The organism is Vibrio sp. Of7-15, from assembly GCF_022347565.1.
Lineage (GTDB): Bacteria > Pseudomonadota > Gammaproteobacteria > Enterobacterales > Vibrionaceae > NORP241.
The window spans coordinates 519,043-576,713 of the sequence record NZ_JAKRGH010000001.1 but is presented as its reverse complement, the minus strand read 5'-3'; the positions used below and the strand labels follow the sequence as shown (position 1 = coordinate 576,713).

Below are 57,671 nucleotides of genomic sequence, written 5' to 3'. Positions count from 1 at the left end.
AGCTCGTTGTCTTACCTTACTGGCTTTGTGGTCAGCTTATTGGTTCTTTTTTACAGTGCTCACTCTTTTGCTTCACAAGCAATCGCAACGGTGTCAAAAAATAATGTTGCGGTAAACGAAGTGTTCCAATTAATGATCTCTATCGATAAAAGAGTTGATGCCAATAATCTTGACCTTTCTGTCTTAGAGTCTGACTTTAATATGGGGCGACCAAGTGTTAGCTCGTATCAATCGAGTATTAATGGTAAAACTCAGATCCAAACTCAATGGACACTACCACTAGCGGCAACAAAAGAAGGCACCATCATCATCCCTTCATTTCGCATTGAAGGCTCCGACACACAGCCGATTGCTTTAACCGTTTCTCAAAACACCGTAAAACAAGATAGCTCTGATTTTATTGAGCTTACAGGTGACCTATCTAAAGCGCGTTTATACGAAGGGGAAAGTGCCACATTTGATCTAAAACTGCTCATCAAAGCCGATCCACGACGGTTACAATCACCTTCCCTACTTCCTCCGCAAGGCTCTGGGTTAAATATTGTTGCTAAAGGCGAAGCCAACCAATACCAAACCGTTGTACAAGGTATTCAAGCAACCGTACTCGAACAAACCTTCGTTGTAACACCCAATACAACAGGCGATTTACTCTTAGAGGGGGCACGTTTTGAGGCAACGCTGATCCAGTCTCAAGGTCGTTATAATGCCAATGTCATGATCCCACTCAAACAGAGCAGTGGCGTGGAAAAAATAACCGTATTACCGAAACCGGCAAGCTACCAAGGAACATGGCTACCTACCCCAGACTTATCACTAGGGCAAGTATGGCATCAAGACAATGGCCAATTAGCCAGCACAAACGTTGTGGCAGGAGAGCCAATTACCCGTACTTTAGTACTTAAAGTAAAAGGGATTCCCCAAGAAAGACTGCCTAACTTAGTCATTAATTATCCAGATTCAGTACGTGTTTATGATGAAAAACCCACTTACGGCGAAGACAAACAAGGCAACACGGTAATGACCATACAACAAGTCATTATTCCACGTAGCACCGGCTCAATTACCCTACCAGAAGTCAAAATTAACTGGTGGAACAGCCAGCTAGAAAAACAAGAAGTGGCAACCGCATCCGCACTCACATTAACAGTTTCTCCAGCAGAGCAAGCAAACCCAATATTAGCGCAGGCTTCTGAGCCAGCAGCCGCTAATGCTCCAGCTCAAGTAGAAGTTAGAGTGGAGAAAGACGCTGGCTACTGGCCTTATGTTGCTCTGTTTTTTGCCCTTTGCTGGTTAGCTACTCTTGCTGTTTTGTGGCGAGTCAGTAAAAAACAAAATCAGCCGGACACAACTTCAACGCCTTCACATGTGGTAAGCAATCACAAATCGGCACTAATAAGCAGCCTTGAGAAGCAACACGCTATTGAAGCTCAACACCATTTTAATGTGTGGCTTCAACAATTTAATGGCCAGATAGATAGTGAACTTAAAAAAGAGCTACAGGAACAAATGACGCTATTTATGGCAACGCAATATGCCTCTCAGCCGCAGGAATGGCAGCCAGAAACATTAATTAAACTGATCAATCACGCAGAGAAACACAATACCAAAACGACAGTTTCGGGCTCTGCCCTTGAAAAGGTGACGCCGTAACTAAGTAACATGAAATTGCTTATATCGCTGTCGATGCCGGCAGTGGTATAAGCACTTAATAGTAAACAAGCCCTTCACCCCAACCATTTCAAAAAGCACTATACACGCACAAATACCCCCTATCACTTCTGTGTGCTCTACCATGAACAGATGCAGTAACTGTTTTAATGTACAAAGCATTCTAATTTTTTATATTTAGGACACAAATATGCAACAAGGTGCTATCTTATTAAAACAGGGCACATTAAAATTTACGTTATTAATATAAATATAAACGCCTATACATTGGCGTCATTAGTGCCTATTTTGTTGTTGGGAAGCGTGATTTTGAATACTGATCAGCTATTACTTGCACATCGTTCATTTAACGCACTGCTCAAAGAGCTTGCTTTGGGAATGAACCTCCATGCTCTAAATAAAGCAATCATTCATCTTGCAGAAGAATTGTTCGATGATCGACTTGCTTCAATTTTAAAGCTTGATGAGGTCAATAAAACCTTACATTGTGTTTCTGCTCCTAACCTGCCGAGCTTTTATAACAAAGCCATTGAAGGAGTCGAAATAGGAGAAAATGTGGGATCCTGTGGTGCTGCTGCCTATCTAAAAACGGCGGTTATCGTTGAAGACATTAATACACACCCTAATTGGAGCCCCTATACAGAATTAACCCAACAAGCTAATCTGCATGCATGTTGGTCCATGCCAATTCTCTCTTCTGCTGAAAAAGTACTAGGGACTTTTGCTATATACAGCTCCAAACCTTCTGTTCCTGGAGAGTTTGAGCTAGAAGTGCTAGAAATGGCCGCTTCAATTTATGCCGTTGCCCTTGAAAAATTTGATTACGAACAGCAGCTGTACCAAACCGCTAATTATGATTCTCTAACCAATACTTTGAATCGCAATGCATTCATTAATAAAACCAATCAACTCATAGCCACTAAAAAGCATTCTGATCAGATCCTTGCCTTGTTCTTTATTGATATCGATAAATTTAAGCTCTGTAATGACAATTATGGCCATGCTTTTGGCGATCTCGTTTTATCACATACCAGTAATTGCTTACGCGCGTTATCAAGAGAAAGTGACTTACTTGGGCGATTTGGCGGAGATGAATTCATTTTAGTTTGCAGTGTGCACAACCATAATGAAGCGCTAAAAGTATATAAACGCTTAGAGAATTACCTAACGGAATCTTTATATGTTGAAAATAAAAAAATCACAGCAAGCATCGGGGTCGCTTCTTGTGCGTTTTCTGAAATCATTACTATCGAAAGCTTGATCGAAAAAGCGGATAAAAAAATGTACCAACATAAAGGTCGCCAACAAGAAACCTTCTAGTCGCAACTCTCTTAATAACCGCGTATGGCCTAATCAGAAAAATATTGAATGAGTAAACTACATGAAGGGCGTTGAAATAGGCTAGCTCAAAAAGAGTATCTAGCGTAGAAGGAAAATCATCACTTCTACGCATTTACACTTCTCTTTATTTACTTCGGAGTCAAATTATTTAGCTTCCGCCATTTTTGGTTGATTCAATTTCTGATGAACCCAAACACCTGAAGCTTTCATCAAGTAACCAAAGATCCCGCCTAAGATAAGTGATGGAACCACTAATTGCCAATCACCACCAGCGGCAAAAGTCGCACATGAACCAATGAAGGTTCCCGGTATATAACTCAGCCATGATTGCTTAGCTTGAATACACATAAAGAAAGCCACCACCGCCGTGATCACATACCCCATAATATCAAGACCAACAACACTCGACCCATGAATGATCACCATTGCCCAAAATACGCCAGACATGTTTGTCAATAAACTGGTGAAGAGACCTTTGATACCATCAGTCGGGGAAGCGAAATAACTTGTACAACCTAAAAATCCAGCCCAACTGAGTAAGCCCAATGAAACAGCAATCCACCCCCAGAGGCCCGACAAAATTCCCGTTGTTAATGAAATGGCTACTAATACGCTCATGCAATCCTCACTAGCCTAAGCAAACTTTAGTCAAGCAAGAATCATAATGAAGTATCCATATTTATTTAGTGACAAAAATCACACTAAATAGAAATTAGAATGTAATGGAATTAATGAAAATAGATCCAGATCACCATAAAAAGCGCTATTTCAACAGATGTCCTCAATAGAAAGAAAAGATTCATAACCTAGCTGTTCAGTAACCAGACGCTCTTTTTTCACTTTTGGTAATCTCTTTAATCGATATTCAATTCGTAATGCGCTAGATTTATCCCCAACCTCTTGATTCCACTCTAATATCAAAGGCCCTTTTCCTCTCAACGCCTTTGCTCCTTTGCCTGTTTGGTGTTGTAAAAAGCGTCGTTCAACATTATTGGTAACACCACAATACAAAGAGCCTGTCTTTGTGCGTATAAGATACACAAACCAGACAGGCTCAGGCTTAACCTTGCTCTCTTTAGTCATTAAGAGGTTAATTCTTCAAGTAACGCTTTTAAACTTTTTACTTCTTCTTTTAAGTCAGAGACTTCCTGCTCTAACTTTTCTAAACGAGCATTATCCGCATGTGTTACAGACTCACTAGACAGTGCCACTGCTGGTGAAGAGACATCAACTTCCCCACTGAATAAGTGAGCAAAACGGGATTCTCTTTTTCCCGGTTCTCTTGGTAATCGTACGACTAAACCACCGTCTTCACGCTCTGCCATACCTTGCAATACTGATTCCACTTCAGAGACATCAGTGAAAGAACATAAACGATTGGTTCGAGTTCGAATTTCCCCTGGAGTCTGAGGGCCACGTAAAAGCAGCACACATGTTACTGCGACTTCTTGTTTGGTTAGTTTTAAATTACCAAACTCAGTATTGCAAAAGCGATGCTGGAACTTCGAAACACGGCTACCAAATGCACTTTCGTCAGTCACTAAACGAGAAGTGATTAATGCCTGAGTCGCATCAAGCACTTCCGCATCTGAAAGAGACATAACAGGATCACGGTTACTCTTTTGGTTACATGCCGTCGTTAATGCATTAAGAGTAAGGGGATATTGGTCAGGCGTTGTACTCTCTTTTTCAAGTAAACAACCAATAATACGAGCTTCTAATTGCGACAGTTTCATGTCCATATGTATGGGCCTATTGTTATTATCTACAATTTCAGAGTATCAACCTTGCTATAGCAGCACAAGCTATTGCGGCTCAATCGCTCGTATCTTCATCAGATGTATTTAAAAACATCTAACCACATGAAAAACATCCACAATTTATCTCTTTGGATCACCAAAAAATTAAAACAAAACTTGACTCAGAGACGATAAAAATATCAAATCTCTTTCTAGGCTGTGTCCATCAATTATTTTGAATTATCACTAGCCAAAATAAACCGAAGAAAACCTTACTCGCCTGGAGCTATATTCATGGGACTTTTTAGTCAAAAACAACAAAAACCAGCCTCTACGTCGCTATCTGTTATCGCAAAAGGCTGTCGTATTAACGGTGAAATCAGTGTCGAGCAAGATATTCAAATTGATGGTTTTGTTGAAGGCACTATTGCAACTGAGAAAAATGTATTCATAACCCCTACAGGCCGAGTTCAAGGTGAGATCCATGCTAGCCATGTCATCATTAACGGCCTAGTTGAAGGTTCTTGTCACTGCCATGAAGTAAATATCCAATCTCAAGGTCAAATGAAAGGCACTATCCATAGTCAGCAACTAACTATTGAGAAAGGTGGCGTTTTAATTGGTGAAAACCGTGAAATTGCTCCGTCTGATGCCGTGACCACTCTGGATACAAGCAAAAACAAAAACAACAAAGAAAACAATCCAAAAGAAAAGGCGGACAAAACCGCTTAAGCCTAATCGGATACAGGGCTAATATTTCGTTAGCCCTACTCCCTAAAAGTTAACCTTAACTCGAAAGAATCTAACCCAACAGAGTTTAATCTCCCCTCGCTTTCGCCAATAGAGCACTGATTAGCCCTTCCCCTGTCATTCTTGCTATTTCTTGATTCAATCGGTCAATCATTTCATCTTCCATAGTTCGATTACAGGCAATGGATTCTAAGGTGGTCAAAAAGGTCAGCTTATTTTCTATGTTCTGCTCATATTTAAACGCAAAATACTCAGCAACATCCACCGTGGTTACCCATAAATCAATCCGATTAGACAATAACCGCAGTAAGTTATGTTCATCTTTATCAATAGGGTAAATATTATACTCATCACTTAGCCCTTCAAAGTACGCCACTAAGTTACTGCCCCACTCCATACCTATGGTGTATTTCTTAGCATCATCAAGGGTGCGAATGTATATTCCTCTATTTGGCAAAGTAAAAATAGCGGAATAACTGATGTACAAAGGGCTGATCCATTTAAAATCCACCTCTCGACTCTGAGTACGCTTTAATGGAATAACACAATGATTGGGAGTAATTTTCGTTGTCGCTATGGCATTAGAAATCGGCATATGACGAACAGAGTAGGAAATTTCAGAGCGTGTAAAAAGGACATCTATAATCTCATAAATCGCGCCTTTGTCTTTCGACATCACATAAGGTGGCATCTCAGACGTAATTAACACCACCTCAGCCTTACTATAACCAGTAAGCATGAACACCATAAACACACTGAGTATTGCTTTCATTTTCATAGGGTCTTACCTTATGATCTTCACTACCATAACTGACTATCGACAGGTACTGTTTTTCCTTTCGGTTCAGCTGCGATTTCTTCTTTTGGTGAACCATCCCTTTTAAGCCAATAATTTCTGTCTTGCCTTGGATTAAGAATAGGAGCACAAGTCACATTACTGCTTCGTGCCTCTTGCTGTAATTTGGACAAATGGCCATCAAAAAACGCCGCTAAATTATCTAAGGCTTGTTGCGCTGTCAGCTTGCCTTCTAAATAGCCCGCCAGTTCAAGATACCACCCAGCCGATAAAGCCGGGTAATCAGGCACGTTATCCCCAGTCGGAGACCACTTCGCCATTGCTTTGCTTTTGTAAAAATCCAGAATGCCACTTTTAGCCATTAAGCTGTTTTCCAATAACTCAGAGAACACATCTGAACGACGAATAGGTGTGTTCGTCACCATGGTTTTTTTCAAAGAAACGGTTTTCGACACAATAAACTGAGCATATAACCAAGCGGCATGACGTAAGTGAGTGGGTGTACTGTACAAAAACGTCCATGCACCTACATCTTGATAACCCACCTTCATGCCTTTTCGCCAATATTTACCCGTTGGGGTCGGTGCCACTCGCCAACGTAATTTGCCATCCAAAGACACAATTGGGGTGTTTACGGTGGCATACGTTGATGCAAAGGCCGAATACCAAAAAATCTGCTGTGCAATGCTTCCATCCGCCGATACCGTACCGGATTGAGAAAAAGTTAAATTAGGAGCTCCTGTCGGGGCGAAATTAAATAACCATTGCTTAAATTTCGTTAACGCATAAACCGCTGCTGGTCCGTTAATGGCTCCCCCTCGCCCAACACTGGCCCCCACAGGATGACAACCTTTAACACGAATGCCCCACTCATCCACGGGTTTACCATTCGGAATGCCAATGTCTCCCATTCCGGCCATAGAGAACCAAGCATCAGAGAATCGCCAACCTAAAGAAGGATCATTTCTTCCATAATCCATGTGGCCATAAATACGTTTACCATTAATTTCTTTCACATGAACAGTGAAAAACTCAGCAATATCTTCATAAGCAGCCCAATTAACCGGAATCCCTAATTCATACCCGTATAGTTGCTTAAACTTAGATTTTAATGCAGGCATGGTGAACCAGTCATAGCGATACCAATACAAATTAACAAAATGCTGATCGGGTAGCTGGTATAGCACCCCGTTAGATGTCGCGAACTGCAAACCTAAAAAATCATCAATATCTAATGTTGGTAAAGTCAAATCCTTACCTGTACCAGACATCATTTCACTAATCGGTATCACTTTGCCAGAACGAGCTAATAGACCAATCAGATCCGTATCAACAATGTGCGCATCGTAAATACTGTCGCCAGAATCGAGCTGATAAGAAAACTTTTTAACAATATCATCTTCAGATGAAACCTCATGAACCACTCTAATACCAGTAATATCATGGAATGCTTTGGCTAAAATATTGGCTTCATAAAGGTGGGTGTTGATGATTTCAGAAGTTACTCGAATGGTTAAGCCCTGAAACGGTTCCGCTTTGTCAGCAAACCATTCCATTTCTTTATATTGCTCACTATAAGACAAAGTCGATTGATTGAATTCAGTTTTAAGCCAATAATCAATTTTATCTTTTGCAGAAACTAAAGATGAAAAGACAAGACTACAGCCAATTCCGATCAGACATTGAATAATGCGCTTCATTTGACCTCACTACAAACCTGCCAGCTAATGAATAGCATAGTTTGAAGACGTCAAGAGTGCCATAAGATGAAAGGAGGACTAGATGGCGCCAAAACAAAGCGATTCAGCGCACTAAGAGAGGCAAGGATTAATGATCTTTAAAAAGACGTTCCAGCTTTTTATGATCGGATGATTTCGCAAGCATAATTTTAGAACGATTCAGTTCTAGTTCTACACACTCTCTAGCGCGACGCTCTTTGGTATACCCTTTAGAAAGACGTGTAAATGAATTCAGTTCTTGCTCTTTTGACATGATGACTACTTCGATCAGTTAACAACAATATTCATGCTCACGTAATAGGCTATAAGCACAAATAAAAAACGAATTATATAAAAGAACCAAATTAATACCAGTCTAGAGCCGTAAATTAACGTAAATCGTTCATGTTTGTATGCCAATACTCATCAGGGATGGCTAAAGTTTCTTCACTCATTAATGAATTTCCAATCACAAATTTTACTCTTTCTTTCATATTTGCCTGCTCAAATAAGGCTTTAACCGTAGGGTGATTATTAAAAAATGCCATAAAACTGCCATCGGCATAAGCCACTTTTAAGCCCTTAGTAATTGCAGCAGCAATATCTGGGTGATTAGGGCTCACAAAGAAAAACATGGCAAAAGGATAAACAAGCAGTACATGAGACTCTACTGATAAGTTTGGATTTTCCCCTTTATATTGGTTAACTTCCGTCCAAGCCTCATTCACCCCCCTTGGAAAATAATCCGCTCGACCACCGGAGCTCATGATACGAAAGATATGCTTGTATTTAGTCGCAACAGTCGGCAGGCCAGCTTCTTCAAGAATTGCAATATCAGACCAACCAATCCCTTGTATGGCCAGCATAACCTGTAAGTCATCGAGGCTTTTAACCCGATCAAATCGATGCTGACTGTGTTTATTAATGATAAAAACTCGGTGACCAAGCAACCCTCTATATAAAGGAATGCGCACCGGAATCAGCTCTTTTTCAAAAATAGCCGACGTTCCCATCCAGTAAACATTAATTTGATCATTCACTTTCAACATATAAGAAAGGCGTACTTGGTTAGCCTCAATAGGTATCTTCGTTAGTTGATAGCTTTCCCCTGACTTTTCTAATGCCAGTTCAAGCAAATTGTTTTGATAGTCAAAACCTTCTGCTCTGTAATTTAGCATTGGAATTTTCACATCAAGCGTAGCCGCAATACCATATTGCGCCACAACCAAGAACAGCAGCACACTTTTCATTAATTGAGAGAACATGTTTCAACCGCACATTACAACACCCTAACTACAGCATAGATCTGTTTATGCCATAACCGGGATGTTTTCCCTTTTAGTAAATAAGTGGCAGCGTCAAAATCGACTCACATTCATTTGGCAGTCAGCCCCAAAAGGTTCAACCACTAAGAGCTCACTTGAACCATTGCTAGTTTTTGCTCCCATCTTCGATACATAAAGAGTGATAATAAAATAAATCCGCAGCCAAGCATTTTTTGTGGCTCTAGCTGCTCTCCAAAAATCACCATAGCCAGCAGTAATGTCCATACTGGCTCTAAAATCATGATCACAGAGGCATTGGCCGTACTCACTTTTTTTTGCCCTTGAGTTTGAAGTACATAACGTAAGCTGGTGGCAAATAAGACTGAAATACCAAACCACAATAATGTATGACTATCGACAAAGCTTGTACTCCATTGCTCAGTAAAAAACGACACCACAATCCCCACTAATCCTATCGAAAAAAGCTGAATACACACCAACGGCAATGACTTCAAATACTGGGTAAGCTGCTTGTTCAAATTAAAATGAAATGACAATAACAACGCAGAAATAAGAAAAAGAAGTTGGCTAGTGGCAAGTTGCCAAGACGCAGTCAACGACAGTAGCCCCATACCAACAATCGCAATGGGCAACGCCATCCAAAAAGACCGTTTTGGTTTTTGTTTATACAAGGGCCACGCAAGCAAAGGGGCAAATAACATAGCAAGGCTCATAATAAATGCCCCTTCGGCCAAGTTTTCACTAATAGAAATAGAATAAATCCAAATCAATAGCGCAACACCAAGTACGCTCCCCACCAATAAAGCTTTCAAGAGCGTCACTGGTTGAGTACGTCGTAGATCTTTATAACACAAAGGCAATAAAACAATCCCTGCGAGTAAAAATCGTAATCCAATAAATCCATAGGCAGGCATTGTTTGAATGACCTGTTTAGAAGCGACCCAGCCTAATGCAGCAAAAAGGGTAGCCCCAAGGATCAGTTGTTCCCCCGAACGAGTTTTCATCATAATTAACCTTTAACATTATTACGTTGTGCTCTCGTTATTAAAATAAATGATATGAGCATCAACCCACTTTTCAGCACGACCGAATGGTAAAGAAGACTGAGAGATAGTAAAGATGTTCTCTCCCTTTTTATTGATATCTCACTGTACAATTGAAATACTATTGCCATATAACAACAATAAACTCGGTAACTCTCTTATGATCAACAAAATCAACTTATCTGACGTTCGCTCTTTTGTTTTGATTGCCCAACTTGGTAACTTCACCAAAGCAGCTGAAGCCCTTGCTGTATCACGCTCTCATGTTTCACGGCAAATCAGTGCCCTAGAAACCCAAATGGGTGTGACTTTATTTGTAAGAACGACTCGCACACTACGGCTCACAGAAGCTGGTACCCACTTTTTCACTCAATGTGAAACTGCCTTAAATAAAATTGATCAAGCGCTTATAGCCACCGTCGATGACGCCAAAGCCGTACGAGGCAGTATTCGTGTCAACTGTGTAGGCGGATATATTGGTGAAGAGATCATCGCAAAATACATTAGCCAATTTATGCAGCAATACCCAGATATCGACATCAGTTTAGATTTCAGTAGCCATCGAATCGATCTTATTGAAGACGAGTTCGATATTTCATTTCGAATGGGAAAACTCGAAGATGCAGGCTTTATTGCAAAAAAACTCATGGACATAAAAATGACCACTCTTGCCAGCCCCGACTACATCAAAAAATATGGGGAACTGAACCACCCTAAAGAGCTTACTCAACATCGCTGTTTAACAGGCTCTGTAAAAAAATGGAGCTACCAACACATTAATGACATAAATAAAAACATTGATGTCCAAGTCGAAGGTCGTTTCACCTGTAAAAATGGTAAAGCTTTGGTACAAAATGCCCTAAATGGCAACGGGATTATCCGAGTTCCATTAATGTATTGCAATGATGACGTCAACAATGGAAGATTAATTCAAATCTTACCAGACTGGGAAATTCCTGATGTGGCTTTATCTTCAATTTATCACAGAGATAAATATCAACCTACTCGATTAAGAACGTTTATTGAGTTCGTGAAATCAAAGTTTGAACAAGATTTCTAAATACTGACAGATACATATTTTAGTATTATTACTCCATTCACATTCGATTAAATAATGTTCACTTTCATTTAAACAATGAAATCATTCATCATAAAAATAAAATAAGTGTTATTTTTTGTGGAACTAGTCACCTATTTTAATAATAGTTTTGTATCTGTTTAGACAGGTTATTATCCTTTTGTAATATCTTAACACTTTTCCCATGAAACTGGTGCTTTTATAAGCACCAGCACTTAAGGTGTTTTTTAACTATAAGTTGCAAATGCGATGCAACATAAAACAACAATACTTTATAAAAGGTTGTCATATGAATATGGATTTTGGTTATTTAATTCAAGCAAACTCAAGCTATGATTTATACCTAAATGCATTACGCTTAATTAATAAAAAATATCAGCCAACCTATTGCTTTATTGCCCAAGTTAACCAAACTGAATTCAGCGCTGAAACCTTATGCTGCCTGCATCACAATACCGTTATCACCAATTTTACTTATGGTTTAGAGAATACTCCATGTGCAGTGACGTTAGGGCAAGTGGATTATTGCTGCTATGAACAAAACATTCAGCAACGATTTCCTGATGATCTTGCTCTACAAGAACTGAATGCCAATGGTTACTTTGGTCTGTCACTTCACTCCAGAACAGGAGAGTTAGTTGGAATTTTAGTGTGTTTATTTGATAAGCCTATCACTGACAATAAGCCTGATGCAACTTGGCTGACCCATATTGGGCACTTCATCGGCCAAGAAATCCAACAGCAGCTATCTAATAAACAAAAAGATGACCTCTTAGCGCAATTTGAAAAAGGCGAACAAATAGCGGGGGTTGGCTCATGGCGTTGGAATAGAAAAACAGATATATATTCAATGAGTAAAGAAATGTATCGTATTTTTGACCTCAACCCAAATGAAAAAAATATCACTTTAGAAAAAGACATAAAAGGGGCAATCCACCCGGATGATATTAACTTATTTGACAACGAAATTGAAAAGTTAATTTCTGGTCAGACTTGCCATCTAGATATAAACTTTAGAGTAATAAATAAAAATAATAACGTTAAAGTAATTAGAAAAATTGCTGAAGTAAAACACTCAAAACTTGGTGATATTTTATTTATTGAAGGAACCGTTCAAAATATTACTGAGCAATATGAGCTCATGAAAAAAAATGAACTTTCTCGTTATATTCTTTCCCAAACTTCTGAAGCTGTATTAATTACAGATAAGTTCAATAAAATTGTCCAAGTTAATAATGCAGTTGAAAAAATAAGTGGTTATAAAGAGCATGAATTATTAGGGCAAGATCCCTCTATTCTTTCTTCAGGCTTCCAAAGTAACGACCATTACAAAAACATGTGGGCAACTTTACATAAAACAGGAAGCTGGTCGGGTGAAATTTGGAACAGACATAAAAAAGGACATGTATACCCGGAAGATTTATCTATCAACTCAGTAAAAAACCAACAAGGTCAAATTACCAATTATATAGCCATCTTCAGAGATATTACCCAAAGAAAATATAACGAACAAAAGCTACAGTTTCTTGCCGATTATGAAGAACTTACAGGGTTAGAAAATAGACGTAACTTCATCGAAAACCTTGCTAATGATGTGAAATCAAGCCAAGAAAGAAATAGCTCACTTTCTTTAATTTTTCTCGACCTTGATAATTTTAAGTACATTAATACTACCTACGGGCACGGCATGGGCGATAAGCTATTGGTTTCTGTCGCTGAAAGGCTCAAAAACCTGATAGGTGAAAATGGCCGTGCATGTCGATATGGCGGAGATGAATTTGCTATCTCCCTCCCCCATTTTCAACACCAGCAAACAGAAGAGTTTGCCAAACAACTAAAAAATGGCTTACAAGCCACTTTTTCTTTTGATGACATTAAGATTGATATTACGGTAAGCCTTGGGGTCGCTATCCTCTCTAATACTCATGAGTCAAATTCTCATTTTTTGCTAAAACAAGCCAATGTTGCTATGTCTTATGCAAAGAAAAACGGCAAAAACACGATTGTTTACCACAATAAAGCATTAGAAAAAGATTACAAAAGAAAGCTGTTGATAAAAGAAAAATTAAAGCAGGCCATTAAAAATGAAAAGCTCACTGCTTTTTACCAACCGGTTTATGACATCACAACAAATAGCGTGATCAAATACGAGGCATTAGCACGCTGGCAAGATGAGGAAGAAGGCATGATCTCCCCTGGAGAGTTCATTCCTATCGCTGAAGAACTTGGGCTCATTCATTTAATTGGTAACCAAATACTTCACAGAGCGTGCCAAGATCTAAAAAATCTTCATGATTTAGGTTTTACCCATATCTCATTTTCTGTTAACCGTTCCATCAAAGAACTTATGCGCAGTGAATTAGAACAAGAAAGTATTCTAAACACCATCACTCAGTATGGGCTCTCTACTGATGCCATTATTATTGAGATCACTGAGTCGATTGCGATGTCTTCCAATCCACATGCTCAGTCTGTAATTAAAGAGCTTAAAAATAATGGGATAAAGATCGCGTTAGACGATTTTTGCACTGGTTATTCTTCGCTAAATAACTTAATTGACAATGAAGTAGACATCATAAAAATTGACCGCTCCTTTATTAAGGATCTGGAGACAAATAAAAGCAGCCAAATACTCACCTCAACCGTCATTAATTTAGCAAACCAGCTGAATATAGAAATTATCGCGGAAGGCGTCGAAAATAAAAGTCAATTAGATATTTTAGTAAAAAATGGTTGCAAATACATCCAAGGCTTTTATTTCGGTGCAGCTCAACATATTGAGTCTTGTATCAATCAGTTACACATTACCTATCCCCAAAAGAAATTAAATAAAGGTATTATTAATTAAGTGTAAAATGATCTAAGACAATATATTATTAACTTTTCATAAATAAGTGGCCGCCAAAAACTATATTTGTTTAAGCAGGCCACAATAAAAATCACTAAGTAAAAGTTTATAAAATAATAACAATCCTACTTATAAAGGACAGGAAAGATGACTAATACCTCACTTTCAGCTGGCGCACATTCAGAGGAAGTATTTTTCTCAAGCGATGAACAGTTAGTCTCAACAACCGATCTAAACGGGGTGATCACTTACTGTAACGCCAGTTTTTGTAAAGTTGCTGGCTATACAGAGCAAGAGCTCATTGGGCAACATCATAATGTAATCCGCCACTCCGACATGCCGAAAGCCGCCTTCGCTGATTTATGGTCTCACCTTAAAAAAGGCAATGCATGGCGAGGCATGGTCAAAAACAGTTGCAAAGATGGCCGATATTATTGGGTCGATGCCTACGTCACTCCAATCCTAGAACGTGGACAAATTATCGGTTACCAATCTGTACGAGTAAAACCCAAACAAGAATACGTAAAAATTGCAGAATCTGCCTATAAAAAGCTGTTACAACAAGAACAAACTGGCTCAAATAGGTTCACCTTAAAATTTAATATTTTTAAACTGCCACTGTTAACTGCATCTCTTATTTTCTCCCTTTGGGTCAATATGGAAACAACCAACGGCTTATTAACCAGTTTAATAACATTACTTCCTGTCGGTGTGTTTGCACTTCTATACGGACAAGCCTTATTCTCTACATCCAGTAAAATTAACCAACTCACAAATGAATACGACAGTATCAGCCGCTTGATCTTTTCAGGTAAACATCAATTTTCTCCTATCGATTTTCATCTAAAATTACTCAGGGCACGTATTCGCACTATTTTAGGAAGAATGACCGACGCGGCAGATCCAATACACAGCCTTGCTCAGAAATTAGAAGCAACAGCAGAGCGTGCCACACAGTCGATTTCAGCTCAGAATAGTAATTTACACAGCATGGCTTCTGCGATTACTGAAATGTCTTACTCGGCGAAAACGGTTTCAGAAAACGCCAGCATGACTAATTCATTAATCATTGAAACCCATGATGCGTGCAACGATAACCAAAAAAATCTTGTTAACACTCAATCCAGCCTATCTGAACTAGCACAACAAACAGAGCAAGCTAAACACCTCACCAGTGAACTGATTAAAGACACCGAAAATGTGTCTGAGGTGATGTCGGAAATCAGCGGTATTGCGGATCAAACGAACTTATTAGCACTTAATGCGGCCATTGAAGCTGCACGTGCTGGCGAACAAGGCAGAGGTTTTTCTGTCGTTGCCGATGAAGTGCGTACCTTGTCATCTCGTACCCAAAACGCAACCGAATTAATTCAAAATAATATGCAACGAATGAACAACACCATCAGTAAATGGCAAGCATTGATTGAAAATAACCAAGCAAATACTCAGCAAAGCCTAGAGCACTCAGAACTTAGCCTTAAACAAATGGCCTTAGTACAATCTAACATGGATGAAATTTTGAAGATCACAGAACAAGTTTCTCAATCTTCACAAGAGCAAGAGGATGTTTCATTAGAAATGAGCGAGCGAGTAACAAAAATTGCAGAAACATCAGATATTAATCTACAGGCAGTTCACGACGTAACCCAATCCAGTACCGAACTGAAAAAGTCTGTTGAGGAATTTCATGCCTTAGCTGAGCGTTTTGATCATAAAGAAGACAACATTTAAATACGGATACGTAGCACTGCACACCAAACAATGCGCCGTTTCTGGCGCATTTTACTTTCAGCTCGATCTCCAAAATCTATCGTCAACCCAACGACAACAATGAAACGAATAACAATCACCAACAAATAATGATACATAGATCAAATGTTAGAGTTAAATTCCATTATGAAGATTATGATTGTGGAACCCCTACAACATAAACGCCAAACGTGCAGTGATACCACTTCCAAATATCAAATCTATTAATACAAACACAGACCCACACTTGATATTTTCTCATGATGATTCGCTTGTACAACAAATAAACTAACCGCCTGATAAAAATGAAAATAAAAATACTGACTTTAACAACTCTTATGCTGATGGCTAACACTACCCTAGCTACAGAAGAAAATACCTCCGTTCAAGAAGATCTACATTGGGAAACGAATGGGGCAACTGGATTTTCTTCTACTGCATGGGGCAGCCAAAATAAGGCCACTGAATATGGTGCTACTGCATGGGGAAGTCGTAATAAAGCATCAGGTATTCAATCAACCGCATGGGGCAATAACAATGCAGCCTCTGGCATTTTTTCCAGTACATGGGGGCAAATAAATACAACGTCTGGGGATTATTCTACATCATGGGGAACTCGCAATACGGCATCGGGCTATAATTCAACGGCATGGGGAATGAATACCGTCGCTTCTGGTACCTCTTCAACAGCATTTGGAGATGGCATTATCGTTTCTGGTAATTATTCTGTTGGTATTGGGCTTTATGATTACACCATGAATACCGACCCATCATGGTTTACTGAAGTAACAGATGAGCGCACCTTTGCCATTATGGGTGGAAAAGTGCAGATCTGTGATGAGAATGGCGCCTGCATCAACAACCTACAAAGAGAAATCCATAAACTAAAATCGGTAAACATCCAGCTACTTGCCCGTTTAGAAGCCTTAGAAGATAGACTTAATAAGAAAAAGAAATGATCACCTGAACACCCCTATGAATGGATTTTTCTAACTCTCCCCCACTCTTAAGTTAAGCGAATGATCATCTAGCAGGCTTCTCATATAAGCCTGCTTGGAACGTGCGTATTTCACTCTTAAAAAGCTTAGTGCCAAAGCAGCCTACCGCTTCGTTCTCACAGCACAACATTTTTGATAAAGAAAACCATTTTCCTTTCCTAGTCCATAACGCACCAACCACCATCTTCATCAACGATAATCATGACTAAACTTAATCGTACATAAAACAAAATGAGAAACTTAATCAATGAAGTTTATCTACCTTGTACTTGTGCTTATTTTGAGTCAATCAACTCATGCTAAAATCCACTTTTCACACCACTCATTTCCCCCTTTTACATACAGTGAAAATGGAGAATCCAAAGGAAGCATGATAGAACTGGTACGCCGTGTATGCCTTGAAATGAATGAAGAGTGTACTTTTTCTTTTCTTCCTAACCGCCGGGCCAAACAATATATGGAACAAGGAACTGTATCAGGCACGATGCCTTTAGGATGGAATACTGAGCGTGACCAATGGATGTATTTTTCAGCTCCACTATTAACCACCACCTACAGTTTTTACGCCCAAGAAGAAAGCGCATTTACATTTAATCAATTATCAGATTTAGAGGGCAAAACCATTGGTGTATTTGGTCCATCGAATACTCAATACACATTAGAAAAAATTCGTGATGAAATGACCTCACAAAAGCTTATTCCATTTCGAATTGAAGATCATCCAAATGCAGATGGCCGAGGGTTAATTAAACTCGCCAATGGCCGATATGATCTGTACTTTGTAAATCGAGATCTCGCTGAATATAGGATAAAAAACATCCCAATAAAAACCATCAAAAACATAGGCTCAGTCAAAAAACTAGAATACTTCATCGGTTTTGCTAAAGAACATAATGATCCCAATTTCATTACACGTTTCAATCAGACTATTTTAAATCTCTACCAAAATGGAGACTTTAAGCCCACCTGGAAAAAATGGGAGGCTCTCCCCGGAAGTATAGACGGAGCCCATTTAAAACAACTCAACATTCTTCACTAAATACGCAATACATTCATTTACGCTGTACACCTTCTTTTGCTCGATTGTCCAGTCATACTTGGCTTACCGCCTTCAATTTTCGACTCATCATATCAATATTAAATCTGGATATAGATGGCTAATAAATAGTGACATTGTCACGAAAATTCAAGTGCCCATTTCGCTAAAGCTGTACCCTAAAAACAAGCAACTAAGCTAATGCTGTAAAAACGCATGCTTTTTATCAAATACTTAAGATCACTGAAACCAACGCAAAGCTAACATAACCACTCAAAAGATATTCACATGAGCGCATAGTTGAACTAATATCTTGATATTAAGGAAGTTGAATATAAAGACAAAAATGTAAGGACGGTAAAAAGCGTATGATCAGCATTCAACCAGATGTAGTCGAAGCAAATATGGCAGGGTTTCACATCCCTGCAAAACCTCAAGTATTGGTTGCACTGCAAGAAGTCATGAACAGCGAAGAACCTGACTTTTCTGATATCTCAGATCTGATCTCAGCAGACATTGGGTTATCTGGGGCCATATTAAAAACCGTAAATTCACCAAGCTATGGCATGAATAGAGAAATCTCCGACATCAAACGTGCCGTGTGTATTCTTGGTTTTAGCAGTATTAACCTATTACTGCCTGCTTTTTTACTTAAAAAATCCTTCCCAGATACCGCTTGTATTTCATTAGAGCGATTCTGGGACGATTCAACCGACGTCGCCAACATCATGACTTTTGTAGGTAAGCAACTGGCAGGCAGTATTCCAACAGAAAGTCTATATGCTCTCGGGCTGTTCCGAAATTGCGGAATCCCAGCCATGGCAGTGAAATATTCGGATTATAAACACATCCTTATTCAAGCCAATGAAAGGGGAAGTGAAAGTCAAATAGTACTTGAAAACAATCGTTTTAAAACCAACCACGCCGTTATCGGGTATTTCATTGCAAATTCATGGAACCTACCAAAACCATTATGTAATTTAATTCTTCAACATCATGAACTTGACTTTTTAGAGCAGGATGAAGATCCTACGAATCAAATCTCTTTCGCCATTTTAAAAATGAGCGAGAACATTGTTAATCGACATAAACGCTTCAAAGATACAGCAGATTGGCCATACGTTGCAGACAAGGTGTTCGACACACTCGGCATTTGTGACCTTGATTATAGTGACATGGAAGATGAAGCAAAATCGTTCTTAACTTAACAAAATATTGTTATATCGTAGCGCACTGATGCTGTGCCCCTCCACTATTTCAACCATCGTTATTAACCTAAAATACCTCTTTGTAGCACTTTACAAAGAGGTATTACTGTCCGTTACTTATGCTGCGTTAGGAGCTGGTTGTTGATTAACAGGAAAGACTTTGTCATAAGCTAAGTTATACACATAAGCATAAATCAGATAGAACACCACCATTCCCATATCCAGTAAGAACGCATTCCACAAACTTAGGTCCAGCATCCATGCAATGGCCGGGATCGTAATAATCAACAATCCAGCTTCAAAACCAATACTATGAAAAACACGCACTAATAGAGATTTTTCTGTCGAATTGAATTTTTTCATCATGAAATTATCAAAGCCGATGTTATAAACGTAGTTCCAAACGGTCGCTATAATTGAAAAAGCAAGCCCCATCATCCCTACATGCGCGAGTTCAAAGCCAAACTGACTCAAAATACCAATCATTAACACTAAACCAATAATTTCAAACGCAATGGCGTGACGAATGCGATCCGCTGTTGTTCTCATAAAATAGACCTCGATGTAAACCTGATGAGCCTACTTTATGCGGCTTTTTGATATAAAAGAAGTTAGAGCCTATACGCTTTTCGGATACATCATTGCGTACTCGGCACCTATAAATCTGTGATAATAGAATTAACGATGTAAAAGCTGACTATGAAGCTTCTGATTAAAAAGCCATTTATTGCTCATACAACTCTAACGGTAAACCATCAGGATCACTAAAAAAGGTGTACTTTTTGTTAGTGTATTCATCCACTCGAATGGGCTCAACTTCAACTCCTCTCGATTGCAAATATTCAGAAAAGAGGTCAATGTGCTCGACCGTAAAAGCCAAATGTCTTAACCCCTGAGCTTCGGGGTAACTTGGCCTTTTAGGTCTATTTGGAAATGAAAACAGTTCGACTTGGCTGCCATCTGGCAATTTGAGATCCAATTTATATGAGTGTCGTTCAGATCTGTAATTTTCAGCGATAATCTCTAACCCCAATATTTCCGTATAGAAATGTTTCGATATTGCGTAATCAGAGCAAATAATGGCTGCATGATGAATCCCTTTTAACATCTTGACGTTATTTTCCTCGTTATCGTATTTATCTATCATCGGTTTAGTATTCAAAATAGTTGTGTGATACGGCCCAAACTATAGCATTCATTCTTTTAACCCCTTAAACTGCTGAATAATATTAAATTTTGAAGGGTTGTTATGGACAAGTTGATAGCTGAGATCCAAGCTGAGTATGCCATAATAGAGCAAAATTGGATTACCGATGTTCTACTAATTACAGGGCTGAGTTTAATTATATGGATAGTATGGCGTCTATTGTATTCACGCTTAAACGCTATTAGTGCCAAAACCTCCAATCGCTGGGACGATGTCACCTTACACGCCCTAAAAACCCCGGTCAGTGTACTCATTTGGGTTTGGCCTGCTCTGGTTTCCACAGGAATTATTCTAGAAACATTTTTTAATCACTCCAGTGCTTGGTTAACTCCCGTAAAAATCATCATGGGTATTGCGATTTTTGTATGGGTAGTGACTCGACTCATTTCTAATGTAGAAGCAGAAATTCTAGCTCAAAAAAAACGTGATGAAACCACAGTCCAAGCTGTTGCTAAAGTCTTACGCTTGGTTTTCATTATTTTTGGCATTCTATCTGTCATGCAAAGCCTTGGGCTTAGCCTCTCTGGGCTACTCACCTTTGGTGGTGTTGGTGGCCTAATTGCAGGCTTAGCGGCAAAAGATTTATTATCGAATTTCTTTGGCGGATTAATGATCTACTTCGACCGTCCATTTAAAGTTGGTGATTGGATCCGCTCCCCAGATCGGGAAATAGAAGGCACCGTAGAAAGAATTGGTTGGCGTATGACCATTATCAGAACCTTTGATAAGAGGCCTTTATATGTGCCGAACTCAGTGTTTAGTAATATCGTGGTTGAAAACCCATCACGTATGTTAAACCGCCGGATTTATGAAACCATTGGACTTCGCTACGAAGATAAAGACAAAGTGGATGCCATTATTACAGACGTGAAAAGCATGCTGATCAATCACCCTGATATTGATTCCTCCCAGACTCTTATCGTTAATTTGAATTCTTTCGGTCCATCGTCTTTAGATTTTTTCATCTATACCTTTACCAAAACGGTGAATTGGATCCGTTTTCATGAGGTTAAACAAGACGTGTTACTTAAAGTAATGGAAGTCATTCATGCTCACGAAGCAGATATTGCTTACCCAACTCAAACGATCAAACTTGAGCAGCCAGAAACACAAAGTAATCACGACGGTATCTTTGATTACGCCTCGTAATAACCCAACCTGAACGTACTGCAATCCAATAAAAACCAGCAATGTCACTGCTGGTTTTTTATTTATTTCAATTTTGATGGCTGATAACTGGACAGCAATTCCACTCTGTCATGCTTTTTTGTCGAATTTTCGTGGTACATATCAGCAAGAAATGTGGATAAATGCTCTTGGGCAATTCAGAAGGAATCACAACATCATACACCCTTGCACGGAGCGACGTGTCTGATTCTACAAAAAGCAGCCATTCATTATTTTTACGCTGAACAGACATCTTTTGTCCAAATACATTAAATAAAATCAACATCACTGTTTCACCTGTTGTTGCATTTTCACCTGAGGTTTAGATTTCATTGTTGTGACCTGTATATGAATAAGGCCAATCAGTAATCCCCACAGAGTAGAACTCACCCCTAACAGTGAAATACCCGATAAGGTAAGTAAAAACGTAAACAATGCTGCTTCACGAAAACGTTCCACTTCAAACGCACTCTGTAAGCACATAAGCAATGTTCCCAATAACGCTAGCCCTGCCAGCATATACGTAACATCTTGCGGTAAAATTAAAAAAACAGCAACGACTGCAGTTGCCCATACACCAGCAAGTAAGTAAAACACGCCTGCCCATATTACAGCTCGATAGCGCTGATTCTTATCACTATCAACGTCATCATTCATACAAATTGCCGCAGAAATAGCCGCAAGATTGACACTAAACCCACCAAATGGTGCAAAAATGATATTAGTGATTCCGGTCCCTACAAAGATAGGCTTGATCGGCGTTTTATAATCAAAACTGCGCATCATCGCAACTCCGGGCAAGTTCTGGGACAACATCGTCACTACATACAGCGGTAAACCTAAGTTCACTATTGCCATAACATTAAATTCTGGCGACACCCAAATAGGCTGAGACATCGCCAATTCAATGTTTTGGTTTGTAAAAGCCCCACCAATCGCAGAAAAAGTAATGCCCACACCAAGCAGTATTAACATGGCATAACGAGGCATAAAACGCTTTGCCACTAAAAAACTACCTAACATGCAACAAAACAATATAGGGCTCGTCGTTACAGGCTCAAACGCCTTCAAGCAGAATGGTAATAAAATACCTCCAAGCATGGCCGTTGCCAGTGAAGAAGGGATCTTTTCGAGTAATTTACTGATAGGGCTAACGAAACCAGTAATAACAATCAACACACCTGAAAAAAGGAAAGCACCAATAATCTCAGGCAAAGCATACTGGCTTACCGAGCCAATAAGCACGACAGCCCCCGGAGTAGACCACGCTGTCAACACTGGTGTTTTGTAATACCAAGAGAAGCCAATCGAAGTCAGCCCCATAGCGATGCCTAATGCAAATAACCAGCTCGCAATTTGGCTAGGGCTCGCACCTGATAAAGTAGCCGCTTGTATAATAATCACAACAGAGCTGGTATACCCCACCAGCACAGCAGTAAAGCCCGCCGATATATGGCTAATATTAAACATTCTTTTTATCATTCTCTTTCTCTCAGGGTAGTGATAAAATTTGTGCGCTATTACGCACAAAATAAGAGTAGCACCGGACGTTATAACGCACAAATGGAAATAATGATGGATGGCCTAATTTTTAAATCCCATATTGCTAAACACCTAAAAGCACTACGCAAAAGAAAAAAATTAAGTTTGGATGCAACGTCAAAAGCAACCGGCGTATCAAAAGCCATGCTTGGACAAATTGAACGAGAAGAGTCTAGCCCTACCATTGCTACTCTGTGGAAGATAGCCAGTGGCCTAGAAACCTCTTTTTCGGCGTTTTTTGCTTACGAACCTGAGCTCTGCTCAAGTGAAACAACGTTTCCTAACGACCCTAAAATGCAGGTCACCACTCTGTTCCCTTTTAAACCTGACGCCAGTTTAGAAATGTTTGAAATCACCCTCATAGAGCAACACCAGCAAATGTCTTCCCCTCACAGCACAGGTGTTATTGAGCACATTCACGTTCTTGAAGGACAATTGAATATCTATTTTGATGGTGAATGGCACCCATTAAAGCAAGGGGAAAGTACCCGTTTCTTTGCTGACCAGCCTCACGGCTATCATGCCATCTCTAACTCTGTGACTTTCCAAAATATTGTTTGTTATCCAAAGTAAAAACCACAAAGTGCCATCATAAGAGTGGCTATACACGACTAATCCTACAGACATTTTTCGTCTAGTATTAAGTGCAGTAAATGCAGTTAATCACTAAAATCGACAATTCAACTCTGGGAGGAAATAATGAAAAAGTTTCTGCTTTTTATTATCTCCTTCCTCTCCTCTATGGCTTTTGCTGACATCACAACCGTCAACTTTCTGATCCCTGAATATCAGATAGTTCTTAAATGACCTTGTCCTATAGAGCAGCGTCACTTCTCCTACCCCTCGAATGAAAAACAATGCGCAAGCACATGACCAAATTGCACTTATTTCAATAATCCAACTATCGTTATATTTATCACCATAAATGTTAGGCAAGACAAATGACGATCAAACAAAAGCTAATAGCAGCACTAGGTACGCTTACTTTGATAATTTTAATTGTGGGTATTTTCGCGATCACCAGCCTACAAAAGCTCCAAAACCAACAAGCCATTTTTAGTGGGCTGTCCTCCGCTGACACCGTTCTTTATCAAGCTCGCCTCTCGCAAGCCGATTATATGTTACTTGAAGTCACCAAATTCAAAGATCAGGTGTTTAACTATTTACAAGAGGCCAACGACCTACTGAATAATGTCAAAAACAAAATGGCAGTAAAAGAAAGCATCGATCAAGTCGACAAAATTCAAGTAAATATCTCACAATATAAAAGTGCTTTTTCACAATTTACCGAGGCAAAAGCAAGAGGGATTGAGGGTCGAAAAGCGCTTGAAGTCACCGCGACTAAAGTTTCGAAAGAAATTAATAATGTACTAGATTCAATCGAAGACTACTTTAACGATAATCGCAGTGATTTTTCAGAGTTTACCCGTTATCTAGCCGCCAAAGACTTCAAAGATCGCTTTAATCAGCTACGCGTCATGGTATGGCAATTTAATACAAAGCCCAGTAGCGAATTAAATAATACCATTCAGGAAAAAATTGAAACTCTGAAAAAAGTGGTTCCCGAGTTAAAAAGCATCATGCTCTCACCGGAAACCCAAACCCTACTCAATGAACTCAGTGCCGATCTGGATCATTACGACGCAAGATACGACCAAGTCAACTTCGCTTATATCGAACTCACCAATGCAAAAGCCAGTATGCTTAAAGAAGCGAATGAAGCATCTAAAACCACCGACTCATTAATCACGGTAGAGCGTGTCATTTCCAATGAAGTACGTGACCAAGTCAGAAGCACCATCATTGTTGCGGTTATTGCTGCCATCCTTTTAAGTATTGTATTAACAATATGGTTATTACGCACCATCATGACTCCGCTCAATCAATCCATTCAGTTTGCTCAAGTCATTGCTACGGGTGATTTAAGCAAAAAAATTGAAATTAAAGGGAAAGACGAATTTGCAACGTTAAACAGTGCTCTTAATGAATCTTGCCAATCACTCCAACAAACCGTCGGAAAAATTAAAACCGTATTGAGCGACTTAAACTCAACCAGCGACAGTATTAACCAAGCGGTGAGCCAATCAAATAACTCCATGCTCAGCCAGCAAGATGAAACAGACAAGCTGGCCACCGCGTTACATGAAATGGCCACAGCCACTCTAGAGATTGCCAAAAATGCCACTGAAGCATCAAAGCAAAGTGAAGAAGCAGAACAAGAAGCTCAAGTCGGTAATGAGGTTGTGACCAACTCAACCAAAGCCATGCAAAACCTCTCTGTGGATATGGGCGATGCCTCAAATGCCGTAGATAAATTAAACAGCGACTCTGCCAATATTTCTAACATCTTAGCGGTAATTAGGGGCATTGCTGACCAAACGAACCTTCTCGCCCTCAATGCTGCTATCGAGGCTGCCCGAGCAGGTGAACAAGGCCGAGGTTTTGCGGTGGTTGCAGATGAAGTTCGTAGCTTGGCTCAAAAAACTCAAAAGTCTATTGAAGAAATCACCAGCATTATCGACCTCATTCAACAAGGTGCCTCGAATGTCGTCGACGTAATGGCAAAATCAAACAACCAAACACAAGGTGTACTTGAATTTACCAATCAAGCTTCTGATGCCTACCTTAATATCGTAAAAGCCATTCAGGTGATTTCTGATATGAATACCCAAGTTTCCGTCGGCGCAGAGGAACAATCCTCCGTAGCGGAAGAAGTGAATAATAACGTCATTCGTATAAAGTCACTGGCTGATGAGAACAGCGAAAACCTAGGGTTAATTACGAAGCAACTAGATAGACAAGCAAAGCAATCAGCACAAGTGAATGACTTGATCGCCTTCTTTAAAGTATAAAATTATTTACATAAACTGCTTCCTAGCCTCATAAATACATACATTAGATATGTTTTTATGAGGCTAAGTTTATTTTTACACTTAAATTATTATTTATTTATCACTTTTAAATAAAATTATAGTGCATTAATAGGTAAATACCCATAAAAAAGCCGCGATCATCTATGTTAAATCACGGCTTCATTTATCTAATAGAATCAATTAATTGAAGATTTCTTTAGGTTGGCTCATCGGGTACTCGGTGTGCCTGTAATCGTAAAGGCCTTGCTTCTGTATGTGGGGAATAACCACACGTCCCTACCTGTCGGCTCATACCACTTAAACCATACTGAACGGTAGTACTTACGTGACCAATGGTGTCTTTAAACCCGCCCCATGTACTTATTGGGGCTGTAAAACCATACGCTTCCGTTTGAAACCAAGTACCGCCATTTCGAGTGCCGAATAGTACATTCCCCCAGCGATTTGGAAACAGAACTTCAAACTGCTCATCAACACTATTGTGCGAAGACATACCATCACGAGAGCCACCATCAACATGACCGCTTTGTATTAAACTTCTCCAATAACGGTAGAACATTTTGTTATCTGCAAGCATTACCTGCCCGCCTTTAAAGACTTCGGCTCCCCCCTCTCGCTGTCCAGAGGCACGATAATAAAGTAAGCGAATATCATTAATCACTTGCAAATACTTTTTTCGGTTTGCTTGAAAATGATGCTCATCTCGGGATAAAAGACGATAAATTGAATAGGCTGTGTGCCCCATTAATGGCCCTCCGTTATCTCGGTGAGCTTCCCTAGCATCAGGTATCGATAATCGCATAGTTTATTCCTTGTTTTTCTAGATACGGTACTATTTCTTAATGGTTAAAAGCGTCATAATTCAACAGCACGGCTTCCGTCTACTCCCCTTCAATAAACAGTCAATTACAAAAAATATATTTTAAATTTAAAAGGTTTTATTAACTTAATTATCTATCCTCTTTTCTTTATAAATAAAGCGGATACATAAACCTTAATTAAAAAAGGGAAATAAAACAAAAGCTGACGATAATGTTAATATAAATAACTGACTAATAATAAAGCAGTAGATGCCTATTATTCCAAGCATTGATACAAAATTAGTATCATAAGATCGATCTTTTATGACATTCACCTAGCAAATCAAAGAAAAACAAATCTATAAATTACACAAATTAATATTGAATCTATTTTTAATAGTCGAAAACTTGATTTATTACAATAATTAAACTAGCAAATAGAATATCGTTCCCCTTTAATTACGAATAAATAAAAAACTCAACATTAATCCAAGGCTGTATCGCTTTTTTTCTCTCCATAATGGCTATGATAAGCAACCATGAATTCCTGCCTAATTTGTTGCTCCAAGTGAGAAGCCCGGTCTGTAGGACAAAAAATCATAAAGTGGACAATTTGCTCCCCTGTTGTCGCACTTGTGATATGTATATGAGGCTCTGGCCCTGGTAAATCGACTCCAGCGTGCTTTTCAATCACATAGTTATAGCGACGAGCCACATCGATAAAATCTTCACAGTGTTCTTCAATACGATCAGACAAAGAAGGGAGTAGCGGGTACAGGTTCACAAACTCTTTCACAGTAATAACAAAATTATGATAAACGTATCGTTTCATAAAGTTTAAGTTTTTTACCGGGTACGTAAAAAACATACTGTTAGGCAAGGTTGCTGTTTTACCCGTGTAATGGTATTGACCATGGTGAAGATCAATTTCTTGAATTACGGTAGCCATCAGGTTGTGCTCAATCACTTCTCCGCAAAGCGTGCCCACTTCTATCCAATCTCCAATACGAAAAGAACGAGAACTTGCACGCTGAATAGAGCCCGTGAAACACAAAATAATTTCTTTGGATGCCACAACTATCGCTACTGCAATGGCCGTCACTGACAGTGCAAATTCACTGATTTCTGATTTCCAAAGAATAAACAAGGTGAGAACAATGACAGTAAAAGCACCATTCTTAGTTCGTGACATCCATTTTCGCTGATCTTCCGATACAAAAGGAATATCACCGCGGATCTTAGATAAAGTAAATCGCCTGATTGTGAGTATGACGCTGATAATTAAAGCACTAAAAATAACCTTATGAGTCAGAAGAAAATCAACAACTACATATACTTTCTCCACACGCTACCTCTTTAAAACCACGTTACTGATATAAGATCAAAGAAAACTTAAACCAATAATGAACATAAGAAAACGATACCTCTTACTATTTTAAATTCTCGTCACACTTTAGGTAGCGCTATTCGATTTGATCATAAGCCTACCCTCAGTACAAGCTTAATTGCTTTTGCCCATTTTCTTTTAGTTAGCTTTATCAATATAAAATTGGTTGCCATTAGCCCAACTATTTCCAACTAAAAGGGACGCCTTGTTTTTATGAATCGACTCTTTAGTGTGGAAGCTGTAGTAGTATGTTCTGCATGAGGTTCTGAATGCTGCCATTATTATCAACAGCCCCCTTCTAACATGAGTTAAATTTGGTAAAGTACGTCACGCTCGAGGAGTGAAATTTACCTGATAGTCATAGGGATACTGTATTTTTAATACTGGTAAAAAAGAGCAAAAACAAAGCTCACTGACTGAATCATGAAGATTGTATTAAGGAAATAAGCTAATGCTCTATATTCGCCGTGCCATATACTCATTGGGTTTAGTAGTTTTTTCTGCAAACGCTTTTGAGGGAGAGAGTTTTCAACATAAAGATTGGTATCTAGCTTGTGATAATACAGGCACCTGCCGGGCAGCTGGCTATTCAGATATTAGCAACCTGAACCCAGTTGCTGTGATGTTTACCCGTGAAGCGGGACCTGCAACGCCAGTAACGGCCAAAGTGTTTCTGGGGGACGAATCTAATTTCGATCATTGGCCTGAGCAGAACAATCTATATATCAACTCTCAGGAGTTGGGCCCGATAAAGCATGATGTCCTGACTGCTATGCAGATTCAGGCCATTCTCGATGTAGTGACCAAAGATGCACTTATCGAAATTGGTGATGGTAAATCCAACTGGGTACTGTCTGGCAGTGGTGCCAGTGCAGTGTTTCGTAGAATGGATGAATATCAGGGTCGCCTGAACACTCCATTTGCCATTGTCACAAAAGGTCAGGGGGATGAGTCTAAGGTAAATCCTGCTGCTGCTGCCCCCAAACTGGTGAATGTCGGCGGCGATGCAATGATGAAATCGATTGAACCAGGGTCCGCCTTGTATGGCAGATTATTACCACAACTGCGTGCTAGTTATCAGGTTGTGGAAGACAGTGCTGAGTGCCATATGCTGTTTGAAGAAGCGCCTTCCATTTCCATTGCAAAGCTTAATAACGGACAATCATTGATTGAAGCGCCCTGTTGGATGGCGGCTTATAACTATGGTTCAAATTATTGGTTGTTGGGTGAAGGTGACGATGCTCTGCCTAAACACCTTAACATCTCCGGTAATGACTATTCTGACGGCATGATTTCCTCAGCTCACAAAGACCGGGGATTGGGGGATTGCTGGAACTTTGAAAGCTGGTTGTTTGATGGCCAAAAAATGGTTCGTTCGAGCGACAGTAACACAGGTTTGTGCCGTGGTATTGCAGCTGGTGGTATTGACCCAATGCCTACCTGGGTGAGCGAAGTGGTTTTCGCACAAGATTTGAATAAATAACTATATTGAAGGTAACCTTTACGGCTCTGACTTTACTAATCAGTTCCTTTGAGGGCCTTGAGTTTGGGCACAAGGATTGTACCAAAGCCTCGTTTGAAGAGATTCTTTAAACCTAAATAAACCTTTATGACTTCTTGTATTTATTGACCACTTTCAATTATCTGATAGTTGCTAATTTAGCATGCTATCTAACTCATTTTGTCCAATTGTGAGTTACGATATAAGTAAAAAACAAATTGCACTATCTACTCGTAACTCACTATCGGATGTATGAGGTCGAATATAAACGACTACATTTAAAGGAATAACCTAGAAACAAAAAACGAGCTAAACATGATATTTAGCTCGCTACATCAATTAATTATATTTATGGGTGTTGCTGCTGTTATCGCTCACCTTGCGCTTCAAATTCGTCGTACACTAAACGCGCTTTACCGTCTGGCTGAATCTTCCAGTGCTCTTTATGAACCACACCAAACGCTTTATTCATTGTCCATTTAGAAGTCAAGATGTAACCATCCTCTCCTTCTGGCTGCCACTCGGTTTCACTGTATTGAACATCGTTAAAACCTTGATCCATTAAGTTCTGCCAAAAAGCTTGAATCTGCTCACGGCCTTCGAAAGTACCAAATGGCTTTGCCACCATTACCGTACCTTCGGCGTATTGCTCAGCACACCCCTGCGCGTTTTGGCTATTAAAAGCCTGCTGCCATGCTGAAATTCCGGCTTTACATACATCTAGAACGTGTTGAGTCATGTTTATCTTCCTTATTAAGTGAACGAGAAAGAGTTTAGATTTATAATTAACAAAGAAAAACAAACTAAAAAGAACTGACTGTTTAATTAAACCAAACAATATGAATAAACTCCGCCACATGACTCTGTTCATGAACATTGTCGACGCGGGCTCCATTACTAAAGCCGCAGAAAAACTAGACTTATCTAAATCGGTATTGAGCCAGCACCTAAAACAACTCGAGGATGACCTTTCTACCACGTTATTAAAACGTACAACTCGCCGACAGTCTTTGACTCCAGCAGGAGAACGCTTCTATCAACACTGCTGCGAAATGCATGCGCTGTCTGAGCAAGCATGGGATGAAATTCTAGAACAACAAACGGAACCGACAGGCACTCTTACCATCACCGCCCCACACGCTTTAATGGATACCATCGTTATTCCTGCGTTAACGGACACTTTCTCGGGCCATGACAAAGTTCATTTGAACCTGATCTGCCAAGACACTCAGCTCGATCTAATGAATCACAATATTGATTTGGCGATTAGGGCCGGAGAATCTAAAGACAGCAACTATAAACAAAAACGACTCGGCGCATTTCAAGATGTACTCTGCCAAGCTCTGCATTACGCCAAACCACTGAACCAAGCCTCATATATTGCTAACCATTGGCAGCCTAAACACATTGAACATACGCTCTTTCATAAAAAAACACGTGAACAACATTTGCTGCATTTTGAAGCCAAGCATAAAACCAACAGTGTCAACCAAACTGCTGCATTGATTAAAGCCGGATTTGGCATTGGGGTTATTCCTGAAATGATTATGGCAGAGCAACCCACTTTAAAGGCTGCTCTGCCACACAGTGAGTTGCCTAAAGTTAATGTTTACGCGTTACACCCTTATCAGCACTCGGTGCCTATCGCGGTCACGCTTGCTATAAAGGCCATCGAAACACATTTTTCGACTTGGCAAAAAGAATAAAACAAGCTCAGAGTATGATTTCAGTCACCACTTCAGTCTTAACTGAATTAGCAATAAAGCAATTTTGATGAGATTGATGATGCATTTTTTCTAGCTGCTGAAGGCTTGGTTGACGTTCTCCAGAAAAAGTGACTTTAGGGCGAAGAACTACTTTAGTCACTGCCGTTTTACCATCTGCATCGTCAGCTAATACACCAATAGCGTTATCAACATAGCTTTCGATTACGTACCTTCGTTTGGCTGCAATGGAAAGAAAAACCAGCATATGACAACTTGATAACGTCGCGATAAATGCTTCTTCTGGATCTACATTCTCTTCAACTGAATACGGTAATGGCACCACGTGAGGAGATGATGAGGCTGGTACTTTCACTCCACCATCAAATTCCCATGTGTGGCCACGGCTGTATTTATTATCGCTGAAGATCTCCTCTTCAGATCTTTTCCACTGCACTTTTGCTGTAAATTCAGACATCCCTGCTCCGTTATTTCATTAATGGGATTGCACTAGATGACATCATTCGATCCCAATGTGTATCAGTGCCTGTTGGGTATTTTTAAAATGATCAATTTGCTGACTGTGCGTTAATTTATTTCCAACAAGAACAAAATTATACGCAAGATCCTCACAAGCTTTTTTATCCCACACCCCGTCACCAAAGTATGTTTTTGATACGAAATCTTGATACTGACAACGAGCTTCTGCCACTTGCATCACCCCAACGCGCTGACAATGATCCGTACTAGACGCAAAGGCAATACCCGAAATATCAAACCCCGCCGATTTAAGTTTGGCTTTGGCCGTTTGCTCCCAGCCACCCGTTGCTATTGCGATCTCAACATCTTCTCTAGACTGCAAATATTTCAGAAAATTAATGGAACCCTCAATCTCACGCGCCGGAGATGAAGTAAGATGAGACTCAACCAACTGGATAAATTTTTCTTTCACTGATCGTTGCAGGTGCTCTCTTTGATCCTCCAACCCCTTCTGGCTGATAAACTCATCCAAAATGCCAGTGTCGGTAATATTGTTGTAGCTTTCCCAATCAGTATTTAGCTCATACCCTGTAACATCCCGTACCGCTTCACAAAAACAATCGGCATCGAAAACACAAGATTTGATCAATGTTCCATCAATATCAAACATGACTAAATGCACCATAAACTCCTTTTAAAGGTTTAAAAACCTCGTTGCAACGCTAGACAATGCCGCATTGTATCACCTGTCATTCGCTAGTTTCTTCTTTTCTACTTCATCTAATTTCAAGACATAAGCATTTCGCCCTATACCTTGAAATTCTTCATCAGTAAATACAACCGTATTATCATCATAAAATGTAACGGCTTCTTTTTGAGTAATTATGCCCAGATCAATCTGATAAGCATCACCAGAAAAGAAATCGTCCCCTTGCCAGTTTTCAAATAACCACAAACGCTGCGAATCAAGTAACACTAACTTGGTTCTGTCTGGGCTAATGGCCGCTGAAGTTATCCAACACAGTTTTTCATGAGTCGTACAGGTATGAAATTGACTAATACGTTTAGCCTGATAATTCGCAGCATGATCACCAATTTTATATAAGTGGGTATTTCCATCAAAAGGGGCTGTGCGGCTCTTGGTGAATAAGTACAAATTGTCGTTGTAATTAATGAAGGCTTCTAGGTCAAAGCGTTTATCTTCCGGCTTTGGCGGGTAGCTTTCTTGCTCAGGGTACATAAATTTAATGATTTCTGCTTCGGTAGTATTCCCTTTAATATCAATGGGGTTTTCGATTTTGTACACCGTAAGCCACTTACGCATATTGTCGTTATTACCAAAATCACCTAAGAAAAAGTGGCCAAAATCATTTTGTGTCATGTCTTCCCAGTCAATATTTTTTGCATTGGTGACCGTAATAACTTTTGTCACCTCTCCTTCTTTATTCACTTGATACAAGTTAGGATCATCGCCACCGTCGTTAATCGCCCAAAAGTTGTTATTTTTGTCAAACTCAATACCCGAGATCTCTTTTAACGACACATCGAAGGTAACGACCTTTTTACTGTAGAGTAATTCTGTTTCGTATACCCCATAAAGAGCAGCAACAGCTAACGTGATTGATGACAACGTAATCAATGATTTTTTTAACATTTTCTTTTGAATATCCTTTGTTTATTTTTGATTCGTCCATTCTTTCCAATGCACTTATCCACTTTAACTGACTAATGACAGTTTATAAATCATCAATCATGGCGATGTGGCGTAATACAAAATTAACTCTATTCATAATACGCTCAGTAAACGGTATACTTAACAGTGAATGCGCTTTCCACCAGCTTTAGGAATAACAATGTCACAAGAACAACAAAATAACCCACTACACGGCCTTAAATTAGAAACCTTACTCACCGAACTTATCGACTTTTATGGCTGGGAAATACTTGGGACAGCAATGCGTTTTCACTGCTTTACCAAAAATCCAACATTAGAAGGCTGCCTTAAGTTCTTTCGTAAAACCGAATGGGCCAGAGAAAAACTAGAGAATTTTTATTTATCTCGATTCAAACGTATGCCAAGAGCAAGTGAAGAAGAGTTTAAATTACCACCTCGCCAGAGAACTTATGCTACAGGCATCGTTCCACGTGAACCAATGGTACTCACCGTTGAATCAATCGAACTATCTCAAGCAAAAGCGGCTTCTTCCCATAAAGCCAGATCGTCACGTCGCCCACACCCAAGACGCCGATAAAAACATCTGCGCTGACTAATTTGGTTAGCGCTTCTCTTTCCTCTATGCCTCCTTTACCTCCCCTCCCCGGCACCAAATTTCACCTATTTTCGATCCTTTATTCATAAACACAAAATTAAGTGGTCTGATGAGCTGTGGAAAATTCGAGTTTTGAGTCTATTATAAATGTTCAACTCAACAATTATAATAACGTGTGCTTGTATCTCTATGAAATTACATAAGTTAGATGGTTATATTCAAACAGTTTATTTAGCTGAATATAAAAATAAGCTTCTCCTGCTGGATGGCTGTAGCCGTGCTGATATCCCTGTTTTAAAACGTTTTATAACCAATACTCTTCAAAGGCCATTCAATGATTTAAGCCTTGTCATCGTAACCCATATGCACCCAGACCACGCCGGGGCCGCTCATAAATTACGAATTTTAACCGGATGTAAAATTGCGGCAGCAGATGTACAAGGGCATTGGTATAACGGATTCGAAGGCACACTTATGCACCTAACCGACTTACTGCTTGCCAAGTGGGTAGCAAAACGCATGAAAAAACCGCGACGCAATATTTGGTATTCAAGAAAACTCAATGCCGACTACAAGCTCAATGACGGTGATACACTACCGAACTTCCCTGATTGGATAGCCTTAGCGACTCAAGGCCATACCGACAGGGATTTATCTTTACATCATTTACCAAGTAATCGAATTTACGTTGCCGACTTAATGGTAAAAGTAAAAGGCCGTTATATTCCCCCTTTTCCTGTTTTCTACCCCAACCGCTACCGAGAATCACTGCACAAAATTATCAACCTAAAACCAGAATCTATTATTCTTGCGCATGGTGGAGAAGTGAGCCCCTCAGAAAAAGAACTGCAATATTTGCTCAAAAAGGCACCGACAATACCCAAAACTCACTGGCGAGCAGTAAAATCAAAACTCAAAGAGGCATTAAAAATACCCTCGTTGTGCGTGAAAGAGTAAAACGAGGCCATCAAACCAACACAGTACCTATAAGGGCGTAACTCATCATGCGCCTTACAACCCGTTTAAGAGAACTCCTGCTCATTCACTCCCTCATTAATAACAATTACCTCAATAATTCAATGAGTTGCAATTCATGAAAATTATGTGACACTCACCATACACACAATGAATACCAATGAATACAATATGCAATTCATTTTATATTGATTCATAATCCAAACCCCGCCTTAAATTTAACATTCCCTTAACTTTGAGTATAAATAACAATGAGTTGGCACATATAACTCAAGGAAAGAACAGATGCTAGTTAACATAAATACAAAAAAATCACTACTTGTTACTGCTATTAGCGCAACTTTATTAAGTGGGTGTTTTTGGGACGACCCGAAAAATACTGCTCAACACGTCAGTGATTCCATTGAACAAGATGAGCTCTTCGAGCACTTAGAAGAGCTTGAAATTCGAGCGTCTAAAACATCTGATGGAGCATCTATAACACGTGCAGCCGGCACCGATGGGTATCAAGATTCTCTTGATTACATCGTTGAAACCATGGAAGAACACGGTTATGTCGTCACGACTCAAGAATTTGATTTCCGCGCATGGGAAGAACTCGCAGGTACAGCATTAAATGTAGATGGTGTCGATCTTGTTGGTGTCCGTACGGCACCTGAAGGAGTGGAACCTCAATTTGCGGCCATGTCGTATTCCGGACCATCAAATGGCAACCTCACCGGAGCACTGGTATTCGTTACCCCCGATTTTCGTTTCGATGCACCTGATTACGACAGTACTGATGGCTGTGAAGCTTCAGACTTTAATGGAAAGGAGATAGCTGGAAAAATTGCTGTCATTCAACGTGGTGGCTGTTCATTCAACGACAAAGTAGTGAATGCCCAAAATGCAGGTGCAAAAGCCGTTATCGTCTTTAACCAAGGAAATGCCGAAGGCAGAACCGATGTGGTAAACGGCACGTTAGGGAGCGACAGCACCGCTGTAATTCCAGCCCTTGGTGCCCGATTTGATCTCGGCCAATCATGGTACCAAGCAAGCCAAACGGCGTCCGTTCCAGTATCACTGAATATTAATATTAAAGATCAAATGGTGGTCACTCAAAATATTCTAGCCGAAACAGAAGGTGGCGATGAAGATCAGGTTGTTATGCTGGGTGCACATTTAGATTCCGTTCCAGAAGGCCCTGGTATTAACGATAATGGCTCAGGTTCTGCGGGTATTCTTGAATACGCCATCACTCTAGCTGATTTAGATATCCCTGTTAAAAATAAAGTCAGATTTGCATGGTGGGCAGCAGAAGAAGCTGGCTTAGTCGGCTCAGAATATTACACCAACGATCTCTTTACACCAATTTATGATCAAGCACAGAAAGAAATTCTAAAAGAGCTTGGGCTTGAATCTCCTGACCAGCTCACTCCTGAACAAGTGGACTTAGTTGAAGCGCGTTACAATGAAATCAACAAAGTAAAACTGTACTTAAACTTCGATATGATTGCCTCTCCTAACTATATCTTTGGTGTCATGGATGGCGATCTATCGGATACAAAAGACAGCCCAGACAACGCTTATACTGGAGACTTCACACCACCATTTGGTACTTCAGACATTGAAAATACATTCAATGAATTTTTCACATCCAAATCAGAAGCCATCGTTCCACAAGCACTATCTAAACGTTCAGACTATGCGGGCTTTGCCGATTGGGGTGTAGCGTTTGGTGGGCTATTTACAGGCGCTGAAAAAACGAAGACAGCACAAGAAGTTGAGCAATTTGGCGGCGATATCGATGTTGCTTACGATAAGTGCTACCACAAAGCTTGTGACGACTTGAATAACATTAGTCAAAAAGCACTATACGTAAACACACAGGCACTCGCATACGTAACGACTTATTACGCCATGAGCGAGACTCTCTTCCCAGAGGCAGAAGCTGAAGTACAACCAGCAAGACATGCACTTCATACTCACCCACACACTCACGATGCACCACATAAGCACCGTATTGGTACTAAGTTAAAAGCAGCAGACAGCGTTTCTGATCACGATCACTTCCACGGTGATTTTGACCAAGACAGACATTAATACCTATCTCACTGTACTAATGTAAACTTTATCTAACCAACAGCAGAAGGAAGTGCACCGCTTCCTTCTGCTTTTCTTTGTTCTCTCGCCTGTTTCTAGAAATACTATTGCTACGGCTTGTGATTACGTATACTGATAAGTCGAATTTCTTCTAACACAATGCGGTCAGCATGATTATTTTTACAACAAACGTAGGCAATATCGAAATTGAACTGAATTTAGAACGCGCACCAGTCAGTTCAAAAAACTTCCTAAAATATTGCCAAGATGGCTTCTATGACGGCACAATTTTCCACCGAGTTATCAAAGGCTTTATGATACAAGGTGGAGGCTTTACAAAAGACATGCAAGAAAAAGACACACGTGCAGCAATCGCCAATGAAGCAAACCGTGGGTTAAAAAATGTGATAGGTAGTATCGCCATGGCAAGAACCGATGCCCCGCATTCCGCCACCGCTCAATTTTTTATTAACTTAGCAGATAACGATTTTCTGGATCACACGGCCACTACAAATGCAGGATGGGGTTACGCTGTGTTTGGTAAAGTAACCGCTGGTATGGACGTTGTGAACAAAATCGCAGAGGTGGAAACAACATCAAAAAATGGCCATGACGATGTGCCATGCGAAGTCATCATCGTAGAGAAAGTGACAATTCAATAACAACTATACTTATTCAGCTAGAATCACAATGGCATAAATGACTCAGTCACAAATTTGTGCCATTGTTATCTTCACCTTCTCCCGCTATATGCCCTTCTCTTATTTACTTCTGAGTTTTTGTTTTCACAGAAAAAAACAAATTTTTCGCCCTCTCAAGCTCTTCTAGCCATCAAAAAGAAGCAGATAAAAATTTAAAACATAGGCATTGAAATACAATTAATCAGACTATAATCAGAATGAAACACAATGCACTTCCATGTGTGGCATTTAATTAAATACTCAAAATATATGTGCCGTAATAAGGACCCGCTCATGAGTATAAAAAACGCACTCACAAGTTTAATTGTATTGATCTTCTCGGCCATTAGCGCCCATTCATTTGCCAACGAACGCTTGGTACGAGTTGCTGGAGATCCCTATCCTCCTTGGACAGAAGGAGTTCAAGGCGAAAAAGCAACGGGTGGCATTGCAGTCGGCATTATTGAAGAATTATTCAAACGGCTCGATATGGAAACCTTAACATTTGTTTACCCATTTAAGCGTGGGTTAGAACGAATTAAACAAGGCGAAGAAGACGCGATTTTAATGGTGTCGACTTCTGAAGAACGTAAGCAATACATGTCATTTACTGTCCCTATAAGGTATGTAAAACACGTCTTTTTTTACTCATCATCCTCAAATAAATTTGATTGGCAAGAGTGGGAAGATCTTAAAAAGTACACAATAGGGAATATTACTGGCTACAACTTAGGAAACGACTGGGAAAAAGCGAAAAAACAGCATTCTCTTAATGTCGAAGAGGTAAAATCTGACGTTTATAATGCCGATAAATTACTACTTGGCCGTATTGATGCTTTTATTGCTGACCAAGAAGTCATGGAACGTTTTATTGAAGAAAATCCCAAATACCATGGAAAATTCAAATGGCATAAAAAGCCAGTTTATGTCAGCGTTAATAATTTTGGGATATCAAAAAAGTCATTTTTATTTCCAATGATCCCAGAAATTAATACGGTTCTAGAAGAAATGAAAGCCGATGGTACATTCCAAGAAATATTTTGTGTACATGGAAAAGAATTTAATGCTAGATGTGAAAAAAATTAAATACCGAAAAAGCATTAGTCGACGTTTAATCTTTTATATTGTTGCATTTAGCTCGGTCATTACATTAATGATTACTGCCTATCAACTAGTTCAAGATTATTTTTATGGTGTTGGTGAAATAAAAGATCAAATGCAACAAATAGAAGCGCTATCCATGTCTGGTTTAACTCACTCATTGTGGAATCTCTATGATGTTCAAATTAAAAATCAATTAAATGACCTTATTCAATTACCAAATTTACATTACTTAGAAATTCGATTTAACAAGGATATCATTGCATCCGTAGGAGAAGATTCTCATGAGCGTACACTCTCACAAGTCATTCCTATGTTTTATCAGCAATATAATGAAAATATCTTTATTGGTGAGCTTTATATCGTCGCCTCACTGGATGAGGTGTATAACTCAATTTATGACAAAGCACTGGTTATTTTAATTTCCAATGCAATAAAGACAACGCTGGTTTCTACGTTTATTTTTTTTCTATTTCAATACATTGTAACAAGACATTTGATCGCAATATCGGAGTACTTACAACGGCTATCTCCTGAAAATATGAACAAAAGATTGAGTTTAAAACGTAAATTTTGTCATGACGAACTTAACCAAGTTGTTTCTAGCATTAATGAACTCAGTAAAAACCTACAAGAAAAAACAGTTTCAAAGCAATATGTTGAAGCAATAATCTCTTCTGTAAACAACTCACTCATTGTCGTTGACTCTGAGCACACCATCAAAAAAATCAATTATGCCACATGTGCCCTATTAGGCTATGAAGAAAACGAACTGATAGGAAAAAATGTCTTCGATTTTCTCTCACACGACCGTAAACACACTTTCAATAACCAAGAGTACCAAAGCAAAGAGATTGAATGTACATACCTGACAAAATCCGGTGTAAAAGTACCTGTTTTATTATCGCTCAGCCAATTTACCACAGAGCCTAACAACACCACTGGGTATGTTCTTATTGCAAGAGATATAACAGAACAAAAATTATCTGAAGCAAAATTACTCGACTACAATGAAAAACTCACCTCTTCCAATCACGAACTAAAACTGCTTCAAGAACAGCTCATACATTCGGCTAAAATGGTTTCTATTGGTCAAGTAACGTCAGGTCTAGCCCATGAAATCAATCAACCTCTCGGATCGATCCAACTTAACACTGAGCTCATTTACTCAATAGTACAGGAAGATGGTTCTATTACTAAAAATGATATTGATCCAATCTATAAAAAAGTAAGCAAACAAATTAACCGAATAACCAAAATAATACAGCATTTAAAAATATTTACTCGTGATGACACCGTTACAGAGCTGGAAAAAACCAATTTTATTACCTTGATTGATGAGTCTCTTGTTCTTTTTTCTCAAGGATTCAGCTTAAATAAAATAAATTTAGTCAAAAATTTTGAAAAGAAAATCCCGCATATTGAATGCAATAAAATACATATTGAGCAACTAATTACAAATATATTAAGCAATGCCGAACATGCATTAGAAGGTACAAATAATAAAACCATCATCATCAGGCTCTATATGAAAGAGTCTTACTTATGTATGGAGATAGAAGACAATGGTCATGGTATTTCCCCAGAAAATTTAAGCAAAATTTTTGATCCATTCTTTACAACCAAACAAGTAGGAAAAGGAACTGGGCTTGGCATGTCCATAAGTTATGGCATTGCTCAATCTCATAATGGAACACTCACCGTTAGAAGCTTATTAGGATCAGGGACTTGCTTTACTTTGTCACTTCCTATCAAACAGGTTGATAAAAAAGAGATATCTCAGAAAAGTATATTGCAGGAGTACAGCAATGAAGGTGCTATTAATCGATGACGATCTAGATTTTAATGATGCAATCTATCAACATTTACATCGAAAAGGATTAGATGTTCATACTGCCTACGATGGAATTCAAGGGCTTGCTATGTTTAATCGCTTAAAGCCTGATCTTGTCATCACCGATATTATCATGCCAAATGAAGATGGCCTCTGGTTTCTGACATCCATTAAAGATAAAAACCACAACTTACCATGTAAAGTTATCGCAATATCTGGTGGTGGCAGAATATCAGGTGAAACCTATTTAGATATTGCTCGATCGTTTGGTGCAGACTTTGTATTAAGCAAGCCCTTCTCTTTCACACAACTTTATAACCTTATCGAAGAAGTAAAGCCTTAACGAGGCAACAAGATGACTAACAAGGGGTTAAATACACAGGCCAGAAGCTGGTTCACGCGAAGTAGCTTCTTTCATTCTTTTTTCCTATCCTCAGAATATTTAAGCAACCTATCATAAAACCCTTTTGCCGCAGGCCCTGTTTTACTCCCTTTAGGCAATGTTAAGTGTAGAGGAACCTGATAGCGTTTGGCATTTTCAACATTTAGCACAACCAGCCCACTATCGGCTCTCTTTTTAATCACATGTTCGGGCAGACGGCAAAAACCAACGCCCTTCTCCACAGCACGCAGAGCATGGTCAAAATTATCAACGGTAATACGCTGGCGTGACTTTAACCAACCGACATCCTGCTTACTGACTTTTCGACTTTCATCTCCCAAATCTCGAACCACTATCTGAGGGATAATTGAAAACTCAGAAACACAAACCGATGCTTTCTGCGCTAATGGATGATCGGCAGCAATCACAGGTAGCATGGTGGTAACGCCAAATGCCTCCGCAGGGTAATTCGTCACTGGTAACGTAATAATGGCTATATCAGCCTCTTCACTCGTTACCATGTGCGATGTTTTCGACAAGGAAGTTTCTACCACTTGAATAGACGTCGTACTATTTTCTGATAAATACTCCGCCATAGGTGAATACAACCAATCAGGATTGCAAAGGTGATCCATTGCGACAACAATTTCCGACTCTATTCCTTTTGATAATTGTTTACTGATCTCTTCTAGCTCACGAGCCTGCTCCAACATGGTATTGGCTCGACGCAGCAATGATTTTCCATCTTCCGTCAGTACTGCTCTTCGCTTTTCTACAGTGATTAATGACACACCAAGCTGTTCTTCCAACTTTTTAACAGCATAAATCAACGTGGTATGACTTTTATTCAATACCGTAGCAGCCGCCTGAATGCTGCCAGCACGCTCTATTTCATACAGGGTTTGCCATTGGTCTAGTGTCGTTTTTAATCTCATTGGTCTAAATATTCCACAGTTAGTCACAATATTATGAACTTTTATGTTCGTTTTTTATAGATAAGAATAGACCCATGACATAACGAAGCAGATAACAACATGGCGTCCTAATAGAGAGAAATAATCATGATGAAATTACTACAAGTAGACTTCGGTTTTAATGGTCCATTTGGTGAAGAAATGGCAAACGCTTTAGTAGAACTCGCTGAATCCATTAATAATGAACCTGGTATGATTTGGAAAATCTGGACAGAAAGCGAAGCGAATAAACTCGGTGGCGGTATCTACCTTTTTGAAGATGAAGCCAGCGCAAAGGCCTATTTAGCAATGCATACCGCCCGATTACAGAAACTGGGCGTTAAAGAAGTGCGCGGGCATATTTTTGATATCAACCAGCCACTAACCAATATCAATCGTGGTCCGATTGCTCTTGGAGGTCATCATGAATAACAAAACATTCTTAACTGTACACGGCAGTATTTACATCGTTTTTGCCCTCGCGCTGTTCTTTATACCAACATTAATATGGCCCATGTATGGACTGGAAATAAACGATCAATACGCTTATTTCCTTTCACAGCACACCAGTATTTTCCTCGGCGGTATTGCTGCAATTAGCTTAATGCTTCGAGAAATCGAAACGGGGCTCATTGCGAAAAAGCTGTTTACCGCTTTAATGATCGGCAACCTACTTGGTGTCGTTATTACCGTATATGCAGGAATAACCGGAATTTTTGTCGGCTTTGGTTGGAGCGATCCTGCTTTCTTTACTCTGCTTTCAATTCTCAGCTACTTACAAATGAAAAAACAAGAGAGTAAATAGATTGTGATGTTCCATTTCCCGAAGCATCTAAAGATATTAGTCATTACCTGATACTAGAGAGACAACATAGTTATCGCGGGGGACTTCCACCAAAGAAAGCTGAAAGCGGCCTAATTTACTGTCCGGAATGAGTTAACCACTACAAACAAAGGTACATTCAATTCATTGGGCATTGCCATAACGCTGGCAGATTGTTCCTTGCTAGCCTTAAGATGTAAAGCCCAATGATAATTTCCGGCGTAAGAACACGTGTCTTATTCGACCTTGTAAGGGCAAGAAGGCTTCCTTATTGTTATAGATTTGACCCCATATTTACACCAAAATTTTGTTGATGGACACGCTGTTTAACATGTTACTTTCTGCCAATTGCACTTGCCCTAACAAGAATCACAGCAAACAGTTCACAACATCAACCCTTTAAACAATAAATCGACTTGCCAGTATCACTGGCAAGTCGACTCTGTCTGCAAATGAACTGCCTACCATCAGAACGGTGCTAAACAGCTGTTTTTGTTCTGGTCATTCACTGTCAACCAGTTGGTCCTGTGGTCGTTTTTTTGGGCCCCCTCTAAGCCTGCGCAATTTCCCCGATAACAAAATCATTATTTTTACACCAACAATTAAACTCTCGTCACATTTGCTTGAACAAATTTTGAAAGTTTCGACTTACTGGTAACTTGTCATTACAGCCTACTAAGTACAAATTCATCCTTCCGGTAAAATCCCTTTTCACACGCTCAATTTGTTTTGACTGAACAAGTGTTCCCCTGTGTATTTGCCAGAAAAGTGAAGGATCTAGCTGACTTTTTAGCTCTTTTATTGACGTACGAATGATGGATTCACCCTCAGCTGTTACTACAGTTGTATATTTATCTGCTGCTTTAAAGTAATAAACATCTTCAATAGAGATCAGGTGAATACTGTCACGTCGACTTACTTTCAACCAATCAAGGTATTTCGGTTCACTTTTATGCTCAAAATGCGCCATCAGCCGATCAACCAAATCTTCAGAATAAGGAATTTCTGCTTCTTTTGTCCGCGCATTCTCTGTAAGACGGCTCTTCACACGATCCAAAGACGCATCAAGTCTATCCATCTCTACCGGTTTTAAAATATAGTCCACTGCCTCTTGCTCAAAGGCTGTCACAGCATGTTGTTCAAAAGCAGTGATGAATACAACTAAAGGTTGCTTTTCAAAGTTTGCCATTTTACGAGTAGCCGTGAGGCCATCCATTTCGGGCATACGAATATCCATAAATACCACATCAGGTTGATGCTCTTGTGCCATTTTCACTGCATCTTTGCCGTTTCCAGCCATACCTACAATGTCTAACTCCGGCCAAAGCTCCGCTAGATACTTATCTAGTAGCCTACGCAGGAGCGGCTCATCATCTACGATTAATCCCGTAAAACCATCCATAATTCAATACTCATTAATCAAGAATATTACATTTATTAAGTAGCCTCTTTCATGGGAAGAGCAAGTTGTACTGTCACCCCCCCCATCGTATTTTCACTGATTGACAGTGAGGCTTCTTCCCCATATAACGTAGTTATTCGACTACGTATATTGTTCAAACCAACACCGTGACCTTTATGCTGGCTATTTCCTAGTCCAACACCATCTTCTTCAACCAAGATACGCATTGTATTTTTCTCATTCGTAGATATATTCACAGATAACGTGCAAGGCTTTGAGGTACCTTCGATACCATGTAAAATTGCGTTTTCGACCAATGGCTGTAATAGCAGCGGCGGGAATGATTGCCCCACATCTATTTGCTTATCAACATAAAACTTAACCGTCAGCCTTTCATCCAATCGAATTTTTTGAATCGCGAGGTAAGACTTACAAAAACTCACCTCATCATTGAGCGTCACCTCTTTTTCTCGTGTCCTCAATAAGCTCTGTCGCAATAAATTAGTAAAATGGTCTAAATACTCGACAGACTTACCCGTATCAAGAAGTATCATCGCTTTTAAATTTGCTAACGCATTAAACAAGAAATGCGGCTCAATTTGAGATTGCAATAGTTTTAGCTCGCTTAAAAGTATTTCTTTGTCTTTTCTTTCCTTTTCTAATTCAGATTGCTCAAGCTTAATTTTCATCACAAGCTTTTGGTGGTAACTAAAAAAGAAAAATATAATTCCACCAGACACGACAAGAGCATAGAGTAGAACTTGGCTAATCCAATTCGAAATGTCTCCCCAAATCGATTGTTCAAAGAGCACATCGAAGTAATGAGAGATGATGATGATTAAGGCTGTACCAGAAAGAAACCCTAAAAATGCGGGCACAAGATACCGCGTAACAAGAGGTTGCTCTGGGAATTTTATTCCCCAAAAATGGATACTAAAATGACAGCAAATTCCGTAGCTGTATGAAATGATAAAAACACGAAGATCAGACCACGGATCGGTTCCCGGTTCTTGTATAGTGATTATTGTTGCAACTAATGAGCACAAGGCGGCTGTCGAAAGAAAACCCCCTCCCCAATTCCAAACCTTGGAAAAAAAACTTCTCATACTACATGTATCCAATCCAACGTAGATCTTATGAGACCGCATTAATAAATATTACCGCCATCACTCAGTTACAATGCGACAACAACATAAAACAAAAAATTCTTTAAACACAGTAATTTAAGGAGTGTTAAACTTAGAACTCATGATACCGTAAGTGGCCCCATTTTAAGTTTCTTTTATCGTAAACTTGGAGAGGCTTCATAAATTTTTCATCCTATCATTAATGAAAATAGCACGCTCCGTAGAAGTGGCTGATTACCAATTTCTTCGAGCATCAAATCAGCGATGAAGGCTTATTTTTGTCTCGGCGTTAACCCGCTCAAATGGCTAAAATTTGGCGTAATAAAATAAAAAATCCCGACGTCTGTCAGGATTTCTTGGCGGGGAGGAGTAACCGCTTTTTAGTACATCATTTAGCCTTTCAGTCGAGTCACCATTTCTTTCGCTCGGCTTGCCTCTTGAGACTCTGGCGCATTTTCAATAATCGCACCCGCATATTTTAGTGCTTCCTCTGTCTTACCCGCTTTTTCTGCGGCAATGGCAGCACAAAGATAAGTCGAAGATTTACCTTCAAATGGAAGATACTGCATTAACTCTAGCTCCAGTGTTTCTTCCAAAATTTCCGAGCCCGCATTTAACCTGTTAAATATTTGCGGCATTTCAACAAACGTACAACCGACCGTCGTTTGAACCCATATTGGTAAAGGAAGCCCGAAGAACGTTTCTTGCATGTGCTCCGGACCGAGTAATTCAATAGCTTTGTCCATTCGCGCTAACCCGCGCTCTACATGTTTCATTTTGTTCCAGGGCATCCAAGCATCGCGACCAAGCATCGTTTCAGTACTGCCGAGTACCGTTTTAATTAGCGGGTTACCCGGGTTTTTCTCGTCTAGCTTAAGAAGCTTTTCGTAGGCGCTTTTGGTTGCACTTTGGTCGCCTAAGGATGCATTTTCAAATTCCACCATAGTTGCTTGGGGAATGACGCTTGCGCTTACGGTAGGTGCAGCACCCAACAGGAAAACAGATAAGGTTACAGATAGCAGTGAAGCAGAGTGAAATTTCATCATTTTCATAATGTTCTCTCCTGAAAAATTCGGTTTAGGTTGTCAAACGCTTTGTCTTTGTTGATATAAAGACTACCCAGTTTGTTCAAACAGTACTTTTTGATCTGACAAACGGGTGGTTTTAGGTAACAACCGTCATGAATTAAGGAGCGAATGGTCTGGGGAAAATAAAAAATAGCCAGATGGGTTCCATCTGGCTATTTACATTCTTCGTTTGGCGATAAGGAGCCTGAATTTTATAGCGGGGTTTGATTAATAACCTCTGATATGGCGATGGTATTCTCTCGCTCTAGTAACTGACCATGATGGCCAGTCAAATGGACACCATCACAATTAGGGAAGACATTCGTTAGTCCGTGAGAAAGCGATGGTAGTGCTTCCAATGTACCATAGAATTGATACATGCTATCAATCAATTCACCAACAACTTTCCAGTCCCCTTCAACTGGCATATCCATACCACACTGGAAAACAGCCCCCCTACCTAAGTAAGGTAAACTGCTCAAGCGCTCTGTAAAACGATAAAAGTCGAGGAACGTTGCCATTATCTCCTGCTGAGACGGCGTCATCTCGGATATTTGTGGCATCGATTGCAACGCGTCAATTTTATCTCCCGCCATCGTATAGCCAACAGGATCGATAAAGTAAATATACTCGATGGTCTTGCCTTGTTGAGCGAGTTTTTCCGCAATATCATGCGCTAACACTGCGCCTCTAGATGCCCCCGCTAACTTGATACGATCATTAGATGCTTCTTGTACAATAAGGTTAGCGTAGTAGTCAGACAAACTCGCTAACGCATACTGCCGCTGCTTATGTACTTCGATATTTTCCAGCAATACCACAGGCTGCTCAGTATCCAAGCAATCCGCTAAATTAAAGTAAGATTCGGTCCCAGCCCCACCCGGTGGTATGAAGAAAATGGGTGTGAGGCTGCCTTCCTGGTTGATATGTATCGCTGGCTCAAATCCTTTCAGTACATTCTTAGAGGAGAAATTCAAATTGACTAACGCCCTCGGCAAAGTTTCAAGCTCATACGGAAGAGATACACTTTCACCGTGTTCAACAATCGCTTGAAGCCCATTCAAGAAAGCCTGACCAAACGCATCTACACGTATCTTTTTGAAAACAGTCGCGTCGAAATCAATGACAAAAGTCAGCTTACCTTTGCTCACAAAACCATTCATGCAAAGCGCATGAGTACGGCGATGCTTGACGCTTATATCACTTCCTGATGCCACATCCAAGATTTGAAAAGGTGTCTCTACCCCGCCTTTTTGATCCAACTGTCCCAAGTAGTTGAACAGCAACTCACTATCAGAAGCGCGTTCTGCACATAAAATACCGTCATCGCCCGAGTAATGTTTTAGCACGTTGTAACCAACGCCATTGTTGGGAATGTCCTCTAGCACTTTATTCGTACTCTGCACGAGTGCTGACAGGTCATTGTACTGGTGGTCTCCTCTGCCAAGCAGCACAGGGAAAATGGATGTAAACCAACCAACAGTCTGGCTTAGATCAACATCGCCAAATAACTCTTCGCGGCCATGCCCTTCTAAAAACACCCGGAAACAATGACCACCTTGCCACTTACACAAGGCGAGGTTAAGCGCAGACAAAAGTAGGCTATTTATCGACGCCTGGTATATCCCTTGACACTTACCTAGCAACGCGTCAGTTCGCGCTTCATCTAGCTGCACTTCGAAACGCTCGGTTGTCTCCCCCGTCCCCGTCTCTTTTCTATAACAATCAGGCTGCAACTTGTCCACCCGAGATGTGAGAACATCTAACCAGTATTGTTTTTCGTTCTCAAACTGCCCCTCCTCACAGGCTTTTTTCAGCCTCTCGGACCAAGCTTGGTACGAATGCGTTTTCGCACCGAGTCGAATATCTCCTTGCTTATGCTGTTCCCAAGACTGAGTAATATCATCGACCAAGATACGCCAACTGACACCATCGACCACCAAATGGTGAATTATCCAAAGCAGCTTGCTCTCCCCCTTTTCAGCGCTCTCGAAATACACCACTTTAAATAATGGTCCAGTGCTTAAATTAAATCTCGCCTTTTCAACTTCCCCATATTCTTCAATCTGCTTTTCCTGCTCTTCGCGTGTCCCATTGCATAGCGCCACAACCATTAGCGTGCTTTCGAGCATCTTGGTAGAAACTGGATCGTAGTAGGAACGCCAATCATTGTCTTTCACAAAGCGCATCCGAAGGGCATCATGCTTCACGTACAAGGCACTGACGATAGACTGCAACGTTTCACTGTCCACCCCCTCCGGCGCCGCCGTAACAATCGACTGATGAAAATAGGACAGTTCTTCATTACCGCTATTGAGGTAATCCTTTTGGATTGGCAACAATAGCTGACTACCTGACACGTCTTCTTGAGATGCCACCACCTGAGAGTCCGTTGCCATTTTGCCTAGCGCTTTAATCGTCCTCGCACTGAACAATTTACGCGTCGATATGCCTATATCTTCTGCGTTTGCCCGTCCGACAACCTGAAGTGAAAGAATAGAATCCCCTCCAATATTGAAGAAATCATCGTTGATACCGATTTTTTCTACACCAAGCACTTCCTGCCAAATGGCACACAATTTTCTTTCCACTTCCGACTTGGGCGGTTCATAGCCTTCATGGTTCCAAGCCTTATCTGGCAAGGCTCTAACATCCACCTTCCCGCTGTGGGTCAATGGAATAGCAGGCAGCTTCACAAGCGTTTTGGGTACCATGTACTCTGGCAATTTTTCTTTTAACGCCACAAGCAGTGCCTCGGCTGTACACGTATTCGAATTTGCAGATGTATAGAATGCGGCGAGGTAATTGATGTTCTCCTGACGACGCTCGATGACTACGGCTTGATCGATTTCTGGTAACTGTTTCAACGCAGCCTCGATCTCACCCAGTTCAATTCTGTATCCACGAATTTTAACTTGGCTGTCATTTCTACCGAGATACTCAATGCTACCGTCTGGAAGCCAACGTACAATATCGCCCGTTCGATAAACAAGATGGTAGTCGTCCAATGCAATCTGAGGAAACGGGTGTGCAACAAACCTTTCCGCCGTTAAGTCCTCTCTGTTCAAATACCCCGATGCAACGCCAGCGCCCCCTATGTATAGCTCTCCAGGCGCACCCGTCGGTAGCAATTCCATCCGGTCAGACAATATGAATGCTTGGGTGTTTTGGAGCGGCTTTCCAATACAGTTATGACCCGGTTGCAGGTAAAAGTCCTTGCAGATAAACGAAGTAACCGTCGCTTCAGTTGGCCCATAGACATTCACCAACTTATCTTTCCAACGTTCTTTAAGCTCACCGCTACATGCCTCTCCTCCGCTTACCACCAATCTAACGGAAGACATCGACTCCGTACGGCCCAATGTAGAGAGCAGTTGTGGTGTCCCATCAACATAGGTCACACGCTCTTGGGAAATAAGTGACTGAAGTTCATCCAATGCCTCCATCTCTTGGTCGGTTGGAATCACAAGTGTTGCGCCTGCACCCAATGTGAGAAAAATAATCTCCACTGACGCATCAAAAATGTATTGAGAAAGCAATATCGACACATCGTGTTCATGATAAGACTGGACTTTTGCCTGGCTTTCTAACAAGTTCACCACTGAGCGATGTTGCACCATCACACCTTTTGGTTGCCCTGTGGTTCCCGATGTGTAAATCACGTATGCAAGGCTATCTGCATTTTGTGCTGGCCTTTCAACGGTTGGGATAGAGGGGTCGACAGAACCATGGTCGCACGCGACCATTTCCACGTCATGGTCAACCAATGAAAGGCAGGCATGTAGGCTCGCCATTTTATTCTGCTGTGTTAAAACAATAGGGGCCTGAGTGTCCGCCAAGATATAACGCACTCGCTCTTGCGGGAAAGACGTTGAAATAGGCACATAGGCCGCCCCCGCTTTCCAAGCGGCTAAGATACCTACTACCGTGTCAATGCTTCGCTCGATGTACAGCGCAATAAACGTTTGTGGCTGTATAGGTTGACCAAATCGCTGACCATGAACATACGTCATGCGGTGTGCTAATGCTTCCGCCCGCCTGTCCAGTTCCTTATAACTAAGGCGCTCACCTCGACACACTACTGCAACATTATCCGGGTTTAACGCCGCCTGTTGCTCAAATACCCGAAGCACAGTGGTGTCATTATTATACGATGACGAGGTGGCATTCCACAGTACCGTCTGCTGGTATTTTTCTTCTTCAGTAGCAAAACAAAGCTGTTGATGATTTTGGTTCGGGTGCTTACACACACCTTCAACAATAAGAACAAGTTGTGATAGCAATTGCTCCACCTTGTCCCTAGACAGCAAATCCTTCCCATACTGAAGCTGGATGGTGATAGCTTCAGGGCTATCAAAAACAGCCAGACACAGTGGGTAGTCCACTTTTTCTACCGCCTCACGAAGAACTAACCCGCCTCGTTTTGCCGCGTCAGGATCGACAGGGTAGTTTTCATAGATGAATAAACTATGGAACAGGCGCTGCCCCCCTTTTTGCAGCTTAGCCAACGAAACATTTGAGTAGCTGTTCAGTTCAGCGATTTTCAACTGGATTTGCTGCAACACTTCCGCGCAGGTTTCCTCTGCATTCCAGTTCACTGCAAGCGGCAACGTATTGATGTACAAACCGACACTTGTTTCAACCCCTTCAATCGGTATATCCCTTCCTGACACGGTTGTTCCCACAATCGTTTGTTCATCTAAGGAATAAGTCTGCAGGAGTTTATGCCAAGCAAATTGCAATACGACGTTCAGCGTCACACCGGATTTTCGACACATTGATTTGAGCAGTGTCAAACGTTCGTTTTCGATGACTGTCTGTATTTCAGCTGGCTCTCGCATCGCGTCTAAGTGAGTAACATCATCACGATGACTTAACATTAAGCGAATGTCGTTGGTACCTGAAAAGTGCGCTTTCGCTTCGCTCCAATAGGTATCTACCGCCTTTTGCTGGCTTTGGTAATACTTCTGGACTTCATGGTAGGCGTTATCCGTTTCTACCTTTGGCGATTCACTTTCACATAACGTTGCGTAATAGCCATGAACCGCTTCGAGCAACACAGGGCTACTCCATCCATCCGAAATAGCATGATGCTCCGTCTTTATTACAGTAAAGCACTCGTCGTGCTGCTTGATTATGATAAATCTCATCAGTCCTGGTGACTTGAGATCGAAGGGCACCAATCGGTCTTGTTGCTGTATTTTTTTAATTTCTGCGTCAATTGCCGCGCGGCTATCAAGTTCAGAAAGGTCGACAACGGTGAAGTTCGCCGCGCCAATCGATGGGTCTTTTGTTACGACTTGCAGGATTTCTCCCTCTCCATCCCAGTCGAAACACGTCCTCAGGGCTGGGTAACGAAGCGAAGCCAGCCTCCACGCTTCGCAATACGCAGCAATATCCAACGCGTGGTGGTAGTCCAACAGCAATTGAACTCGGTATGCATCATCGTCAGGGTGATTTACATGATGCAAAATAAAACCTTGTTGAAGGCTAGTGGCCGGATAAATGGCCTCAATCGCATTTTGACTCGTATGCTGCGCTGAGCCTTGCGCGCTGTTACTTAGCAAGAACGCTTCGAATACCTCTTCTGAATGTATTTGATTGGCATTCAGGTAAAGCAACAGTTCTGATTTGTTGCTACGTATAGCCGATATTAACCTTTCGCTTGGTTCATTATCGCCAAACGCGATTTCAATGTTTTCACCTTCAGCCCAAAGCCAGACATCCTGTTCCCAAGCATCAACAATAAGTTGCCACATAACATTTCCTTTATATCCGTATGGAATTTCTTTTTTGTTTAGTTGCACGGCCTGAATCACCTACCGACAACTTAATTTTTTCCAGTCTCACTGTCGATAGTGAAGCAACGTAGTCACTTGCCGTTTTCACCGAACCTAGGTGTAACGCGGTCGTGCTCTGTAAAATAACGCTTTCAATTGCTCGCTTAAATTCTTCAGAGAATTGCGCACTCTTCGCTTTAGGCAAGGAGGTAGATACAAAAAACACAAGTGCGTTGTTCTGAATAGCGCCATTGATATCCAGCGTCATTGGCTCGTGGTTTATTGAGGGAACCGTTACGCCACACCCTAAAGCCTCTACTTGCCACATTCCTGATCCCTGCTGTGTAGAAGGCTCAAGCTGGCCAAGGTAGTTGAAGCGCACCGTTGGCAGTGCTTGTTTCCTGTGTTTTTCCATGGGTTCTCCTGCAAACAAAAAGACATCGCATTGACGAGCGGCAAAAAAGCCGCTCACCAATAACAAATTAAAGTGTCAGTGATTTCCGTTTTTTCCGCTTCTTAGCGGTGTCGGCGGATTTGCCACTCCCCATGTTTTGTTGGATTTTTTCTAACCTCTTGTGAGAAATATCGGTAATAGAAGGCGCGCTTTCAGTTTCAACGCTTTCCAGTTCTTCCCTTTTTGCCTGCGCTAAAAAAACAGCAAGTTGGGCGACAGTTGGGGCAGAAAAAACATCTTTTACTTGGACAGTGAAACCTTGTTTTCTTAAACCATTAACCAATTGCAGACTGATTATTGAATCTCCGCCTATACGGAAAAAATTGTCATCGACGCCAACCCTTGGGATACCAAGCAAAGATTGCCACACATCACACAGTGTCTCTTCCAAGGCGTTGCTTGGTGCAACATAGCCTTGCTCTTCCTGCCAAATTGGCATAGGTAAGGCTTTACGATCCAATTTGCCATTAAAGTTAAGCGGCATCGCTTCAAGTACGGTATAGGCGGCAGGAATCATATACTCTGGCAGTGATTGACGAAGCCAATCACGAAGTTGCGAGGGGTCAATATCTTCTTCAACTGTCACGTACGCCGCGAGAAGCATAGTGCTTTGGTGGTCGCACGCTATCACTGCAGCCTGTCTAACAAGAGGGTGAGCAATCAGTGCATTCTCCACCTCACCAAGTTCAATACGGTAACCGCGAATTTTCACTTGAAAATCATCACGACCTAGGTATGCAAGACTGCCATCTGGCAACCAACGTACTAGATCTCCGGTACGGTATATCTTCTCGTCCGTTTCATTAAAGGGGTTCGAAACAAAGCGTTCGTTCGTCAACGTCTCGCGATTTAAATACCCGCGTCCAACACCTACCCCACCAATATACAGCTCTCCGGGCGCACCAACCGGTACAGGCTTGAGGTGCTCTGATAGCACATACAACTCCTCTCCAGCAAAGGGGCGACCAATATTACAGGCCTTCTTACCACCATAAGGGCTATAAGAACTCCAGATGCAGGTTTCCGTTGGCCCATAGACTTGAATGACGTCTTTAAAACACCCTTGCAACGACCGATACAGCTCGTCAGAACCGCTTTCACCGCCTACAATCACTCGAATATCTTGACGCGGCAAGTCTGACAACCCACTCTCCAGCAAGGCTTTCCAAACCGAAGGAGTCTGCTGTGTCAGGTTCACTCGATGCCCATGCTTTGCCATATCAAATCGCGCGCTCTCCACATCCGAAAGCACAATACAGCCCCCGGACATAAGAGGTGCCGCGTATTCAAGGCCAAAAATATCGAAGGTATACTGGGTGAGGCTCAATACAGAAACAGGAGATTCACATATCTGCTCTATCGCAGCATCGATGTAGGTGCTGAAGGTACCTTGCTCAATCATCACCCCTTTGGGTTTACCTGTTGTTCCTGATGTGTAAATAACGTAGGCCAGTTGGTTGGATCTAACGGTGACATCAAGGTTTACTTCATCATTGCTGTCAACCACCCCTCGACTTGTGACATCAATGATTGAGACGTTTCCTTCCAACTTATTCACTAAGGATTCAACCGCCGTAACATGTTGCGGCTGAGTCAAGATAATCGCAGACTGGGTGTCTTCTAGTATGAATTCCGAGCGTTCTTCTGGGTATTTGGGCGATACCGGAACATAGGCTCCGCCTGCTTTCAACACCGCCAAGATGCTGATAACAGTTTCTGCACTTCTTTCGAGATACAGAGACACCAGTGTTTCTTGCGGCATCACTTTCCCATACTTTTCACGATAGGTGGCATGGATATCGCGCGCCAATTGATTCGCTCTTTGGTTAAGCTGTTGGTAACTGAAGGTTTGTTCACCAACAATCAATGCAGTGGCATGCGGTGTTTGATTAACATGCCATTCAAAAATCTGCGCCATTCCCTGCTGGTTCATCGTGCGGGACTGGCCCCTTCCCCACTTGTTTTGGCAGGCGAGTTCCTGAACACTCAGCATCTCAATGTCGTGAAGCGCTTTTTGCGGGTGAGAAACAAAGCCGCTGAGTATCTTGATGTACATATCGCTATAGCGTGCGATAGATTCACGATTGAACAAACTGCACGCGAAGTTAAAGCGTGTTTCTATACGCTTTTCAGATTCGGAGACGGTAAGGCTCAAATCAAACTTGGCAGTATTCTGCAAGCTTTGCTCTTCATCCAATAATACAGGTGTAAATGGAAGTGCGACGCCGTCTTCTTGAACCTCATTCCTCTCTAACGTAAACAATGTCTGAAACACTGGATGTCTTGATGGATCACGCTCAATATCAAGATGATTCACCAGTTGTTCAAAAGGCATATCTTGATGCTTTTTGGCTTGGGCTAGTGTTGCATGGTTCGCCTTCAACAAATGACTTATCGTGAGATCCGAAGTAACTTGGCTACGAATCGCCAAGGTGTTCATGAAATACCCGACAAGAGACTGCACTTGAGAATGGTTGCGATTATCTGACGGTGTGCCAACAACAACATCTTTTTGACCAGACAGTGAGGAGAGCAACACAGTGAAGGCACTTAACATAACATTATACAAAGTCGTATCCTGCGCCCTTGCCAACGCTCTCAATTGATCTGATAAGGCAGAATCAAGCAAATAAACAACATCTTCACCCTGATACTCTATTTGTGGTGGTCGCGCAAAGTCAGTCGGCAGAGCAAGGTTTTCTACGCCCCTCAACTGATTACCCCAAAATGCTTCTAACGCCTCTTTTCGCTCTCCGACCATTTGCTTACGCTGCCAATGTGCATAATCCGCATAATCAATGTGCAAGCGCGGAAGTACATGCGCTTTGCCCTCTTTTGCCGCGTTGTACAACGCGGCCAAGTCTTTCAAGAAGACCGATATCGACCATCCATCGAACGCAATATGGTGCCAAACGATCAACAAATACGCGTTGCTATCCACCTGATAGTGACAGAGGCGAATACTGGGCTCAGATGTCAGGTCAAAGGGTTGAGCAATATCACTGCTTACCGCGTGTAACAACTCGTCCTCTGATTCTGGTGCAGACGACGTCACAGCCACCCGTTCTGCCAGTACTTTTTGGTACTCTTCCCCATGTTCATTTTCTAAGTACACGGTTTTTAGCACCGCATGCCGCTCCACGACCTCAGCTAGTGCTTGTTTCAACGCGCCGATATCGTGATCATCACTCAGAGAGACAAAGTAAGGGATGTGGTAAGCGCTATTGCCTGCATTATATTTTTCCAAGAACAGCTGACGTTCTTGCGCAAAGGAGAGCGGCGGATATTCCGATGTTTGCTTTTCAATAACTGCCGCCGCGTTTTGTGTGTGGTGGGTGAGTACGCCCACAATCGTTTTGTGTTCGAACAGCGTATCGATAGATACGTCTACGCCTACCCTTTTATTCATTGCAGAAATTAACTTCATTGCAGACAATGAATTTCCACCTAGCTTGAAGAAGCTGTCCTCAATACCGACTTGCTCAACACCTAAGGTTTCACACCAAATGTTTACCATTAGCAGCTCTTCGGCATTTCGCGGGGTAATATATTTATCTGCAGACACAACCATGGTCGGGGCTGGCAGTTTTCGTCTTTCCAGTTTGCCACTGGTGTTAACAGGAATCGCATCTATCGCCATCACCACCGAAGGCACCATATAACCGGGCAGCAAAGCGATGAGTTCGTTACGGACACTCTCTGCCTTCTTAGGCGTCTCACTACCTAAAACAATGTACCCCGCTAAGTGCGTTTCCGACTGATGTTCAAAGTCGACAACAACGGATTGCTCTACCCCTTCAACGGATGACAGTGCGTTTTCAACCTCACCCAACTCAATCCGATGGCCGCGAATTTTGACTTGGAAATCATTCCTGCCAAGGTATTCCAGCGTTCCATCTTGTTTCCAGCGAACCATATCCCCCGTTCGATATAAACGCGAGTCACGCTCAAATGGACTTTCAATAAAGCGCTCTTGCGTCAACCCTTCACGATTGAGATATCCTCTTGCTAATCCAATACCGCCAATATACAGCTCACCCGGAACACCGACAGGAACCGGCTTTAATGCCTGAGAGAGTACGTGCAACGTTTCACCCGTGAATGCCTTGCCTATTATCGCCGCATGGCCAGGAGCCACTTTCGAATACGTACTCCAGATACAGGTTTCCGTTGGCCCATACACTTGCCACACTGTGCCAAAATGACTGTTAAGCTGGTTAAACAACGCCTCTGTTCCACTCTCACCGCCAACGATAACGCGGCAACAGGGCAGGTAAAGCTCAGCAAAGTCATCTTGAAGCAACATTTTCCACAGCGAAGGCGTTTGCTGGATTACGTCAATCTGGTCGTGGTATCGGGCAACATCCTCTTTGAGTTGATCAAGGTCAGATAAGAACACCGTCCCACCCGAAATAAGGGGCGCGCCATACTCAAGGCCGAAGATATCGAAGGTGTATTGTGTCAAACTGAGTGTCGAAAACGCGGAACCCACCAACGCAGTGGTTGCCGTATCAAGGTAAGCACAGAAGCTCCCCTGCTCTATCATTACCCCTTTGGGTTGACCGGTCGTACCCGACGTATACAACACGTAAGCAAGGTGCTGAGGTTGTACGGGCAAACTGAGATTTAAACCAGCACTTGCAGAAAGTGTCGAAGCGGCTGCTTTTTCACACGCAGCTTCAACATTCTGTATAACGGGTGGCTTCTTTAAATCCAATGACAGGGAGGACAGAGAGTCCACGTATTTGCGTTGAGTAACCAGCAGTGGCGCTTGTGTATCCTCAAGAATGAACTGCGTTCTCGAACTTGGATAATCTGGAGAT

At 41.0% G+C, this 57,671-nt stretch carries 47 protein-coding genes (2 of these 47 only partly in view); 23 read left to right on the top strand and 24 right to left on the bottom strand.

Annotated elements, in window-relative coordinates:
• Positions 1 to 1,650, top strand: partial view of a BatD family protein gene (locus tag MHO82_RS02300; protein ID WP_239182225.1) — the 3' portion only. The gene continues 69 nt to the left of window position 1, outside the view; only the last 1,650 of its 1,719 coding nucleotides appear in the window; its start codon lies beyond the left edge, outside the window; its stop codon occupies positions 1,648 to 1,650.
• A 327-nt stretch (positions 1,651 to 1,977) separates the two neighbouring features.
• Positions 1,978 to 2,988, top strand: a complete 1,011-nt coding sequence (locus MHO82_RS02295) for a sensor domain-containing diguanylate cyclase (RefSeq protein ID WP_239182224.1) — start codon at positions 1,978 to 1,980, stop codon at positions 2,986 to 2,988.
• 165 nt (positions 2,989 to 3,153) lie between these two features.
• Here the strand turns inward: MHO82_RS02295 and MHO82_RS02290 are convergent, their stop codons facing one another.
• From MHO82_RS02290 to MHO82_RS02280, 3 genes are all read right to left on the bottom strand, one after another.
• Positions 3,154 to 3,627, bottom strand: a complete 474-nt coding sequence (locus tag MHO82_RS02290; RefSeq protein ID WP_239182223.1) for a DUF1097 domain-containing protein — start codon at positions 3,625 to 3,627, stop codon at positions 3,154 to 3,156.
• A gap of 150 nt (positions 3,628 to 3,777) precedes the next feature.
• Entirely contained in the window at positions 3,778 to 4,092 is a 315-nt protein-coding gene (locus tag MHO82_RS02285; RefSeq protein WP_239182222.1) for a GIY-YIG nuclease family protein, read from the bottom strand.
• The gene (locus MHO82_RS02280) at positions 4,092 to 4,751 is read right to left on the bottom strand and encodes a DUF480 domain-containing protein (protein ID WP_239182221.1); all 660 of its coding nucleotides are present in this window, start codon (positions 4,749 to 4,751) and stop codon (positions 4,092 to 4,094) included. Before MHO82_RS02280 ends, MHO82_RS02285 begins: the two co-directional genes overlap by 1 nt.
• A 291-nt stretch (positions 4,752 to 5,042) precedes the next feature.
• Between MHO82_RS02280 and MHO82_RS02275 the strand changes: the two genes are divergently transcribed.
• Positions 5,043 to 5,480: a polymer-forming cytoskeletal protein gene (locus tag MHO82_RS02275; RefSeq protein ID WP_239182220.1), complete on the top strand. Its 438-nt coding sequence runs from the start codon at positions 5,043 to 5,045 to the stop codon at positions 5,478 to 5,480.
• 85 nt (positions 5,481 to 5,565) lie between these two features.
• On the opposite strand, the gene MHO82_RS02270 is transcribed toward MHO82_RS02275, so the two are convergent.
• The 5 genes from MHO82_RS02270 to MHO82_RS02250 form a co-directional block, all read right to left on the bottom strand.
• The gene (locus tag MHO82_RS02270; protein ID WP_239182219.1) at positions 5,566 to 6,276 is read right to left on the bottom strand and encodes an ABC transporter substrate-binding protein; all 711 of its coding nucleotides are present in this window, start codon (positions 6,274 to 6,276) and stop codon (positions 5,566 to 5,568) included.
• Between the two features lie 23 nt (positions 6,277 to 6,299).
• Complete coding sequence (locus MHO82_RS02265; protein WP_239182218.1) at positions 6,300 to 7,994, bottom strand: ABC transporter substrate-binding protein; 1,695 nt, start codon at positions 7,992 to 7,994, stop codon at positions 6,300 to 6,302.
• 127 nt (positions 7,995 to 8,121) lie between these two features.
• Positions 8,122 to 8,286: a hypothetical protein gene (locus MHO82_RS02260; RefSeq protein WP_239182217.1), complete on the bottom strand. Its 165-nt coding sequence runs from the start codon at positions 8,284 to 8,286 to the stop codon at positions 8,122 to 8,124.
• 115 nt (positions 8,287 to 8,401) lie between these two features.
• A complete protein-coding gene (locus MHO82_RS02255; RefSeq protein ID WP_239182216.1) occupies positions 8,402 to 9,277 on the bottom strand; it encodes a hypothetical protein in 876 nt (291 codons plus the stop codon).
• Between the two features lie 143 nt (positions 9,278 to 9,420).
• Positions 9,421 to 10,305 (bottom strand): DMT family transporter, encoded by an 885-nt coding sequence (locus tag MHO82_RS02250; protein WP_239182215.1) that lies wholly within the window; start codon positions 10,303 to 10,305, stop codon positions 9,421 to 9,423.
• 196 nt (positions 10,306 to 10,501) lie between these two features.
• Between MHO82_RS02250 and MHO82_RS02245 the strand changes: the two genes are divergently transcribed.
• The 6 genes from MHO82_RS02245 (at position 10,502) to MHO82_RS02220 (ending at position 19,258) form a co-directional block, all read left to right on the top strand.
• Entirely contained in the window at positions 10,502 to 11,401 is a 900-nt protein-coding gene (locus MHO82_RS02245) for a LysR family transcriptional regulator (RefSeq protein WP_239182214.1), read from the top strand.
• Between the two features lie 520 nt (positions 11,402 to 11,921).
• Positions 11,922 to 14,267, top strand: a complete 2,346-nt coding sequence (locus tag MHO82_RS02240; RefSeq protein WP_239182213.1) for an EAL domain-containing protein — start codon at positions 11,922 to 11,924, stop codon at positions 14,265 to 14,267.
• 147 nt (positions 14,268 to 14,414) lie between these two features.
• Entirely contained in the window at positions 14,415 to 15,998 is a 1,584-nt protein-coding gene (locus MHO82_RS02235; RefSeq protein WP_239182212.1) for a PAS domain-containing methyl-accepting chemotaxis protein, read from the top strand.
• Between the two features lie 323 nt (positions 15,999 to 16,321).
• Positions 16,322 to 16,975, top strand: a complete 654-nt coding sequence (locus MHO82_RS02230; protein WP_239182211.1) for a hypothetical protein — start codon at positions 16,322 to 16,324, stop codon at positions 16,973 to 16,975.
• A 286-nt stretch (positions 16,976 to 17,261) separates the two neighbouring features.
• Positions 17,262 to 18,053 (top strand): transporter substrate-binding domain-containing protein, encoded by a 792-nt coding sequence (locus MHO82_RS02225; protein ID WP_275440455.1) that lies wholly within the window; start codon positions 17,262 to 17,264, stop codon positions 18,051 to 18,053.
• A gap of 365 nt (positions 18,054 to 18,418) precedes the next feature.
• A complete protein-coding gene (locus MHO82_RS02220; RefSeq protein ID WP_239182209.1) occupies positions 18,419 to 19,258 on the top strand; it encodes an HDOD domain-containing protein in 840 nt (279 codons plus the stop codon).
• A 117-nt stretch (positions 19,259 to 19,375) separates the two neighbouring features.
• Here MHO82_RS02220 and MHO82_RS02215 read toward each other — a convergent pair whose 3' ends face one another.
• Positions 19,376 to 19,807: a PACE efflux transporter gene (locus tag MHO82_RS02215; protein ID WP_239182208.1), complete on the bottom strand. Its 432-nt coding sequence runs from the start codon at positions 19,805 to 19,807 to the stop codon at positions 19,376 to 19,378.
• A 175-nt stretch (positions 19,808 to 19,982) separates the two neighbouring features.
• Entirely contained in the window at positions 19,983 to 20,366 is a 384-nt protein-coding gene (locus MHO82_RS02210) for a VOC family protein (RefSeq protein ID WP_239182207.1), read from the bottom strand.
• Between the two features lie 141 nt (positions 20,367 to 20,507).
• Here MHO82_RS02210 and MHO82_RS02205 point away from each other — a divergent pair, with 141 nt between their 5' ends.
• Positions 20,508 to 21,614, top strand: coding sequence for a mechanosensitive ion channel family protein (locus MHO82_RS02205; RefSeq protein ID WP_239182206.1), 1,107 nt, complete (start codon positions 20,508 to 20,510; stop codon positions 21,612 to 21,614).
• A gap of 303 nt (positions 21,615 to 21,917) precedes the next feature.
• Here the strand turns inward: MHO82_RS02205 and MHO82_RS02195 are convergent, their stop codons facing one another.
• Positions 21,918 to 23,114 carry a benzoate/H(+) symporter BenE family transporter gene (locus MHO82_RS02195; RefSeq protein ID WP_239182205.1) on the bottom strand — a complete coding sequence of 399 codons (1,197 nt, stop codon included), beginning with the start codon at positions 23,112 to 23,114 and terminating at the stop codon, positions 21,918 to 21,920.
• 93 nt (positions 23,115 to 23,207) lie between these two features.
• Here MHO82_RS02195 and MHO82_RS02190 point away from each other — a divergent pair, with 93 nt between their 5' ends.
• Both MHO82_RS02190 and MHO82_RS02185 read left to right on the top strand, forming a co-directional pair.
• Positions 23,208 to 23,747: an XRE family transcriptional regulator gene (locus MHO82_RS02190; RefSeq protein ID WP_239182278.1), complete on the top strand. Its 540-nt coding sequence runs from the start codon at positions 23,208 to 23,210 to the stop codon at positions 23,745 to 23,747.
• Positions 23,748 to 24,115: 368 nt separating this feature from the next.
• Complete coding sequence (locus MHO82_RS02185; RefSeq protein WP_239182204.1) at positions 24,116 to 26,026, top strand: methyl-accepting chemotaxis protein; 1,911 nt, start codon at positions 24,116 to 24,118, stop codon at positions 26,024 to 26,026.
• Between the two features lie 217 nt (positions 26,027 to 26,243).
• On the opposite strand, the gene MHO82_RS02180 is transcribed toward MHO82_RS02185, so the two are convergent.
• Both MHO82_RS02180 and MHO82_RS02175 read right to left on the bottom strand, forming a co-directional pair.
• On the bottom strand, positions 26,244 to 26,849 hold the full coding sequence (locus MHO82_RS02180; RefSeq protein WP_239182203.1) for a hypothetical protein: 606 nt from the start codon (positions 26,847 to 26,849) through the stop codon (positions 26,244 to 26,246).
• A 482-nt stretch (positions 26,850 to 27,331) separates the two neighbouring features.
• Positions 27,332 to 28,192 (bottom strand): mechanosensitive ion channel family protein, encoded by an 861-nt coding sequence (locus MHO82_RS02175; RefSeq protein WP_239182202.1) that lies wholly within the window; start codon positions 28,190 to 28,192, stop codon positions 27,332 to 27,334.
• Positions 28,193 to 28,685: 493 nt separating this feature from the next.
• Between MHO82_RS02175 and MHO82_RS02170 the strand changes: the two genes are divergently transcribed.
• Positions 28,686 to 29,717: a DUF1176 domain-containing protein gene (locus tag MHO82_RS02170; RefSeq protein WP_239182201.1), complete on the top strand. Its 1,032-nt coding sequence runs from the start codon at positions 28,686 to 28,688 to the stop codon at positions 29,715 to 29,717.
• Between the two features lie 385 nt (positions 29,718 to 30,102).
• Here the strand turns inward: MHO82_RS02170 and MHO82_RS02165 are convergent, their stop codons facing one another.
• Complete coding sequence (locus MHO82_RS02165) at positions 30,103 to 30,474, bottom strand: nuclear transport factor 2 family protein (protein WP_239182200.1); 372 nt, start codon at positions 30,472 to 30,474, stop codon at positions 30,103 to 30,105.
• 100 nt (positions 30,475 to 30,574) lie between these two features.
• On the opposite strand from MHO82_RS02165, the gene MHO82_RS02160 reads away from it, so the two are divergent.
• Positions 30,575 to 31,441 carry a LysR family transcriptional regulator gene (locus MHO82_RS02160; protein ID WP_239182199.1) on the top strand — a complete coding sequence of 289 codons (867 nt, stop codon included), beginning with the start codon at positions 30,575 to 30,577 and terminating at the stop codon, positions 31,439 to 31,441.
• A 7-nt stretch (positions 31,442 to 31,448) separates the two neighbouring features.
• Here MHO82_RS02160 and MHO82_RS02155 read toward each other — a convergent pair whose 3' ends face one another.
• From MHO82_RS02155 to MHO82_RS02145, 3 genes are read right to left on the bottom strand one after another with little or no spacing between them, the layout of a single operon-like run.
• Positions 31,449 to 31,916 (bottom strand): OsmC family protein, encoded by a 468-nt coding sequence (locus MHO82_RS02155; RefSeq protein ID WP_239182198.1) that lies wholly within the window; start codon positions 31,914 to 31,916, stop codon positions 31,449 to 31,451.
• Positions 31,917 to 31,958: 42 nt separating this feature from the next.
• Complete coding sequence (locus tag MHO82_RS02150; protein WP_239182197.1) at positions 31,959 to 32,603, bottom strand: HAD family hydrolase; 645 nt, start codon at positions 32,601 to 32,603, stop codon at positions 31,959 to 31,961.
• A gap of 57 nt (positions 32,604 to 32,660) precedes the next feature.
• The gene (locus MHO82_RS02145) at positions 32,661 to 33,572 is read right to left on the bottom strand and encodes a hypothetical protein (protein ID WP_239182196.1); all 912 of its coding nucleotides are present in this window, start codon (positions 33,570 to 33,572) and stop codon (positions 32,661 to 32,663) included.
• 199 nt (positions 33,573 to 33,771) lie between these two features.
• Between MHO82_RS02145 and MHO82_RS02140 the strand changes: the two genes are divergently transcribed.
• The 7 genes from MHO82_RS02140 to MHO82_RS02110 all read left to right on the top strand — a co-directional run bounded on the left by MHO82_RS02140 (position 33,772) and on the right by MHO82_RS02110 (position 41,203).
• The gene (locus tag MHO82_RS02140; RefSeq protein ID WP_239182195.1) at positions 33,772 to 34,170 is read left to right on the top strand and encodes a VF530 family DNA-binding protein; all 399 of its coding nucleotides are present in this window, start codon (positions 33,772 to 33,774) and stop codon (positions 34,168 to 34,170) included.
• A gap of 207 nt (positions 34,171 to 34,377) precedes the next feature.
• A complete protein-coding gene (locus MHO82_RS02135; RefSeq protein ID WP_239182194.1) occupies positions 34,378 to 35,145 on the top strand; it encodes an MBL fold metallo-hydrolase in 768 nt (255 codons plus the stop codon).
• Between the two features lie 303 nt (positions 35,146 to 35,448).
• Complete coding sequence (locus MHO82_RS02130) at positions 35,449 to 37,245, top strand: M28 family peptidase (protein WP_239182193.1); 1,797 nt, start codon at positions 35,449 to 35,451, stop codon at positions 37,243 to 37,245.
• A gap of 170 nt (positions 37,246 to 37,415) precedes the next feature.
• Positions 37,416 to 37,907 (top strand): peptidylprolyl isomerase, encoded by a 492-nt coding sequence (locus MHO82_RS02125; protein WP_239182192.1) that lies wholly within the window; start codon positions 37,416 to 37,418, stop codon positions 37,905 to 37,907.
• A gap of 312 nt (positions 37,908 to 38,219) precedes the next feature.
• The gene (locus MHO82_RS02120) at positions 38,220 to 39,011 is read left to right on the top strand and encodes a transporter substrate-binding domain-containing protein (RefSeq protein WP_239182191.1); all 792 of its coding nucleotides are present in this window, start codon (positions 38,220 to 38,222) and stop codon (positions 39,009 to 39,011) included.
• Positions 38,974 to 40,857: an ATP-binding protein gene (locus tag MHO82_RS02115; RefSeq protein ID WP_239182190.1), complete on the top strand. Its 1,884-nt coding sequence runs from the start codon at positions 38,974 to 38,976 to the stop codon at positions 40,855 to 40,857. Before MHO82_RS02120 ends, MHO82_RS02115 begins: the two co-directional genes overlap by 38 nt.
• Positions 40,835 to 41,203 carry a response regulator gene (locus MHO82_RS02110; protein ID WP_239182189.1) on the top strand — a complete coding sequence of 123 codons (369 nt, stop codon included), beginning with the start codon at positions 40,835 to 40,837 and terminating at the stop codon, positions 41,201 to 41,203. Before MHO82_RS02115 ends, MHO82_RS02110 begins: the two co-directional genes overlap by 23 nt.
• Positions 41,204 to 41,274: 71 nt before the next feature.
• On the opposite strand, the gene MHO82_RS02105 is transcribed toward MHO82_RS02110, so the two are convergent.
• Positions 41,275 to 42,177 carry a LysR family transcriptional regulator gene (locus MHO82_RS02105; protein ID WP_239182188.1) on the bottom strand — a complete coding sequence of 301 codons (903 nt, stop codon included), beginning with the start codon at positions 42,175 to 42,177 and terminating at the stop codon, positions 41,275 to 41,277.
• 129 nt (positions 42,178 to 42,306) lie between these two features.
• Here MHO82_RS02105 and MHO82_RS02100 point away from each other — a divergent pair, with 129 nt between their 5' ends.
• Together MHO82_RS02100 and MHO82_RS02095 are read left to right on the top strand one after the other, a co-directional pair.
• Entirely contained in the window at positions 42,307 to 42,627 is a 321-nt protein-coding gene (locus tag MHO82_RS02100; protein WP_239182277.1) for a monooxygenase, read from the top strand.
• Positions 42,620 to 43,000 carry a hypothetical protein gene (locus tag MHO82_RS02095; RefSeq protein WP_239182187.1) on the top strand — a complete coding sequence of 127 codons (381 nt, stop codon included), beginning with the start codon at positions 42,620 to 42,622 and terminating at the stop codon, positions 42,998 to 43,000. The genes MHO82_RS02100 and MHO82_RS02095 overlap by 8 nt, the downstream gene beginning before the upstream one ends.
• A 631-nt stretch (positions 43,001 to 43,631) precedes the next feature.
• Here the strand turns inward: MHO82_RS02095 and MHO82_RS02090 are convergent.
• From MHO82_RS02090 to MHO82_RS02065, 6 genes are all read right to left on the bottom strand, one after another.
• Complete coding sequence (locus MHO82_RS02090) at positions 43,632 to 44,420, bottom strand: LytTR family DNA-binding domain-containing protein (RefSeq protein WP_239182186.1); 789 nt, start codon at positions 44,418 to 44,420, stop codon at positions 43,632 to 43,634.
• 35 nt (positions 44,421 to 44,455) lie between these two features.
• Positions 44,456 to 45,526: a histidine kinase gene (locus tag MHO82_RS02085; protein WP_239182185.1), complete on the bottom strand. Its 1,071-nt coding sequence runs from the start codon at positions 45,524 to 45,526 to the stop codon at positions 44,456 to 44,458.
• A 413-nt stretch (positions 45,527 to 45,939) separates the two neighbouring features.
• Entirely contained in the window at positions 45,940 to 46,599 is a 660-nt protein-coding gene (locus MHO82_RS02080; protein ID WP_239182184.1) for a hypothetical protein, read from the bottom strand.
• Between the two features lie 227 nt (positions 46,600 to 46,826).
• A complete protein-coding gene (locus MHO82_RS02075) occupies positions 46,827 to 52,373 on the bottom strand; it encodes a non-ribosomal peptide synthetase (RefSeq protein ID WP_239182183.1) in 5,547 nt (1,848 codons plus the stop codon).
• A 10-nt stretch (positions 52,374 to 52,383) separates the two neighbouring features.
• Positions 52,384 to 52,809 carry a hypothetical protein gene (locus MHO82_RS02070; protein WP_239182182.1) on the bottom strand — a complete coding sequence of 142 codons (426 nt, stop codon included), beginning with the start codon at positions 52,807 to 52,809 and terminating at the stop codon, positions 52,384 to 52,386.
• Between the two features lie 67 nt (positions 52,810 to 52,876).
• On the bottom strand, positions 52,877 to 57,671 hold the final stretch of the coding sequence (locus tag MHO82_RS02065) for a non-ribosomal peptide synthetase (RefSeq protein ID WP_239182181.1). 8,507 nt of this gene lie beyond the right edge of the window; 4,795 of the gene's 13,302 nt are visible here — the last part of the coding sequence; its start codon lies off the right edge, out of view — the gene reads right to left on this strand; its stop codon occupies positions 52,877 to 52,879.

Bases quoted from the DNA above. Each gene is read 5' to 3' on its own strand.
- MHO82_RS02290 (WP_239182223.1), bottom strand. From the start codon at position 3,627: ATGAGCGTATTAGTAGCCATTTCATTAACAACGGGAATTTTGTCGGGC.
- MHO82_RS02285 (WP_239182222.1), bottom strand. From the start codon at position 4,092: ATGACTAAAGAGAGCAAGGTTAAGCCTGAGCCTGTCTGGTTTGTGTAT.
- MHO82_RS02280 (WP_239182221.1), bottom strand. From the start codon at position 4,751: ATGGACATGAAACTGTCGCAATTAGAAGCTCGTATTATTGGTTGTTTA.
- MHO82_RS02275 (WP_239182220.1), top strand. From the start codon at position 5,043: ATGGGACTTTTTAGTCAAAAACAACAAAAACCAGCCTCTACGTCGCTA.
- MHO82_RS02270 (WP_239182219.1), bottom strand. From the start codon at position 6,276: ATGAAAATGAAAGCAATACTCAGTGTGTTTATGGTGTTCATGCTTACT.
- MHO82_RS02265 (WP_239182218.1), bottom strand. From the start codon at position 7,994: ATGAAGCGCATTATTCAATGTCTGATCGGAATTGGCTGTAGTCTTGTC.
- MHO82_RS02260 (WP_239182217.1), bottom strand. From the start codon at position 8,286: ATGTCAAAAGAGCAAGAACTGAATTCATTTACACGTCTTTCTAAAGGG.
- MHO82_RS02255 (WP_239182216.1), bottom strand. From the start codon at position 9,277: ATGTTCTCTCAATTAATGAAAAGTGTGCTGCTGTTCTTGGTTGTGGCG.
- MHO82_RS02250 (WP_239182215.1), bottom strand. From the start codon at position 10,305: ATGATGAAAACTCGTTCGGGGGAACAACTGATCCTTGGGGCTACCCTT.
- MHO82_RS02245 (WP_239182214.1), top strand. From the start codon at position 10,502: ATGATCAACAAAATCAACTTATCTGACGTTCGCTCTTTTGTTTTGATT.
- MHO82_RS02235 (WP_239182212.1), top strand. From the start codon at position 14,415: ATGACTAATACCTCACTTTCAGCTGGCGCACATTCAGAGGAAGTATTT.
- MHO82_RS02230 (WP_239182211.1), top strand. From the start codon at position 16,322: ATGAAAATAAAAATACTGACTTTAACAACTCTTATGCTGATGGCTAAC.
- MHO82_RS02225 (WP_275440455.1), top strand. From the start codon at position 17,262: ATGAAGTTTATCTACCTTGTACTTGTGCTTATTTTGAGTCAATCAACT.
- MHO82_RS02220 (WP_239182209.1), top strand. From the start codon at position 18,419: ATGATCAGCATTCAACCAGATGTAGTCGAAGCAAATATGGCAGGGTTT.
- MHO82_RS02215 (WP_239182208.1), bottom strand. From the start codon at position 19,807: ATGAGAACAACAGCGGATCGCATTCGTCACGCCATTGCGTTTGAAATT.
- MHO82_RS02210 (WP_239182207.1), bottom strand. From the start codon at position 20,366: ATGTTAAAAGGGATTCATCATGCAGCCATTATTTGCTCTGATTACGCA.
- MHO82_RS02205 (WP_239182206.1), top strand. From the start codon at position 20,508: ATGGACAAGTTGATAGCTGAGATCCAAGCTGAGTATGCCATAATAGAG.
- MHO82_RS02195 (WP_239182205.1), bottom strand. From the start codon at position 23,114: ATGATAAAAAGAATGTTTAATATTAGCCATATATCGGCGGGCTTTACT.
- MHO82_RS02190 (WP_239182278.1), top strand. From the start codon at position 23,208: ATGGATGGCCTAATTTTTAAATCCCATATTGCTAAACACCTAAAAGCA.
- MHO82_RS02185 (WP_239182204.1), top strand. From the start codon at position 24,116: ATGACGATCAAACAAAAGCTAATAGCAGCACTAGGTACGCTTACTTTG.
- MHO82_RS02180 (WP_239182203.1), bottom strand. From the start codon at position 26,849: ATGCGATTATCGATACCTGATGCTAGGGAAGCTCACCGAGATAACGGA.
- MHO82_RS02170 (WP_239182201.1), top strand. From the start codon at position 28,686: ATGCTCTATATTCGCCGTGCCATATACTCATTGGGTTTAGTAGTTTTT.
- MHO82_RS02165 (WP_239182200.1), bottom strand. From the start codon at position 30,474: ATGACTCAACACGTTCTAGATGTATGTAAAGCCGGAATTTCAGCATGG.
- MHO82_RS02160 (WP_239182199.1), top strand. From the start codon at position 30,575: ATGAATAAACTCCGCCACATGACTCTGTTCATGAACATTGTCGACGCG.
- MHO82_RS02155 (WP_239182198.1), bottom strand. From the start codon at position 31,916: ATGTCTGAATTTACAGCAAAAGTGCAGTGGAAAAGATCTGAAGAGGAG.
- MHO82_RS02150 (WP_239182197.1), bottom strand. From the start codon at position 32,603: ATGGTGCATTTAGTCATGTTTGATATTGATGGAACATTGATCAAATCT.
- MHO82_RS02145 (WP_239182196.1), bottom strand. From the start codon at position 33,572: ATGTTAAAAAAATCATTGATTACGTTGTCATCAATCACGTTAGCTGTT.
- MHO82_RS02140 (WP_239182195.1), top strand. From the start codon at position 33,772: ATGTCACAAGAACAACAAAATAACCCACTACACGGCCTTAAATTAGAA.
- MHO82_RS02135 (WP_239182194.1), top strand. From the start codon at position 34,378: ATGAAATTACATAAGTTAGATGGTTATATTCAAACAGTTTATTTAGCT.
- MHO82_RS02130 (WP_239182193.1), top strand. From the start codon at position 35,449: ATGCTAGTTAACATAAATACAAAAAAATCACTACTTGTTACTGCTATT.
- MHO82_RS02125 (WP_239182192.1), top strand. From the start codon at position 37,416: ATGATTATTTTTACAACAAACGTAGGCAATATCGAAATTGAACTGAAT.
- MHO82_RS02120 (WP_239182191.1), top strand. From the start codon at position 38,220: ATGAGTATAAAAAACGCACTCACAAGTTTAATTGTATTGATCTTCTCG.
- MHO82_RS02115 (WP_239182190.1), top strand. From the start codon at position 38,974: ATGGAAAAGAATTTAATGCTAGATGTGAAAAAAATTAAATACCGAAAA.
- MHO82_RS02110 (WP_239182189.1), top strand. From the start codon at position 40,835: ATGAAGGTGCTATTAATCGATGACGATCTAGATTTTAATGATGCAATC.
- MHO82_RS02105 (WP_239182188.1), bottom strand. From the start codon at position 42,177: ATGAGATTAAAAACGACACTAGACCAATGGCAAACCCTGTATGAAATA.
- MHO82_RS02100 (WP_239182277.1), top strand. From the start codon at position 42,307: ATGAAATTACTACAAGTAGACTTCGGTTTTAATGGTCCATTTGGTGAA.
- MHO82_RS02095 (WP_239182187.1), top strand. From the start codon at position 42,620: ATGAATAACAAAACATTCTTAACTGTACACGGCAGTATTTACATCGTT.
- MHO82_RS02090 (WP_239182186.1), bottom strand. From the start codon at position 44,420: ATGGATGGTTTTACGGGATTAATCGTAGATGATGAGCCGCTCCTGCGT.
- MHO82_RS02085 (WP_239182185.1), bottom strand. From the start codon at position 45,526: ATGAGAAGTTTTTTTTCCAAGGTTTGGAATTGGGGAGGGGGTTTTCTT.
- MHO82_RS02080 (WP_239182184.1), bottom strand. From the start codon at position 46,599: ATGAAAATGATGAAATTTCACTCTGCTTCACTGCTATCTGTAACCTTA.
- MHO82_RS02075 (WP_239182183.1), bottom strand. From the start codon at position 52,373: ATGTGGCAACTTATTGTTGATGCTTGGGAACAGGATGTCTGGCTTTGG.
- MHO82_RS02070 (WP_239182182.1), bottom strand. From the start codon at position 52,809: ATGGAAAAACACAGGAAACAAGCACTGCCAACGGTGCGCTTCAACTAC.